At 71.1% G+C, this 57,671-nt stretch carries 47 protein-coding genes (1 of these 47 only partly in view); 32 read left to right on the top strand and 15 right to left on the bottom strand.

What is annotated here, in order from left to right; genetic code table 11:
* Window positions 1–217: 217 nt before the first annotated feature.
* A complete protein-coding gene (locus AB0912_RS09200) occupies window positions 218–2,617 on the bottom strand; it encodes a helix-hairpin-helix domain-containing protein (RefSeq protein WP_366697329.1) in 2,400 nt (799 codons plus the stop codon).
* On the bottom strand, window positions 2,614–3,597 hold the full coding sequence (locus AB0912_RS09205; protein ID WP_366697331.1) for an aldo/keto reductase: 984 nt from the start codon (window positions 3,595–3,597) through the stop codon (window positions 2,614–2,616). Before AB0912_RS09205 ends, AB0912_RS09200 begins: the two co-directional genes overlap by 4 nt.
* Before the next feature lie 298 nt (window positions 3,598–3,895).
* Between AB0912_RS09205 and AB0912_RS09210 the strand changes: the two genes are divergently transcribed.
* Window positions 3,896–4,951: an LLM class F420-dependent oxidoreductase gene (locus AB0912_RS09210; RefSeq protein ID WP_366697333.1), complete on the top strand. Its 1,056-nt coding sequence runs from the start codon at window positions 3,896–3,898 to the stop codon at window positions 4,949–4,951.
* 227 nt (window positions 4,952–5,178) lie between these two features.
* A complete protein-coding gene (locus AB0912_RS09215; protein ID WP_366697335.1) occupies window positions 5,179–5,967 on the top strand; it encodes a ferritin-like domain-containing protein in 789 nt (262 codons plus the stop codon).
* A 16-nt stretch (window positions 5,968–5,983) separates the two neighbouring features.
* Here the strand turns inward: AB0912_RS09215 and corA are convergent, their stop codons facing one another.
* Window positions 5,984–6,982 (bottom strand): magnesium/cobalt transporter CorA, encoded by a 999-nt coding sequence (gene corA / locus AB0912_RS09220; protein ID WP_366697510.1) that lies wholly within the window; start codon window positions 6,980–6,982, stop codon window positions 5,984–5,986.
* A gap of 119 nt (window positions 6,983–7,101) precedes the next feature.
* Here corA and AB0912_RS09225 point away from each other — a divergent pair, with 119 nt between their 5' ends.
* From AB0912_RS09225 to mshC, 4 genes are all read left to right on the top strand, one after another.
* Window positions 7,102–7,788: a histidine phosphatase family protein gene (locus tag AB0912_RS09225; protein ID WP_366697337.1), complete on the top strand. Its 687-nt coding sequence runs from the start codon at window positions 7,102–7,104 to the stop codon at window positions 7,786–7,788.
* A gap of 120 nt (window positions 7,789–7,908) precedes the next feature.
* A complete protein-coding gene (locus AB0912_RS09230) occupies window positions 7,909–8,499 on the top strand; it encodes a DUF3090 domain-containing protein (protein ID WP_366697339.1) in 591 nt (196 codons plus the stop codon).
* Window positions 8,463–9,290 carry an SCO1664 family protein gene (locus AB0912_RS09235; protein ID WP_366697341.1) on the top strand — a complete coding sequence of 276 codons (828 nt, stop codon included), beginning with the start codon at window positions 8,463–8,465 and terminating at the stop codon, window positions 9,288–9,290. Before AB0912_RS09230 ends, AB0912_RS09235 begins: the two co-directional genes overlap by 37 nt.
* A gap of 123 nt (window positions 9,291–9,413) precedes the next feature.
* Window positions 9,414–10,643, top strand: coding sequence for a cysteine--1-D-myo-inosityl 2-amino-2-deoxy-alpha-D-glucopyranoside ligase (gene mshC, locus AB0912_RS09240; RefSeq protein ID WP_366697343.1), 1,230 nt, complete (start codon window positions 9,414–9,416; stop codon window positions 10,641–10,643).
* Window positions 10,644–10,764: 121 nt separating this feature from the next.
* Here mshC and AB0912_RS09245 read toward each other — a convergent pair whose 3' ends face one another.
* The 6 genes from AB0912_RS09245 to AB0912_RS09270 form a co-directional block, all read right to left on the bottom strand.
* Complete coding sequence (locus AB0912_RS09245; RefSeq protein WP_366697345.1) at window positions 10,765–11,988, bottom strand: PAC2 family protein; 1,224 nt, start codon at window positions 11,986–11,988, stop codon at window positions 10,765–10,767.
* Window positions 11,989–12,178: 190 nt separating this feature from the next.
* On the bottom strand, window positions 12,179–12,850 hold the full coding sequence (locus AB0912_RS09250; protein ID WP_366697347.1) for a FadR/GntR family transcriptional regulator: 672 nt from the start codon (window positions 12,848–12,850) through the stop codon (window positions 12,179–12,181).
* A 250-nt stretch (window positions 12,851–13,100) separates the two neighbouring features.
* Window positions 13,101–14,717, bottom strand: coding sequence for a glycerol-3-phosphate dehydrogenase/oxidase (locus AB0912_RS09255; protein WP_366697349.1), 1,617 nt, complete (start codon window positions 14,715–14,717; stop codon window positions 13,101–13,103).
* Between the two features lie 19 nt (window positions 14,718–14,736).
* Window positions 14,737–16,275: a glycerol kinase GlpK gene (glpK, locus tag AB0912_RS09260; protein WP_366697351.1), complete on the bottom strand. Its 1,539-nt coding sequence runs from the start codon at window positions 16,273–16,275 to the stop codon at window positions 14,737–14,739.
* A gap of 61 nt (window positions 16,276–16,336) precedes the next feature.
* The gene (locus AB0912_RS09265) at window positions 16,337–17,128 is read right to left on the bottom strand and encodes an MIP/aquaporin family protein (RefSeq protein WP_366697353.1); all 792 of its coding nucleotides are present in this window, start codon (window positions 17,126–17,128) and stop codon (window positions 16,337–16,339) included.
* 430 nt (window positions 17,129–17,558) lie between these two features.
* Entirely contained in the window at window positions 17,559–18,323 is a 765-nt protein-coding gene (locus tag AB0912_RS09270) for an IclR family transcriptional regulator (RefSeq protein ID WP_366697355.1), read from the bottom strand.
* 269 nt (window positions 18,324–18,592) lie between these two features.
* On the opposite strand from AB0912_RS09270, the gene metH reads away from it, so the two are divergent.
* The 4 genes from metH to AB0912_RS09290 all read left to right on the top strand — a co-directional run bounded on the left by metH (window position 18,593) and on the right by AB0912_RS09290 (window position 26,708).
* The gene (gene metH / locus AB0912_RS09275) at window positions 18,593–22,123 is read left to right on the top strand and encodes a methionine synthase (RefSeq protein ID WP_366697357.1); all 3,531 of its coding nucleotides are present in this window, start codon (window positions 18,593–18,595) and stop codon (window positions 22,121–22,123) included.
* A gap of 141 nt (window positions 22,124–22,264) precedes the next feature.
* Window positions 22,265–22,966, top strand: coding sequence for an HAD family phosphatase (locus AB0912_RS09280; RefSeq protein WP_366697359.1), 702 nt, complete (start codon window positions 22,265–22,267; stop codon window positions 22,964–22,966).
* Window positions 22,967–23,452: 486 nt separating this feature from the next.
* On the top strand, window positions 23,453–25,057 hold the full coding sequence (locus AB0912_RS09285) for an ABC transporter substrate-binding protein (RefSeq protein ID WP_366697361.1): 1,605 nt from the start codon (window positions 23,453–23,455) through the stop codon (window positions 25,055–25,057).
* Window positions 25,058–25,127: 70 nt separating this feature from the next.
* A complete protein-coding gene (locus AB0912_RS09290; RefSeq protein WP_366697363.1) occupies window positions 25,128–26,708 on the top strand; it encodes an ABC transporter substrate-binding protein in 1,581 nt (526 codons plus the stop codon).
* Between the two features lie 106 nt (window positions 26,709–26,814).
* Here the strand turns inward: AB0912_RS09290 and AB0912_RS09295 are convergent, their stop codons facing one another.
* Together AB0912_RS09295 and AB0912_RS09300 are read right to left on the bottom strand one after the other, a co-directional pair.
* Window positions 26,815–27,486, bottom strand: coding sequence for a response regulator transcription factor (locus tag AB0912_RS09295; RefSeq protein WP_081223499.1), 672 nt, complete (start codon window positions 27,484–27,486; stop codon window positions 26,815–26,817).
* Between the two features lie 14 nt (window positions 27,487–27,500).
* Window positions 27,501–28,589 (bottom strand): PD-(D/E)XK nuclease family protein, encoded by a 1,089-nt coding sequence (locus AB0912_RS09300; RefSeq protein WP_366697365.1) that lies wholly within the window; start codon window positions 28,587–28,589, stop codon window positions 27,501–27,503.
* Window positions 28,590–28,896: 307 nt separating this feature from the next.
* Between AB0912_RS09300 and AB0912_RS09305 the strand changes: the two genes are divergently transcribed.
* The 4 genes from AB0912_RS09305 to AB0912_RS09320 all read left to right on the top strand — a co-directional run bounded on the left by AB0912_RS09305 (window position 28,897) and on the right by AB0912_RS09320 (window position 34,454).
* Window positions 28,897–30,918, top strand: coding sequence for a site-2 protease family protein (locus AB0912_RS09305; RefSeq protein ID WP_366697367.1), 2,022 nt, complete (start codon window positions 28,897–28,899; stop codon window positions 30,916–30,918).
* Window positions 30,919–31,001: 83 nt separating this feature from the next.
* Entirely contained in the window at window positions 31,002–31,904 is a 903-nt protein-coding gene (locus AB0912_RS09310; protein ID WP_366697369.1) for a tRNA (adenine-N1)-methyltransferase, read from the top strand.
* 578 nt (window positions 31,905–32,482) lie between these two features.
* A complete protein-coding gene (locus AB0912_RS09315) occupies window positions 32,483–33,700 on the top strand; it encodes an IS110 family transposase (RefSeq protein ID WP_366697371.1) in 1,218 nt (405 codons plus the stop codon).
* Between the two features lie 178 nt (window positions 33,701–33,878).
* Complete coding sequence (locus tag AB0912_RS09320) at window positions 33,879–34,454, top strand: hypothetical protein (protein WP_366697373.1); 576 nt, start codon at window positions 33,879–33,881, stop codon at window positions 34,452–34,454.
* A 171-nt stretch (window positions 34,455–34,625) separates the two neighbouring features.
* Here the strand turns inward: AB0912_RS09320 and AB0912_RS09325 are convergent, their stop codons facing one another.
* Window positions 34,626–34,931: a ferredoxin gene (locus tag AB0912_RS09325; protein WP_366697375.1), complete on the bottom strand. Its 306-nt coding sequence runs from the start codon at window positions 34,929–34,931 to the stop codon at window positions 34,626–34,628.
* A gap of 253 nt (window positions 34,932–35,184) precedes the next feature.
* Between AB0912_RS09325 and arc the strand changes: the two genes are divergently transcribed.
* The 7 genes from arc (at window position 35,185) to prcA (ending at window position 41,227) form a co-directional block, all read left to right on the top strand.
* Window positions 35,185–36,951, top strand: a complete 1,767-nt coding sequence (arc, locus tag AB0912_RS09330) for a proteasome ATPase (RefSeq protein WP_366697377.1) — start codon at window positions 35,185–35,187, stop codon at window positions 36,949–36,951.
* 234 nt (window positions 36,952–37,185) lie between these two features.
* The gene (dop, locus tag AB0912_RS09335; protein ID WP_366697379.1) at window positions 37,186–38,697 is read left to right on the top strand and encodes a depupylase/deamidase Dop; all 1,512 of its coding nucleotides are present in this window, start codon (window positions 37,186–37,188) and stop codon (window positions 38,695–38,697) included.
* A 165-nt stretch (window positions 38,698–38,862) separates the two neighbouring features.
* The gene (locus tag AB0912_RS09340) at window positions 38,863–39,081 is read left to right on the top strand and encodes a ubiquitin-like protein Pup (RefSeq protein ID WP_037739193.1); all 219 of its coding nucleotides are present in this window, start codon (window positions 38,863–38,865) and stop codon (window positions 39,079–39,081) included.
* Window positions 39,082–39,118: 37 nt separating this feature from the next.
* Complete coding sequence (locus tag AB0912_RS09345) at window positions 39,119–39,319, top strand: hypothetical protein (protein ID WP_366697381.1); 201 nt, start codon at window positions 39,119–39,121, stop codon at window positions 39,317–39,319.
* Between the two features lie 74 nt (window positions 39,320–39,393).
* Complete coding sequence (locus tag AB0912_RS09350; RefSeq protein WP_366697383.1) at window positions 39,394–39,627, top strand: endonuclease domain-containing protein; 234 nt, start codon at window positions 39,394–39,396, stop codon at window positions 39,625–39,627.
* Window positions 39,579–40,424, top strand: coding sequence for a proteasome subunit beta (prcB, locus tag AB0912_RS09355; RefSeq protein WP_366697385.1), 846 nt, complete (start codon window positions 39,579–39,581; stop codon window positions 40,422–40,424). Before AB0912_RS09350 ends, prcB begins: the two co-directional genes overlap by 49 nt.
* Before the next feature lie 56 nt (window positions 40,425–40,480).
* Complete coding sequence (gene prcA / locus AB0912_RS09360; protein WP_366697387.1) at window positions 40,481–41,227, top strand: proteasome subunit alpha; 747 nt, start codon at window positions 40,481–40,483, stop codon at window positions 41,225–41,227.
* A 67-nt stretch (window positions 41,228–41,294) separates the two neighbouring features.
* Here the strand turns inward: prcA and AB0912_RS09365 are convergent, their stop codons facing one another.
* Window positions 41,295–42,311: a LacI family DNA-binding transcriptional regulator gene (locus tag AB0912_RS09365; protein ID WP_366697389.1), complete on the bottom strand. Its 1,017-nt coding sequence runs from the start codon at window positions 42,309–42,311 to the stop codon at window positions 41,295–41,297.
* A 107-nt stretch (window positions 42,312–42,418) separates the two neighbouring features.
* On the opposite strand from AB0912_RS09365, the gene AB0912_RS09370 reads away from it, so the two are divergent.
* The 11 genes from AB0912_RS09370 (at window position 42,419) to AB0912_RS09420 (ending at window position 54,052) form a co-directional block, all read left to right on the top strand.
* The gene (locus AB0912_RS09370) at window positions 42,419–43,678 is read left to right on the top strand and encodes an MFS transporter (RefSeq protein ID WP_366697391.1); all 1,260 of its coding nucleotides are present in this window, start codon (window positions 42,419–42,421) and stop codon (window positions 43,676–43,678) included.
* A gap of 9 nt (window positions 43,679–43,687) precedes the next feature.
* Window positions 43,688–45,049, top strand: coding sequence for a Pup--protein ligase (gene pafA, locus AB0912_RS09375; protein ID WP_366697393.1), 1,362 nt, complete (start codon window positions 43,688–43,690; stop codon window positions 45,047–45,049).
* 128 nt (window positions 45,050–45,177) lie between these two features.
* The gene (locus tag AB0912_RS09380) at window positions 45,178–46,179 is read left to right on the top strand and encodes an FKBP-type peptidyl-prolyl cis-trans isomerase (RefSeq protein ID WP_366697395.1); all 1,002 of its coding nucleotides are present in this window, start codon (window positions 45,178–45,180) and stop codon (window positions 46,177–46,179) included.
* A 58-nt stretch (window positions 46,180–46,237) separates the two neighbouring features.
* On the top strand, window positions 46,238–46,609 hold the full coding sequence (locus AB0912_RS09385; RefSeq protein WP_366697397.1) for an FKBP-type peptidyl-prolyl cis-trans isomerase: 372 nt from the start codon (window positions 46,238–46,240) through the stop codon (window positions 46,607–46,609).
* Window positions 46,610–46,731: 122 nt separating this feature from the next.
* Window positions 46,732–47,685, top strand: coding sequence for a WYL domain-containing protein (locus AB0912_RS09390; protein WP_366697399.1), 954 nt, complete (start codon window positions 46,732–46,734; stop codon window positions 47,683–47,685).
* Window positions 47,686–47,700: 15 nt separating this feature from the next.
* Complete coding sequence (locus AB0912_RS09395; RefSeq protein WP_366697401.1) at window positions 47,701–48,732, top strand: WYL domain-containing protein; 1,032 nt, start codon at window positions 47,701–47,703, stop codon at window positions 48,730–48,732.
* Window positions 48,733–48,866: 134 nt separating this feature from the next.
* On the top strand, window positions 48,867–49,127 hold the full coding sequence (locus AB0912_RS09400) for a hypothetical protein (RefSeq protein ID WP_366697403.1): 261 nt from the start codon (window positions 48,867–48,869) through the stop codon (window positions 49,125–49,127).
* 21 nt (window positions 49,128–49,148) lie between these two features.
* Window positions 49,149–49,343, top strand: coding sequence for a hypothetical protein (locus tag AB0912_RS09405; protein WP_366697405.1), 195 nt, complete (start codon window positions 49,149–49,151; stop codon window positions 49,341–49,343).
* A gap of 237 nt (window positions 49,344–49,580) precedes the next feature.
* Window positions 49,581–49,865 (top strand): Sec-independent protein translocase subunit TatA, encoded by a 285-nt coding sequence (gene tatA / locus AB0912_RS09410; protein ID WP_366697407.1) that lies wholly within the window; start codon window positions 49,581–49,583, stop codon window positions 49,863–49,865.
* 47 nt (window positions 49,866–49,912) lie between these two features.
* Window positions 49,913–50,860, top strand: a complete 948-nt coding sequence (tatC, locus tag AB0912_RS09415) for a twin-arginine translocase subunit TatC (protein ID WP_366697409.1) — start codon at window positions 49,913–49,915, stop codon at window positions 50,858–50,860.
* 330 nt (window positions 50,861–51,190) lie between these two features.
* Window positions 51,191–54,052 carry a DEAD/DEAH box helicase gene (locus AB0912_RS09420; RefSeq protein ID WP_366697411.1) on the top strand — a complete coding sequence of 954 codons (2,862 nt, stop codon included), beginning with the start codon at window positions 51,191–51,193 and terminating at the stop codon, window positions 54,050–54,052.
* Between the two features lie 133 nt (window positions 54,053–54,185).
* On the opposite strand, the gene atzF is transcribed toward AB0912_RS09420, so the two are convergent.
* Window positions 54,186–55,853, bottom strand: a complete 1,668-nt coding sequence (gene atzF, locus AB0912_RS09425) for an allophanate hydrolase (RefSeq protein WP_366697413.1) — start codon at window positions 55,851–55,853, stop codon at window positions 54,186–54,188.
* A 97-nt stretch (window positions 55,854–55,950) separates the two neighbouring features.
* Window positions 55,951–57,671, bottom strand: the end of a protein-coding gene (uca, locus tag AB0912_RS09430; RefSeq protein WP_366697415.1) for an urea carboxylase. Its footprint extends 1,807 nt past the window's final position; the window shows 1,721 of its 3,528 coding nt (coding positions 1,808–3,528); its start codon lies beyond the right edge, outside the window — the gene reads right to left on this strand; its stop codon occupies window positions 55,951–55,953.

Below are 57,671 nucleotides of genomic sequence, written 5' to 3' on the forward strand. Positions count from 1 at the left end.
CGGTGGTGGCGCCCTGCTCCCGGGTGGCCGGGGACCGCTCCCCCCGTCTTCCCGCGGCGTTCGGGGGGGGGCGCTCAGAGTTTTCGGGCCCCCCCCACCCCCGTTTCCGTGCGACCGCCCCCGCTTTCGCCCGCCGGGCGTTGAGCCGGGCCTCGGTCAGCGGAGGCCGGGCGGCCGGCAAGGCGGGGGTCAGCGGGGCGGGGTCAGCGGGACCCGCTCAGCCCGCGGCCGGAGCCGGGGCCGGCGCCTGGGCCTTCAGGAGGGCCGGCAGCCGGGTGGTGCGGGGCTTGTGCGGGACATTCGCCACGGCCTGCTGGAGCGCCTGCTCCACGCCGTGCACCACGGACAGATGCCGCTCGGCCCGCCCGAAGGCCGTGTACACCCAGGGCCGGGTCAGCGCCGCCGCCGCGTCACCCGGGAGCACCACGACCGCGGCGGGCCAGCGCAGCCCCACCGCCTGGTGCGCGGTGAGCGCCCAGCCGTGCCGCACGGTCTGCTCCACCCGCTCCTTCGGTACGACGACGGGGCCGCCCGCGCACTCCAGGTGCAGTCCCTCCGCGTCGGCCTTCACCACCCGGCCCTGCGTCACGCGGCCGGGGGCGGGGGAGTGGACGATCCGGTCGCCCGGGTCGAAGCCCCCGAAGCGGCCGGGACCGGGGTTCAGCCGCTCCTTGAGCGCGGTGTTCAGCGCCCGGGTGCCGACCGCGCCGCCGTGCCCGGGCGTGATCACCTGCGTCTGTTCGGCCGGGACGCCGATCGCTCTCGGCACCGAGTCCGCGACGAGCTGCACGGTCCGGTGCACCGCCTCGCCGGCGTCCCGCACCGGCACGATCACGACCTCCTTGCCGGGCGCCTCGACCTGGTTGAGCTCACCGATGCCCACCCCCGAGACCAGCTCCCCGATGGGCCCGGGGTCGGGGGTCCGGGAGGCCACCTGAGGGCAGGCGCGGGCGGCGATCAGGTCCCCGAAGACCCGCCCGGGGCCCGCCGACCACAGCACTCCCGGGTCACCGCTCAGCACGAGGCGGGCCCCGTCCGGCAGGGACTCGGCGAGCACGGCCGCCGTCTCGACGTCGAGCTGCGGGGCGTCGAGGACGACCAGGAGGTCCAGGTCCAGGGCGCCGTCCGCGTCCCGGCCCGGGCCCTCGGCCCCGGAGAGCAGCCCCTCGACGGTCGCGGTGCCGATGCCCGCGCAGCCCCCGGAGTCCGCCGGCCCCCGCTGTCCGTCCCCGGCCCGCTCCTGGCCTTGCTGTCCGTCCCCGGCCCGCTCCTGATCCTGCTGCCCGCTCCCGGCCGGCAGGTCCCTGAGACGGTCACGGCCGCCGGGGGTGTGCGCGGCGGCCCAGCCGCGCAGACCGAGGCCGCGCGCCGCGTGCAGCAGCGCCGCCACCTCGGCGCGCGAGGCGTCGCCGCCGGTGTGCAGCACCAGTCCGTGGGCGGCCACCGCGCGGATCAGTTCACCGGCGGAGCGGGGCGCCGCGCCGGCCGCCTGCTCCCAGTCGGCACCCGAACCGTCCGCCTTGGGCACCGAGTTCATGATCCGGCCCAGACCGTCGGCGAGGCTCTCCTCGGCCAGCGCGTACCGCTCCAGGCCGATGAGGATGCGCACCGGGCGCTCCCGCGGTTCCTCCGAGTCGTCCTGGGGAGCCGCGGGCGCCGGGTCCAGGGCGTCCTGGAAGACCAGCGCGTCACCCTCCGCGAGCGCGGCCTGCACGGCGGCGTCCGGATCGGGCACCGCCTGCCGGCCGAGCGCGGCGGACAGCGCGGGGGCGTCCAGCGCGGTGTGCCCGGCCACGGCCGCCTGTTCCAGGATCCACACGGTCAGCGCGCGGCCCCGGCGCTCGTCGTCCGGACCGCACTCGGCGCCGAGCAGCGCGCGCGCGAACCCGTCCGCCGGTTCGGGCCGCACCCCGGGGACCCGCAGCAACTGCCAGGGGTCCTCGCGCAGTTGACCGTCGGCGCCCTCGCCGAGCACCGCGACGACCTCGGCGGCGAGCGAGTCGGGCGCGCCTCCCTCGGTCAGCACGGCCCGTACGGCGTCGACGGCCTCCGGCGCGGGGGCGCCCGCCCGGGCGGTCTGCGCGGCCACGGGCTGCGGTCGCCGTACCGGCTCCTCGGCGCTGCGGCGCGGCGCGGGCGCCGGTTCGCGGAAGGCGCCGGCGACCGGCTTCTCGCCGCTCTCCACGGCCCGGACGGCCGCGAGCAGGTCCGCCGCCGTGCCGCTGAGCTTGGCCCCGGCCGCGATCGGCGCCTGCTTCTCGGCCTTCCGGCGCTCGATCCGCTCCCGCTCCAGCCGCTGGGCCGCCAGCTCGGCCGCCGCCTCCGACAACTGGGCCGCCGCCTCGGCCTCCGCGGCGGCCCCGGTCCCGGCGGCGGCCTCCGCACCGTCGGCCGCCTCGGCCCCCGCACCGTCGGCCGCCTCGGCCCCCGCACCGTCGCCGCTGTCGCCGTGACCGTCCGCGCCCGTGACAGGGTCCGCATCCGCGTCCGTCTCCGCAGCCGCCGGGGCGGCTCCGTCGCCCGTCTCCGCGCCCGGGTCCTGCGGGGCGCCCGCGGCCGAGTCCGCGCCCGGCGCCCCCGGCTCCGCTTCCTCCGTGGTCTCGGGCTCCGTGCTCACAGCGTGCTCCAGTCGTGATCGGGATAGTGGTGCACCGGGGCCGACACATCGTCAAGCGCCCGGCAGATCTCGTCAGGAAGACTAAGGGTCTCCACTGACAACGCGGCCGCGAGCTGCTGCGCGTTGCGCGCGCCGACGATCGGCGCGGTGACCCCGGGCCGGTCGCGCACCCACGCCAGCGCCACCTGGAGCGGCGTCACGGCGAGACCGTCCGCGGCGATCGACACGGCCTGAACGACACTGCTCGCCGTCTCGTCCAGGTAGGGAGCGACGAACGGGGCGAGATGCTCCGAGCCGCCCCGCGAGTCGGCCGGCGTCCCGGCGCGGTACTTACCGGTGAGCACGCCCCGGCCGAGCGGCGAGGAGGGCAGCAGTCCGACGCCCAGGTCGAGGGCGGCGGGCAGCACCTCCCGTTCGACGCCGCGCTGGAGCAGGGAGTACTCCATCTGCGTACTGGCCAGGCGGGTGCGTATACCGGGCGCGGCGAGCTGCCAGGTGGCCGCCTTGGCGAGCTGCCAGCCGCAGAAGTTGGACACCCCCGCGTAGCGCGCGCGACCGCTGCTGACGGCCAGGTCGAGGGCCTGGAGGGTCTCGTCCAGCGGGGTGCCGGGGTCGTAGGCGTGGACGTGCCACACGTCGACGTAGTCCGTGCCCAGCCGCTCCAGGGAGGCGTCCAGGGCCGACAGCAGATGGCCGCGCGAGCCGTCGAAACGCCGCTCGGGGTCGGGCACGCTGCCGGCCTTGGTCGAGATGACCAGGTCCCGGCGCGGCACGAGGCTCTCGACCAGGCGCCCGAGCAGGTATTCGGCTTCCCCGTCGCCGTACACGTCCGCCGTGTCGACGAGGGTTCCGCCCGCTTCCCAGAACGCCTTCAACAGGTCCGCGGCGTCGTGCTCGTCGGTGTCCCGGCCCCAGGTGAGGGTGCCGAGCCCGATCCGGGACACGCGCAGGCCGGTACGGCCGAGATGCCTCTGCTCCATGGACGCCGAGATTACTGGCCGGAACCGGCCGTGTGGGGGCCTGTGGACAACCGAGATCCGCCGGACCGCCGCACCGGAGAATCCGTGGCCCGGGGCCGGGCCGCGACGGGCGCACGCGGGCGCACCCACGGGGGTAGGAACGGGCGTACGGGCGGGCGCGCGGACCGGCGTACCGGGCGGCGCGCCGGCGGTGTTCCGGGCCGGCGTCAGGAAGGCCGAAGGTGCCACTCCCCGCCCGGCGCGCCCGCACGCTAGGGTCTCGGCCAAGGGACGTTACTGATCAGTAAGGGGATCGGCCATGCAGCTCGGCATCAATCTCGGCTACTGGGGCCTGGGAATGGACGCGGACAATCTCGCCGTGGCCCAGGAGGCCGACCGGCTCGGATACGCCGTCTGCTGGGCCGCCGAGGCCTACGGCTCCGACGCGGTCACCGTACTGAGCTGGGTCGCCGCCAGGACCGAGCGCATCGACGTCGGCTCGGCCATCCTGCAGATCCCGGCCCGGCAGCCCGCCATGACCGCGATGACCGCCGCGACCCTCGACTCCCTGTCGGGCGGCCGGTTCCGCCTCGGCCTCGGCGTCTCGGGCCCGCAGGTCTCCGAGGGCTGGTACGGCGTCAAGTTCGACAAGCCGCTGGCCCGCACCCGCGAGTACGTGGAGATCGTCCGCAAGGCGATGACGCGCGAGCGGCTGTCCTACGAGGGCGCGCACTGGACGCTGCCGCTGCCGGACGGCCCGGGCAAGCCCCTGAAGCTCACGGTGCACCCGGAGCGCGAGCGCATCCCGCTGTACATCGCCGCGATCGGCCCGAAGAACCTGGAGCAGACCGGCGAGATCGCGGACGGCGCGCTGCTCATCTTCCCCTCGGCCGAGCACCTGGAGGAGACCGCGGTCAAGCACCTGCGCGCGGGCCGGGAGAAGGCCGGCAAGACGATGGAGGGCTTCGACGTCTGCCCGACCGTGCCGCTCGCCCTCGGCGACGACAAGGACGTCAGCGCGCTCGCCGACACCTTCCGCCCCTACACCGCCCTCTACGTCGGCGGCATGGGCAGCCGCAAGCAGAACTTCTACAACCAGCTCGCCCAGCGCATGGGCTACGAGAAGGAAGCCGCCGAGATCCAGGACAAGTACCTGTCCGGCGACAAGGAGGGCGCGGCGGCCGCCATCCCGCACGAGCTGATCGACCAGACGAGCCTGCTCGGCTCGGTGGACCGCATCGCCGACCGGATGGCCGCGTACGCCGCCGCCGGTGTCACCACCCTCACGCTGGCTCCGGCGGGCTTCACCCTGGAGGAGCGGATCGCCTCGCTGCGGGCCGGAACCGACGCCCTGGAGCGTGCCGGACTCGCGTAACCGCGCCGGAGCGGAGCCGGGCGGAAGTCTGCGGCCGTGGTGGGGGCTCGGGGGGTCTTCCCCGCCACGGCCGTCACGCGGAACAACGCGCCGGCGCCCGCTTGGTTACGCGCCGGGGCCCCGTTTCGCGTCCGTCGTTCGGCGGATTTGTCCGACACATCGGTTGCCGGTCGCCCGACATCCCATTTGACTCGTTTTCTGCGCAACCCTGCAGAGAGGTGTCAGAGATGCTTTCGGCCAAGAATCTTTTTCAGGAGATCCTCGACGACGACGAGTCGTACCGGCTCTTCTGCTCCATCGCCGCCAGCGGGGAATCGCAGGGCGGCTGGGAGAACGCCCGGATCGCCGCGCTGGTCCCCCCGAGCGAGCGCGACCTCGCGCCCAAGATCGCCCGCCACGGCGCCGACGAGGACAAACACGGGCGGATCTTCAACGCCCTCATGAAGAAGCGCGGCCTGGAACCCGTCGACGTCCCCGCCGACACGGACTACACGATGCTCCTGGAGCGGCACGGCATCGGCCTGGCCCACGACAAGCTCAAGGGCGACCAGCCGCTCACCGTACGGGACATCGTCACCTATCTGGCCCACAGCCGGGTCACCGAACAGCGCGCCTCCGAGCAGATGGACCTGCTGCGCAAGCACTTCGCGGACCACCCCGACATCGGCCGCGCCGTGAAGATGATCTCCAACGACGAGGACAACCACCTCGCCTACTGCCACGAGGAACTGCTGCGCTTCGCCCGCGCCGGCCACGGCCGCACCATCCAGCAGACCCTGCGGACCTGCGCCCACGCCGAGATCCGGATCTACCGGGACGTGAGCCTCGCCGTGATGGCCCACATGGGGCGCCTTCTCGGCTGGTCCCGCGCCAAGGCCGCCGTGCTCGCCGCCGGCATCCACGCCGTCTACGCCTACGAGCGGGCCGTGGGCTGGCGCCGCATGGTCTCCCTGAGCCCGCCCGAGCGGCGCGGCGCCCTCGACGGCCCCGCGACCCCGGCCCCCGAGTTCGCCTGACGCCGGGCCCGCCCTCCTACAGCCAGCCCCGCCGCTTGAACTGCCGGTACAGCAGCACCTCCAGCACGACCATGACCCCCACGACCGCCGGATACGACCACACCCAGTGCAGCTCGGGCATGTGCTCGAAGTTCATGCCGTAGATCCCCGCGATCATCGTGGGGACCGCGGCCATGGCCGCCCACGCGGAGATCTTCCGCATGTCGTCGTTCTGCCGCACGCTCATCTGCGCCAGATGCGCGGAGAGGATGTCCGACACCAGCCGGTCCAGGCCCTCCACCGACTCGTTGACCCGGATCAGGTGGTCGTTGACGTCCCGGAAGAAGGGCCGCGCGTCGGCGTTCACGAACGGCAGCGGCGCCATCGCCAGACCCGCCCCCGACAACCGGGTCAGCGGCGCCGCCAGCGGCACCGTCGCCCGGCGGAACTCCTGCACCTGCCGCTTGAACGCGTAGATCCGCGAAGCGGTGCTCCGGGAGCCGCCCTGCTGCGGCGAGAAGACCTCCGCCTCCAGCTCCTCCAGGTCCGTGCCCAGCTCGGTCGCCACCTCCAGATAGTGGTCCACCGTGGCGTCCGCGATCGAGTAGAGCACCGCCGTCGGCCCGTGCCGCAGCATCTCCGGATCGGCCTCCAGCCGGCGCCGTACGGCCGCCAGCGGCGACTCCTCGCCGTGCCGCACGGTCACCACGAACGAGTCACCGAGGAAGACCATCACCTCCCCGGAGGAGACGGCGTCGCTCTCCGTCTCGTACGACACCGGCTTCAGGACCATGAAGAGCGAGTCCTCGTACAGCTCCAGCTTGGGCCGCTGGTGGGCCTTGAGGGCGTCCTCGACGGCCAGCGGATGCAGCCCGAACTCCTCGGTGACCAGCCCGAACTCCCGCTCGGTCGGCTCGTACAGCCCGATCCACACGAAGGCGTCGCCCTCGGCGCGGCACTGTGCGAGGGCGTCGGAGAGGTCGTCCGGACCCTCCGTCCGCTTCCCGTCCCGGTAGATGGCGCAGTCGACGATCACGGAGCGCATTCTCCTGTCCTGGTGGCCCTGTCGCATGTCCTGCCGGCCCCGCGGTCCGCCGGCCGCCGTTGTCCACAGCCCCCGCCGGGCCCGCGAGCCGTCCGTTTACGCTGGGCCGCATGCCCACTCTGATCCTCGTCCGGCACGGACGTTCCACCGCCAACACCGCGGGCCTGCTCGCCGGCTGGACGCCCGGCGTCGCCCTCGACGAGCGCGGCACCCAGCAGGCCGCGGCGCTGCCCGGGCGGCTCGCCGGGCTGCCGCTCGCCGAGATCGTCGCCAGCCCCCTCCAGCGCTGCCAGGAGACCGTCCAGCCGCTGCGCGAGGCCCGCCCCGAGGTGCCCGCGCACACCGACGAGCGCATCGGAGAGGCCCACTACGGCGACTGGTCCGGCCGCAAGCTCGGCGAGCTCAAGGACGAGCCGCTGATGGAGGTCGTCCAGGCCCACCCGTCCGCCGCCGCGTTCCCGGGCGGCGAGTCGATGCGCGCCATGCAGACCCGCGCCGCCGAAGCGGTCCGCGAGTGGAACGCGCGCGTGGAGCGCGACCACGGCGCCGACGCGGTCTACCTCATGTGCTCCCACGGCGACATCATCAAGGCGCTCGTCGCCGACGCACTCGGACTTCATCTCGACCTCTTCCAGCGGATCTCTGTTGAACCGTGTTCCATCACCGCGATCCGTTACACCCGGTTGCGGCCTTTTCTCGTACGGCTCGGGGACACCGGCGACTTCGCGTCCCTCGCCCCGCGCGAGGAACCGTCGCACGGCGACGCCCCGGTCGGGGGTGGTGCTGGCGCACCGTGATCGTCGGCCGCAGTAGGGTGAAGCGGTCGAAGCAGCGCAGTAGTTGTCAGCCAGTTCTCAGCAGCCGATGCGGGGCGGCGCGGTCAGCCGGCCCTCATGCCGATCCAATGGAGACAGGACGTGTCCCGTCAGGTGTTCCTCTACGACCCCCCGGACCGCTTCGTGGCCGGTACGGTCGGGTTGCCCGGGCGCCGTACCTTCTTCCTCCAGGCCACCTCGGGGCCCCGGGTCACGAGCGTCGCCCTGGAGAAGACCCAGGTCGCCGCACTCGCCGAGCGCATGGAAGAGCTGCTGGACGAGGTCGTCCGGCGCACCGGCGGCAGCGCCCCCGTCCCGGCCATGGCCCCCACCGAGGTAGCCGACACGGCCCCCCTCGACACCCCCGTCGAGGAGGAGTTCCGCGTCGGCACCATGGCGCTGGCCTGGGACGGTGACGAGCAGCGCATGATCGTCGAGGCGCAGGCCCTCGTGGAGCTGGAGGCGGAGTCCGACGAGGACCTCGCCGAGGCCGAGGAGCGCCTCCTCCAGGACGAGGAGAACGGCCCGCCGATGCTCCGGGTCCGCCTCACCGGAGCCCAGGCCCGCGCCTTCGCCAAGCGGGCCCTCGAAGTCGTCAACGCCGGCCGCCCGCCCTGCCCGCTGTGCAGCCTCCCGCTCGACCCGGAAGGACACGTATGTCCGCGCCAGAACGGATACCGCCGCGGAGCGTGACCACCACCGAACTGCTCGCCCGGGGCGAGCTGAAGGTGCGCGGACAGATCCGTGAGGCCTCCAACGCGGTGCTCTACTGCTCGGTGTCCTACGAGGGCCACGAGGCGTCCTGCGTCTACAAGCCCGTCGCCGGCGAGCGCCCCCTGTGGGACTTCCCCGACGGCACGCTCGCCCAGCGCGAGGTCGCCGCCTACGAGGTGTCCGAGGCCACCGGATGGGGGCTCGTGCCGCCCACCGTGCTGCGCGACGGCCCGTACGGCGAGGGCATGTGCCAGCTGTGGATCGAGCCCCCGCCCGGCGAGGACGCCGACGGCCTCCTCGCGCTCGTGGAGGGCGAGGAGCCGGCCGAGGGATGGAAGGCGATCGGCTTCGCCGAGGTCGGCGAGGGCGAGACGGCCCTGCTCGTACACGCCGACGACGCCCGGCTGCGCCGGCTCGCCGTCCTCGACGCCGTGATCAACAACGCCGACCGCAAGGGCGGCCATCTCCTGCCGGCCGCCGGCGGCCGGCTCTACGGCATCGACCACGGCGTCACCTTCAACGCCGACAACAAGCTGCGCACGCTGCTGTGGGGCTGGGCCGGCGAACCGCTCACCGCCGAGGCACTGGAGGTTCTCGCCGCCCTGCGGGCAGCCCTCGCCCCCGGCGCCCCGCTGGCCACCCGGTTGGCCCAACTCGTCACCGCCGCCGAGATCGACGCCACGCGCGCGCGGGTCGAGGCCCTGCTGGCCTCCGGCAAGCACCCCGAGCCCAGCGGCGAGTGGCCCGCCATCCCCTGGCCGCCGGTGTAGCGGCCGGCGGGCCCCTCCGTACCCGGCGCAGCACGAGGACGGGGCACGGCGCAAGAGGGCCTTCCCGGTCATCTGACGCTGGCCGGTTCGTATACGGAAGTTGGGTCCGGTTAGTCTCATGACATGCATGCCTGGCCCGCTTCCGACGTCCCCGCCCTGCCTGGTGAGGGCCGCGACCTCCGGATCCACGACACCGCGACGGGTGGGCTCGTCACCCTCGACCCCGGTCCCGTCGCCCGTATCTACGTCTGCGGCATCACGCCGTACGACGCGACCCACATGGGACACGCGGCGACGTACAACGCGTTCGACCTCGTGCAGCGCGTGTGGCTCGACACCAAGCGGCAGGTCCACTACGTCCAGAACGTGACGGACGTCGACGATCCGCTGCTGGAGCGGGCCCAGCGCGACGGCGTCGACTGGGTGGGCCTCGCCGAGAAGGAGACCACCCTCTTCCGCGAGGACATGACCGCCCTGCGGATGCTCCCGCCGCGCCACTACATAGGCGCCGTCGAGGCCATACCCGGCATCGTGCCGCTCGTCGAGCGGCTGCGCGACGCCGGAGCGGCCTACGAGCTGGAGGGCGACGTCTACTTCTCCGTCGAGTCCGACCCCGACTTCGGCAAGGTGTCCAACCTGGACGCCGCGACGATGCGCCTGCTCTCCGCCGAACGCGGCGGCGACCCGGACCGGCCCGGCAAGAAGAACCCCCTCGACCCGATGCTGTGGATGGCCGCCCGCGAAGGCGAGCCGAGCTGGGACGGCGGCTCCCTGGGCCGTGGCCGCCCCGGCTGGCACATCGAGTGCGTCGCCATCGCCCTCGACCACCTGGGCATGGGCTTCGACGTCCAGGGCGGCGGCTCCGACCTCGCCTTCCCGCACCACGAGATGGGCGCCTCGCACGCCCAGGTGCTGACCGGCGAGTTCCCGATGGCCAAGGCGTACGTCCACGCCGGCATGGTCGGTCTGGACGGCGAGAAGATGTCGAAGTCGAAGGGCAACCTCGTCTTCGTCTCGCAGCTCCGGCGCGACGGCGTAGACCCGGCCGCCATCCGCCTCGCGCTCCTCGCCCACCACTACCGGGCCGACTGGGAGTGGACCGACACCGTCCTCGCCGAGGCGGTCGCGCGCCTGGAGGATTGGCGGGCCGCCGTGTCGCGCCCCGACGGACCGCCGGCCGAGGCCCTGGTCGACGAGATCCGCGCCGCCCTCGCCAACGACCTGGACGCACCGGCCGCGCTCGCCGCGGTCGACCGCTGGGCCGCGCTCCAGCACCGCACCGGCGGCACGGACGAGGGCGCGCCCGGCGTGGTCTCCCGCGCCGTGGACGCCCTCCTGGGCGTGGCGCTGTAACGGTTCCCCGGACGACGACAGGGGCGCCGGGCGGATCACTCCGCCCGGCGCCCCTGCGCGTTTCAGGTTCCGTGTGCCGTGTGCCGCGCGCACCGCCTGCCGCAACGCCCGGCCGTCCGGTTCAGTCCTCCGAGGAGTCCGACGCGTCGGACGGGCCGGCGGGCCCACCAGGGCCGGCGTGCCCACCAGCACCGGTGGGGCCGGTGGAATCCGAAGGGTCGGCGTTCCTCGGCGGCTCCGGCGTCTCCGGCCTTCGCGGGGTCTCCGACTGCTCAGAGGCCGCGTCCGATGAATCGGAGGAGCCGGGGCCGGCGTCGCCGCCGCCCGCCGTCCCGTCGGCATCCTTGCGCCCCTCCGCTGCCGGACCGCCGCCCGGGCCCGTCTCGGACTCGGGACGCTGGGGCATCGGGGGCCGGCTCCGGCCGCCCGGCGCGCCGGGGGTGTCGCGCAGGTAGGACTCGCCGCTCTCCGTCGCGTGACCGCCCGACCCGGCGGCCGGGCCGCCGCCGTCCCTGCGGCGCAGGTAGCGCTCGAACTCGCGGGCGATCGCCTCGCCGGAGGCCTCGGGCAGCTCGGCGGTGTCCCGGGCCTCCTCCAGCGTCTGCACGTACTCGGCGACCTCGCTGTCCTCGGCGGCGAGCTGGTCCACCCCGAGCTGCCAGGCCCGCGCGTCCTCGGGCAGCTCGCCCAGCGGGATGCGCAGGTCGATCAGGTCCTCCAGCCGGTTGAGAAGGGCCAGCGTCGCCTTCGGGTTGGGCGGCTGCGACACGTAGTGCGGCACGGCCGCCCACAGCGACACGGCCGGCACTCCGGCGTGGGTGCAGGCCTCCTGGAGGATGCCGACGATGCCCGTGGGGCCCTCGTACTTGGTCTCCTCCAGGTCCATCGTGCGGGCCAGGTCGGCGTCCGAGGTGACACCGCTGACCGGCACCGGACGGGTGTGCGGGGTGTCACCGAGCAGCGCGCCGAGGATCACCACCAGCTCGACACCCAGCTCGTGCGCGAAGCCGAGCAGTTCGTTGCAGAACGAGCGCCAGCGCATGGACGGCTCGATGCCGCGGACCAGCACCAGGTCGCGCGGTTTGTCGCCGCCGACCCGGACCACCGACAGCCGCGTGGTGGGCCAGGTGATCTTGCGGACGCCGCCGTCCAGCCAGACGGTGGGCCGGTTGACCTGGAAGTCGTAGTAGTCCTCGGCGTCCAGCGCCGCGAACACCTCGCCCTTCCACTCCCTGTCCAGGTGCGCGACCGCGGTGGAGGCGGCGTCACCGGCGTCGTTCCAGCCCTCGAACGCGGCCACCATGACTGGGTCGATCAGCTCGGGAACCCCCTCCAGCTCGATCACCCAGCGCCTCCTTCCGATGTGCCCTCGCGTACGCCCCAACCTTACGGCGTGCCGAGGGTGCCTCAGCAGCCCCCTCGCACGGGGGAGTGAACGGATCACTGCCCCGTCCGGAACCCGGAAACACGCCTGATGGGCAGACCGGACACCCCGTCAGTCATCCGAGCTGTGGGCGCGCGAGGGCGAGACGGGCCTACGGCGTGGACCCGAGCCACCGCTCCACGCTCGCGATGTGCACGGTCGCCCAGGACCGGGCCGCCTCCGCGTCCCGGTCGCGCAGGGCGGCCAGGATGGCCCGGTGTTCGCGCAGGGCGCGGCCGACCGCGTCGCGCTCGGCCAGTCCCCGCCAGACCCGGGCCCGGGCGGCGGGCCCGGACAGCCCGTCGAGGAGCGAGCACAGCACCGCGTTGCCCGACGTCCGCCCGACGCGCCGGTGGAACTCCAGGTCACCGGCGACCAGTTCCTCCACGGTGGACTCCGGTCCGAGCCGGTCCAACTCGTCCGCCAGGGCGTCCAGTTCCGCTTCGGTGATCCGGGTGGCCGCCAGCGCCGTGGCCGCCGGCTCCAGGATGCGGCGCACCGCGAGGAACTCCGGGACCGTGTCGTCCCGGTGCAGGTCGACGACGAAGCCCAGCGTCGCCAGCAGGAGGTGCGGGTCCAGGCTGGTGACGTACGTGCCGTCGCCCTGGCGCACGTCCAGGACGCGCATGAGGGACAGGGCCCGTACGGCCTCGCGCAGCGAGTTGCGGGAGAGCCCCAGGCCGGCCGCCAGCTCGCTCTCCCGGGGGAGCCGGTCGCCGGGCCGCAGCGCACCGGAGACGATCATCGCCTTGATCTTCTCGATGGCCTCGTCGGTGACTGCCATGACCCGGCCTCCAGGTGCCTCAGGACGTCCCCTCAGACATCCGATGTCTCGGCGGCCATTATGCGCGGCGCCGCACACCGGACAAGGGGCGTCCCGGCGGCCGGGGAGCGGGCTTTGACGGGCGGGGGAGAGGCCCGGACGGGCGGCAGGACATGGGCACGGGGGAGGCCCCGACGGAGGCAAGGACACGGGCACAGGGGGAGGGGCGGCACTCCCCCCGTGGGAGCCGCCCCTCGCACCGCCGCCGTGCCTACTTCCGGTCGAGCAGGTCCTGCACCCTGGCCCGGATGTCGTCCGTGGCCAGACCGCGGATGGTCAGCGTCGTCCGGCGGCGCAGCACGTCGTCCGCCGTCTCGGCCCACTCGTGGTCCCGGGCGTAGACGACCTGCGCCCAGATCTCCGGGGCGTCCGGGTGGACGCGCTCGGCCAGCTCCGGGTTCTCGTTCGCCAGCCGGGCGATGTCGAAGGCCAGCGAGCCGTAGTGGGTGGACAGGTGCCGCGCGGTGTCGGCGGCCATCCGGGGGCCGGGCGCGGGCCCGTCCACCAGCAGGCGGTGCGCGACGGCCCGCGGGTTGGCGACACCCGGCAGCGGCAGCTTCTTCGGCAGCTCGGAGATCGGCTCGAAGTCCTCGCCCAGCGGGTGACCGGGCAGCGCCTCCAGCTTCCTCATCACCGTACGGCCGATGTGCCGGAAGGTCGTCCACTTGCCGCCCGCGACCGACAGCATGCCGCCGCGGCCCTCGGTGACGACCGTCTCCCGCTTCGCCTTCGAGGTGTCACCGGGACCGCCCGGCAGCACCCGCAGACCCGCGAAGGAGTACGTGATCAGGTCACGGTCGAGCTGCTGGTCGCGGATGGAGAACGCGGCCTCGTCGAGTATCTGCGCTATGTCCTTGTCGTTGACCGCGACCTCGCCCGGGTCGCCCTCGTACTCCTCGTCGGTCGTGCCGAGCAGCAGCATGTCCTCCCAGGGGAGGGCGAAGGTGATGCGGTACTTGTCGATCGGGGTGGCGAGCGCCGCCTTCCACGGCGCCGTCCGCTTGAGGACCAGGTGCGCCCCCTTGGACAGACGGATGGACGGAGCCGCGTTCGGGTCCTCCATCCGGCGCAGGTGGTCGACCCACGGGCCGGTCGCGTTCAGCACCAGCCGCGCGTTCACGCCGAACTCGTCACCGGACAGCCGGTCGCGCAGCTCGGCGCCGGTGACCCGGCCCCGGGTGAAGCGCAGACCGGAGACCTCGGCGTGGTTGAGGACCACCGCCCCCGACTCGACGGCCGCGCGGACCGTCATGAGCGCCATCCGGGCGTCGTTCATCTGGTCGTCGCCGTACACGGCCACGGCCTTGAGGTTCTCGGTGCGCAGCTCGGGCACGTCCTGCGCGGCCTTGGCGGGGCTCAGCAGATGGCCCACGCCGTCGCCGAACGCCGACAGCGCGGAGTAGGCGAAGACGCCCGCGCCGAGCTTCGCCGCGCCGTGCGGCCCGCCCTTGTACACGGGGAGGTAGAACGTGAGCGGGTTCGCCAGGTGGGGGGCCACCTGACGGGAGACCGCACGGCGCTCGAAGTGGTTCTCCGCGACCAGCTTCACCGCGCCGGTCTGCAGATAGCGCAGACCGCCGTGGAGGAGCTTGGAGGAGGCGGAGGAGGTGGCGCCGGCGAAGTCGCCGGCGTCGACCAGGGCCACCCTCAGTCCGGACTGCGCGGCGTGCCAGGCGGTGGAGATGCCCAGGATGCCGCCGCCGATCACGAGGAGGTCGTACGTCGCCTTGGAGAGCTGCTCCCGGGTCTCGGCGCGGCTCGGGAGGGAGCCGGAGGCCGGGTGCGTACCGAGGGCAGGCACGGACTGCAGGGTGGACTGGCTGGTCATTGCGGGTTCTTACTCCTCGTCAGTTCTCGTCTTCGATCCAGCCCATGGTCCGCTCGACGGCCTTGAGCCAGCTCTTGTACTCACGGTCGCGGACGTCCGCGGCCATGTTGGGGGTCCATTCCGCGGCCCGGCGCCAGTTGGCGCGCAGGTCCTCGGTGTTGGTCCAGAAGCCGACGGCCAGGCCGGCGGCGTAGGCGGCGCCGAGGCAGGTGGTCTCGGCGACCATCGGACGCACCACGGGGGCGTCCAGGACGTCGGCCAGGGTCTGCATCAGCAGATTGTTGGAGGTCATGCCGCCGTCGACCTTGAGCGCCGTGAGTTCGACGCCGGAGTCCTTGGTCATGGCGTCGCTGATCTCGCGGGTCTGCCAGGCGGTGGCCTCCAGGACGGCGCGCGCGATGTGCGCCTTGGTGACGTACCGGGTCAGGCCGGCGATCACACCGCGGGCGTCGGGGCGCCAGTACGGGGCGAACAGGCCCGAGAAGGCGGGTACGAAGTAGGCGCCGCCGTTGTCCTCGACCGAGGAGGCGAGCGTCTCGATCTCGGCGGCGGACTTGATCAGGCCCATCTGGTCGCGCATCCACTGCACCAGCGAGCCGGTGACCGCGATGGACCCTTCGAGCGCGTAGACCGGCTGCTGGTCGCCGATCCGGTAGCCGACCGTGGTCAGCAGGCCCGAGTACGAGTTGATGATCTTATCGCCGGTGTTCATCAGCATGAACGTGCCGGTGCCGTAAGTGGACTTGGCCTCGCCCTCGGCGAAACAGGTCTGGCCGAACAGGGCCGCCTGCTGGTCGCCGAGCGCGGAGGCGACCGGGATGCCGCCGAGCAGCTCGCCGAGCGGGCCGCCGGTGACCTCCCCGTACACCTCGGCGGAGGAGCGGATCTCCGGCAGCATCGCGAGCGGGACGCCGATGGACTCGGCGATCTGCTCGTCCCAGGCCAGGGTGTGCAGGTTCATCAGCAGGGTGCGGGAGGCGTTGGTGACGTCGGTGACGTGCTTGCCGCCGTTCACCCCGCCGGTCAGGTTCCAGATGACCCAGCTGTCCATCGTGCCGAAGAGGATGTCCCCGGCCTCGGCGCGCTCGCGCAGGCCCTCGACGTTGTCCAGCAGCCAGCGGGCCTTGGGGCCGGCGAAGTAGGAGGCGAGGGGCAGCCCGGTCTGGCGGCGGAAGCGGTCCTGGCCGACGTTGCGGCCCAGTTCGCGGCAGAGGGCGTCGGTGCGGGTGTCCTGCCAGACGAGCGCGTTGTGGACCGGCTCACCGGTGTTCTTGTCCCAGAGCAGCGTGGTCTCGCGCTGGTTGGTGATGCCGATGGCCTTGATGTCGTCCCGGGTGATGCCGGCCTTCGAGACGGCCCCGGCGACGACCTCCTGGACGTTGGTCCAGATCTCGGTGGCGTCGTGCTCGACCCAGCCCGGCTTCGGGAAGATCTGCTCGTGCTCCTTCTGGTCGACGGAGACGATGCGTCCGTCGCGGTCGAAGACGATGCAGCGGGACGAGGTGGTGCCCTGGTCGATCGCGGCGATGAAGGGCCCGGCGGTGTGGGCGTCGGTCACGGTGTGCTCCGTAGCTCTCGGGTGTCGTTCTCAGGCGTTCGGGCGGGTGACGGCCGTAGCGTCACTTGAAGGCGATGTTGTACAGGCCACCGGCTATGGCGCCGCCGACGAGCGGGCCGGCCACCGGTATCCAGGCGTAGCTCCAGTCCGAGCCGCCCTTGTTGGGCAGCGGCAGCAGGGAGTGGACGATGCGCGGGCCCAGGTCGCGGACCGGGTTGATGGCGTAGCCGGTCGGCCCGCCGAGCGAGAGGCCGATGCCGACGACGACCAGCGCGGTCACCAGGGCGCCGAGGACGCCGAGTCCGTTGCCGTTGTCGTTCAGGCCCTGCGTGAGGATCGCGAGGACGAGGACCACGGTCGCGATGATCTCGGTCGCGAGGTTCTGCACCGCGTTGCGGATCTCCGGGCCGGTGGAGAAGATCCCGAGCACCGGGCCGGCCTTCGGCGCGGACTTCTGGTCGACCAGGCCTTCCTCGGCCGGCTGCTCCGCGAGGATCTCCGGGTCGGTGAGGTGCGCCTGGAACTGTCCGTAGTACGTGATCCAGACCAGGACGGCGCCGATCATCGCGCCGAGGAGCTGGGAGCCGAGGTAGAGCGGGACATCGCTCCACTTAATGCCGCCCTCGATCGCCAGACCGATGGTCACCGCCGGGTTCAGATGGGCGCCGGAGACTCCGCCCGCGAGATACGCGCCGGTCAGGACCGCGAAGCCCCAGCCGAACGTGATCGCGAGCCAGCCGGCGTTCTGCGCCTTCGAGCGCTTGAGAGTGACGGCGGCGCACACACCGCCGCCGAGCAGGATGAGCACGGCGGTACCGATGGTCTCGCCGATGAAGATGTCGGAGCTGGACACCCGCGACTCCTTTGTCCTTCGTCCAGGGGAAGCCGAACCCCGGGTCCCACCGGTGGTTCGTGCTCTCGGGAAGTGAGAGCGGTCTCGGCCCTGGCATTGCCACACTCTAACTCTTATTGCCGGTAGCTGTTCGACAATGCCGACCGATGGACGGGAGTCTTGCTCTCGTGTTACCAGCTCGTCAAGAGTCCTGTTATCGAAAACACGATCGTTATTGATCGCCGTGTGCTATCGATGCCCGGACGCCCGCCGGCGCACCGGCCGGAGCCCGCCGACGCACCGGCCGGAGCCCGCTGTCGGACGCGCCGGCGCCCGGTCCCGGGCACGCCGAAGGCCGGGAAACATCCGCTTCCCGGCCTCGTCCCGTACGAACCTCTCGCGGCGCCGCGCCCCTCGGAGCCGACGCCGCGCCCTGGGGCTGCCCCGCGTCTCAGAACCGCCCGGCGCCCAGGTCCCGCGACACCGCGCGGGCGCAGTCCCGGACGGCGGCGATCAGGTCGGGGCGCAGCTCGCCGTCCTTGCAGATCCGCTCCACGGCCCCGGTGATGCCCACCGCGCCGACCGGCATCCGCCGCCGGTTGTGGATGGGGGCGGCCACGGAGGCGACCCCCGTCCAGGTCTCCTCGACGTCGGCCGCGTACCCGCGCGCGCGGGTGATGTCGAGAACGCCCTCGAACTGTTCCAGCTCGCTGACCGTCCGGGGGGTGAACGCCGTGCGCTCGACCTCCAGGACCTCGCTGTGCGCCACCGGGTCGTACGCCGACAGTACCTTGCCGAGCGCCGTGGAGTGGAGCGGCTGCATCGCCCCGACCTCCAGGACCTGCCGGCTGTCGTCGGGACGGAAGACGTGGTGCACGATCAGCACGCCCTGCTGGTGCAGCACGCCCAGATAGACGCTCTCGCCGCTGGAGCGGGCCAGGTCGTCCGTCCACACCAGGGCGCGCGCCCGCAGTTCGTGCACGTCCAGATAGGTGGTGCCCAGCCGCAGCAGCTCCGCGCCCAGCTGGTAGCGACCGGAGGCCGGGTCCTGCTCCACGAACCCCTCCTGCTGGAGGGTGCGCAGGATGCCGTGGGCCGTCCCCTTGGCGAGGCCCAGCGAGGAGGCGATGTCCGACAGGCCGAGCTGCCGCTCGCCGCCCGCGAGCAGCCGCAGCATCGCCGCCGCCCGCTCAAGCGACTGGATGTTCCGTGCCATCGCCGTGCTGCCTCCGTCCCCTTCGACCGCCGGTTCACGTCTGACCGCCACCGTTCGGCAATGTCGAACACTACCCGTCGTAGCCGGGCTCTCGCCAATGGGTGGTCGCCACATGTTTGGGCCTTCTCCACACCGTCGTCACCCACGCCACGCCCGTCCGTCCCGTGGACGCCCCCGACCGATCCCCGGCGCTCCGGGCTACCCTGACGGCGTGCGCCTTCCATGGGAAGCGCAAAGCCGACAGCCGTCGCACTCCAGGGAGCACCTTCATGGCCTCGTTGCCGACCCCGTCCCCTTCGTCCGGCCTCGCCGAGGGCCGCAGGCGAACCGACGCACTCCGAGAAGCACTCGCCACCCGTGTGGTGGTGGCCGACGGCGCCATGGGAACCATGCTCCAGGCACAGGACCCCACGCTGGAGGACTTCGAGAACCTCGAAGGCTGCAACGAGATCCTGAACGTCACCCGCCCCGACATCGTCCGCTCCGTCCACGAGGCCTACTTCGAGGTGGGCGTCGACTGCGTCGAGACGAACACCTTCGGCGCGAACCACTCCGCGATGGCCGAGTACGACATCCCCGAGCGCGTCCACGAACTCTCCGAGGCCGGCGCCCGGCTCGCCCGCGAGGTCGCCGACGAGTTCGGCGCCCGCGACGGCCGCCAGCGCTGGGTCCTCGGCTCCATCGGCCCCGGCACCAAGCTGCCCACCCTCGGCCACGTCGCCTACGGCACGCTCCGTGACGGCTTCCAGGCCAACGCCGAGGGCCTGCTCGCCGGCGGCGCCGACGCCCTGATCGTCGAGACCACCCAGGACCTCCTGCAGACGAAGTCGTCCATCCTGGGCGCGCACCGCGCCATGGAGGCGACCGGCGTCCGGGTGCCGCTGCTCGTCTCCATGGCCTTCGAGACCACCGGCACCATGCTGCTGGGCTCCGAGATCGGCGCCGCGCTGACCGCCCTCGAACCGCTCGGCATCGACATGATCGGCCTGAACTGCTCGACCGGACCGGCCGAGATGAGCGAGCACCTGCGCTACCTCACCCGGCACTCCCGCATCCCGCTGCTGTGCATGCCCAACGCCGGTCTGCCCGTCCTGACGAAGGACGGCGCCCACTTCCCGCTCGACGCCCAGGGCCTGGCCGACGCCCAGGAGAACTTCGTCCGCGACTACGGCCTGTCCCTGGTCGGCGGCTGCTGCGGTACGACCCCGGAGCACCTGCGCCAGTTGGTCGAGCGCGTGCACGGCGTCGCGCCCGGCGAGCGCGACCCGCGGCCCGAGCCCGGCGCCGCCTCCCTCTACCAGACCGTCCCGTTCCGCCAGGACACCGCCTACATGGCGATCGGTGAGCGCACCAACGCCAACGGCTCGAAGAAGTTCCGCGAGGCCATGCTGGAGGGCCGCTGGGACGACTGCGTGGAGATGGCCCGCGAGCAGATCCGCGAGGGCGCCCACATGCTCGACCTGTGCGTCGACTACGTCGGCCGCGACGGCGTCGCCGACATGGACGAACTGGCGGGCCGGTTCGCCACCGCCTCCACCCTGCCGATCGTCCTCGACTCCACCGAGGTCGAGGTGATCCGCGCGGGCCTGGAGCGGCTCGGCGGCCGTGCGGTCATCAACTCCGTCAACTACGAGGACGGCGACGGTCCCGACTCCCGGTTCGCCAAGGTCACCCGGCTGGCCCAGGAGCACGGCGCCGCGCTGATCGCCCTGACCATCGACGAGGAGGGCCAGGCCCGCACCGTCGAGACCAAGGTCGGCATCGCCGAACGCCTCATCGCCGACCTCACCGGCAACTGGGGCATCCACGAGTCCGACATCCTCATCGACACCCTGACCTTCACGATCTGTACCGGCCAGGAGGAGTCCCGCAAGGACGGCATCGCGACGATCGAGGCGATCCGCGAGCTGAAGCGCCGCCACCCGGACGTGCAGACCACCCTCGGCCTGTCCAACATCTCCTTCGGCCTCAACCCGGCCGCCCGCATCCTGCTCAACTCGGTCTTCCTGGACGAGTGCGTCAAGGCCGGCCTGGACTCCGCGATCGTGCACGCGTCCAAGATCCTGCCGATCGCCCGCTTCGACGAGGAGCAGGTCACCACCGCCCTCGACCTCATCTACGACCGCCGCTCCGAGGGCTACGACCCGCTCCAGAAGCTGATGGCGCTGTTCGAGGGCGCCACCACCAAGTCCCTCAAGGCGGGCAAGGCCGAGGAACTGGCCGCGCTGCCCCTGGACGAGCGCCTCAAGCGGCGGATCATCGACGGCGAGAAGAACGGCCTGGAGGCCGACCTCGAAGCCGCGCTCCAGGAGCGTCCCGCGCTCGACATCGTCAACGCGACCCTCCTCGACGGCATGAAGGTCGTCGGCGAACTGTTCGGTTCCGGCCAGATGCAGTTGCCGTTCGTCCTCCAGTCCGCCGAGGTCATGAAGTCGGCCGTGGCCTTCCTGGAACCGCACATGGAGAAGTCCGACGCCGAGGGCAAGGGCACCATCGTCCTCGCCACCGTGCGCGGCGACGTCCACGACATCGGCAAGAACCTCGTCGACATCATCCTGTCGAACAACGGCTACAACGTCGTCAACCTCGGCATCAAGCAGCCCGTCTCCGCGATCCTGGACGCCGCCGAGGAACACCGCGCCGACGTCATCGGCATGTCCGGCCTCCTGGTCAAGTCCACCGTGATCATGAAGGAGAACCTGGAGGAGCTGAACCAGCGCGGCCTGTCCGCCGACTACCCCGTCATCCTCGGCGGCGCCGCCCTGACCCGCGCCTACGTCGAACAGGACCTGCACGAGATCTACCAGGGCGAGGTCCGCTACGCCCGGGACGCCTTCGAGGGCCTGCGCCTGATGGACGCGCTGATCGGCGTCAAGCGCGGCGTGCCCGGCGCCGCCCTGCCCGAGCTGAAGCAGCGCCGGGTACGGGCCGCCGCCGCGGACACCGTGGTCGAGGAGCGCCCCGAGGAGGGCCACGTCCGCTCCGACGTCTCCACCGACAACCCCGTACCGACCCCGCCCTTCTCCGGCACCCGCGTGATCAAGGGCATCCAGCTCAAGGAGTACGCCTCCTGGCTGGACGAGGGCGCCCTGTTCAAGGGCCAGTGGGGACTCAAGCAGGCCCGCACCGGCGAGGGACCGACGTACGAGGAACTCGTCGAGACCGAGGGCCGGCCCCGGCTGCGCGGCCTGCTCGACAAGCTCCAGACCGACAACCTGCTCGAAGCGGCCGTCGTCTACGGCTACTTCCCCTGTGTGGCCAAGGACGACGACCTGATCATCCTGGACGAGCAGGGCAACGAACGGACCCGGTTCAGCTTCCCCCGCCAGCGGCGCGGGCGCCGCCTGTGCCTGGCCGACTTCTTCCGCCCCGAGGAGTCGGGGGAGACCGACGTCGTCGGCTTCCAGGTCGTCACCGTCGGCTCCCGCATCGGCGAGGAGACCGCCAAGCTCTTCCAGGCCAACGCCTACCGCGACTACCTCGAACTGCACGGCCTGTCCGTCCAGCTCGCCGAGGCCCTCGCCGAGTACTGGCACGCGCGCGTGCGCACCGAACTGGGCTTCGCCGGGGAGGACCCCGCCGACATCGAGGACATGTTCGCCCTCAAGTACCGCGGCGCCCGCTTCTCCCTCGGCTACGGCGCCTGCCCCAACCTGGAGGACCGCGCCAAGATCGCGGACCTGCTGCGGCCCGAGCGGATCGGCGTCCACCTCTCCGAGGAGTTCCAGCTCCACCCCGAGCAGTCCACCGACGCGATCGTCATCCACCATCCGGAGGCCAAGTACTTCAACGCACGGTGACCGCCCGACCGCGCCGCGCCGCGCACGCCCGGGCACACTGATCGGATACGTCGTACACTGGTCGGTCCACCGCAGGCCGGTTGTCCCTTGCACCTAAAAGGGGCGACCGGCCTGATCGTCCCTTCAAGGAGGTGCGCCAGGATGACCAGCACGGTCCCCGCGCTCGGAACCCGTACGGCCGAAGGCTCCGCCCTCCAGGCCGTTCTCCTCGACATGGACGGCACCCTGGTCGACACCGAGGGCTTCTGGTGGGACGTGGAGGTCGAGGTCTTCCGGGCTCTCGGACACGTCCTGGACGAGTCCTGGCGCCATGTGGTGGTCGGCGGCCCCATGACCCGCAGCGCGGGCTTCCTCATCGAGGCCACCGGCGCCGACATCACCCTGCCCGAACTGTCCGTGCTGCTCAACGACGGTTTCGAGAGCCGCATCGGCCGCTCCCTGCCGCTGATGCCGGGCGCCGCCAGACTCCTCGCCGAACTGGCCGCGCACGAGATCCCCACCGCGCTGGTCTCCGCCTCCCACCGGCGGATCATCGACCGCGTCCTCGGCTCCATCGGCTCCCACTTCTTCACGCTGACCGTCGCGGGCGACGAGGTGGAGCGCACCAAGCCGTTCCCCGACCCCTATCTGCTCGCCGCCGCCGGACTCGGCGCCGAACCGGCGCGCTGCGCCGTCGTCGAGGACACCGCGACCGGGGTCGCGGCCGCCGAGGCGGCCGGCTGCCATGTCGTCGCCGTCCCCTCCGTCGCCCCCATCGAACCGGCCTCGCGCCGCACCGTGGTGACCTCGCTGGAAGAAGTCGATCTGCGTTTCCTGCACGGCCTGATGACGGAAAAGCGATAGCCCTTCACCGAGGGTGCCTTATCCCTTCACCGAGGGTGTGCGCGTGAATCACGCAGCGTGCGGAAGCCAATACGCGAAAAGCGCCCGCCGTTCCCTGTGGTAACCGCGGGCGAAGGCCACGGCGGAATGCCCAATGGGGCGGATGGCTGAATTCCGGTACGCTTCCGCCGAGTTGACACTGTGACGTTCATCACCCGACAAGGGGTCGACAGGCGTGCCGACTTGTGGGTTGACCCCCCATTCGTGACATTCCCGCGCACCCTTGTGTCCTGATTGGTGGAACGCTGCACGAATCCTTCCCGTGTCGGGTTATCGGTGCGTCCGCGCCCGGTTTCGCAGCGTGAGCGCACCACAACTCCGGCGCCTGCGGGCCGTCCTGGCGGCGCGGACTAATGTCGTCGCGAGAACATCGCCGTATCCCCGTGACCCGCCGCGCCACCCCTGCATGCCGGCTCACGGAAACTACAGCTCTGGAGAAACTCGAGCATGAACCGCAAGACTTTGGTGCTGCCGGCCGTTGTCGGTCTGCTCGCCCCGGTGCTCGCTGCGTGTGGTGGTTCCGACAGCGGGGGCAGCAGTGGCGATGCCATCGTTGTCGGCACCACGGACCGGTTCACCACGTCGAAGGACGCCCCCGCCCCCTTCGACCCGGCGTACGCCTACGACGTCGGCACCTGGAACGTACTGCGCCAGACCGTGCAGACGCTGATGATCCAGCCCCGCGGCGACGGCGCCCCCGAGCCCGAAGCGGCCGAGAAGTGCGGCTTCAGCGACAGCGGCAACGAGCGTTACTCGTGCACCCTGCGCGAAGGCCTGAAGTTCTCCAACGGTGACCCGATCACCGCCAAGGACGTCAAGTTCTCCATCGACCGCGCCCGCGCCATCAAGGCCGACAGTGGTGTCTTCGCCCTGCTGTCCACCATCGACACCGTCGAGACCCAGGGCGACCGCGAGGTGATCTTCCACCTCAAGAGCGCGGACGCGACCTTCCCGTTCAAGCTGTCGACCCCCGTCGCCGGCATCGTGAACCCGAAGGACTACGACAAGGGCAAGCTGCGCGACGGCTTCTCCGTCGACGGCTCCGGCCCCTACACCCTGGAGTCCGAGGTCAAGGACGACGCCGTCGTCAAGGCCGTCTTCACCAAGAACCCGAACTACAAGGGTCTGCTGAAGGTGAAGAACTCCAAGGTCGAGATGCGCTCCTTCCAGGACGCCGACGCCATGGGAACCGCCCTCGAAAAGGGCGACATCGACGTGATGACCCGCTCGATGACGCCCGAGCAGATCAATAAGCTGGCCACGGCCGCCGGCGGCAACATCAACCTGAACGAGATGGCCGGCCTCGAAATCCGCTACCTGGCCTTCAACACCAACGCCCCCTCCGTCAAGGAGAAGGCGGTCCGCCAGGCCATGGCGCAGGTCGTCGACCGCGGCGAACTCGTCGCCAAGGTGTACGGAACCCAGGCCCAGCCGCTCTACTCGATGGTCCCGGCCACCATCACCGGCCACGCCAACGCCTTCTTCAACAAGTACGGCGACCCCAGCGTCTCCCGCGCCCGCACCGTGCTGAACAAGGCCGGCATCACCAGCCCGGTCAAGCTCACCCTGCACTACACGACCGACCACTACGGCTCGGCCACCAAGCAGGAGTTCGAGATCCTGAAGAAGCAGCTCGACGCGAGCGGCCTCTTCGACGTCACCATCCAGGGCACCGCCTGGGACAAGTTCGTCCCCGCCGAGCGCGCCGGCGACTACGACGTCTGGGGCATGGGCTGGTTCCCCGACTTCCCGGACGCCGACAACTACCTGGCGCCGTTCCTCGACAAGGACAACTTCCTCAAGTCGCCCTACTCCAACAGCAACATCATCAACAACCTGATCCCGGCCTCCCGGCGCGAGGCCGACCGCCTCACCGCGTCGAAGAACCTCACCGCGATCCAGGACATCGTCGCCGACGACGTGCCGCTGCTCCCGCTGTGGCAGGGCAAGCAGTACATCGCCGCCCGCGACGACATCACGGGGTCGGAGTGGGCCCTCACCTCCTCCTCCACCCTTCAGCTCTGGGAGCTCGGCCGCGGTGTGAGCGGCTGACCGACCCATCCGACCCGGGGCCCCGACGCGGGCCCCGGGTGCACCAGTTCCAACGACAAGGCACCTGCACGTGAACATGCGCAACCAGTGGCCAGTCCTGCCGATCATGGCGGGGCTGGCCTCCGGCCTTTTGACCGGATGCGGCTCGGAGACGGGCGATTCCGGAACAGACGGCTCCTCCGTGGTGATGGGGATGTCCGACGACGTCCTCGCCACCGACCCCGCCTCCGGCTACGACCCAGGATCGTGGCTGCTGTTCGACAACGTCTTCCAGTCGCTGCTGAGCTTTCCCAAGGGCGGCACCGAGCCCGAGCCCGAGGCGGCCAAGGAGTGCGGGTTCACCGACACCGCGACCAGGGTGTACACGTGCACACTCCAGGACGGTCTGAAGTTCAGCAACGGTGACGCGCTCACCTCCGCGGACGTGAAGTACTCCTTCGACCGCATGATGAAGATCGACGACAGCGTCGGCCCGGCCATCATGTTCCCCATGCTGGACACGGTCACGACCCCCGACGCCAAGACCGTCGTCTTCCACCTCAAGTACGCCGACGCCACCTTCCCGAGCAAGATCGCCTCCGGCGCCGGCTCCATCGTGGACCACCGCGAGTACGCCACCAACGCCCTGCGCGAGGACCACCAGGCCGTCGGCTCGGGCCCATACCAGCTCGACTCGTTCGGCGACGACCAGGCGGTCTTCTCGGTCAACCCGCACTACAAGGGCACCGCCCAGGTCCAGAACTCCGGCGTCACCCTGAAGTTCTTCCACGGCGACCAGAAGGCCCTGAAGGACGCCGTACTGAACCACCAGGTCGACGTCGCCTACCGAGGCCTCGCCGCCGACGACATCGCCGGCATCGAGAACGGCTCCGCCAAGAGCGGCGTCAACGTCATCGAGGGCAGCAGCGCCGAGGTCCAGCACCTGGTGTTCAACATGCACGACCCGGTCGCCGGCAAACTCGGCGTGCGCAAGGCCATCGCCTACCTCCTGGACCGCGACGCCTTGGTCGGCGACGTCTACGAGAACACCGCCACCCCGCTGTACTCGATCATCCCGGCCGGCATCGCCGGCCACAGCACGTCCTTCTTCGACACCTACGGCGCCCGCCCCTCGGCGTCCAAGGCCGCCGCCGCCCTGCGCGACGAGGGCATCACCGGCAAGGTGAAGCTCACCCTCTGGTCGACGCCCTCCCGCTACGGTCCCTCCACGGACCAGGAGTTCAAGGCGATCGCCAGGCAGCTCAACGCCAGCGGACTGTTCGACGCGACCGTCAAGTCCGTCGCCTACGACCAGTACGAGAAGGACATCGCCAAGGGCAGGTACGGCGTGTACGTGAAGGGCTGGGTGCCCGACTACCCGGACCCCGACAACTTCACCGCCCCCTTCTTCGGCAAGGGCAACGTGCTGGGCAACAACTTCACCAACAGCACGATCACCGACAGCCTCATCCCGAAGACCGCCGCCGAGAGCGACCGCTCCTCGACCGACGCCTCCTACGGCAAGCTCCAGGACCTCGTCGCCGACGACCTGCCGATCATCCCCATCTGGCAGGCCAAGCAGTACGCCGTGGCACGCGAGGACATCTACGGCCTGGAGTACTGCCTCGACGCGTCGACCGTGTTCCGCTTCTGGGAGATCAAGAAGGGCTGACCCCCCTCCCGACTCCTCACGCGCAGGGCGCCCGCTCCTTCCGGAACGGGCGCCCTTCGCTCATACGCCCGCGTGCCGGGCCGTGCCGAGCCCGGGGGAGAGGTGCCTACTGCGCTCCCGGGCGCACCAGACCGCTCTCGTACGCGTACACCGCGGCCTGCACCCGGTCACGCAGCCCCAGCTTCGTCAGCACATGCCCCACATGCGTCTTGACCGTCGTCTCGCTCACGAACAGGTCGGCGGCGATCTCCGCGTTCGACAGACCGCGCGCCACCAGCTTCAGCACCTCGACCTCACGGTCCGTCAGCGTGTGCAGCGTGTCCGGCACCGGCTCGTCACCGGACGGCAGATGACCGGCGTACTTGTCCAGCAGCCGGCGCGTGATGCTCGGCGCGAGCATCGCCTCACCGCCGGCCACCACCCGGATCGCCTGCACCAGTTCGTTCGCCGGCGCGTCCTTCAGCAGGAAGCCGCTGGCACCCGCCCGCAGCGCCTCCACCACGTACTCGTCGAGGTCGAACGTCGTCAGCACGAGCACCTTCGCCGGGCCGTCCCGGCCGGGGCCGGTGATCTGCCGGGTCGCCTCGACCCCGTCCATCCGCGGCATACGGATGTCCATGAGCACCACATCGGGTTGCAGCGCACGCACCTGGTCGAGGGCCTGGAGACCGTCACCGGCCTCGCCGACGACCGCGAGATCCGGCTCCGCCTCCAGAATCATCCGGAAGCCGGTGCGCAGCAGCGGCTGGTCGTCGACCAGTAGGACGCGGATGGCCACGTAAGTCTCCTTCGCTAGTCCGGCCCCATTCTGCCCTGCTCACGGGGGCCCGACGCGGGCGCCCTGACCGGGAGCGGATACGGCGGGGGAGTACCGCCGAATTCCGGACAGACCGCCTGGTGGTCGCACCAGCCGCACAGCTTGGTGGGGCGCGGCCGCCACTCGCCCGTCTCCGTCGCCAGCCGGATCGCCTCCCACAACGCGAGCAGCTTGCGCTCCACCCGCTCCAGATCGGCGACCACCGGGTCGTACGTCAGCACATCACCACTGCCGAGATACACGAGCTGGAGACGGCGCGGGACCACCTGCTTCAGCCGCCAGACCACCAGGGCGTAGAACTTCATCTGGAACAGGGCACCCTCCGCGTACTCCGGACGGGGTGCCTTGCCCGTCTTGTAGTCCACGATCCGGACCTCGCCCGTCGGCGCGACGTCGACCCGGTCGATGATGCCGCGCAGGGTCAGACCCGAATCGAGCCGGGCCTCCACGAACAGCTCCCGCTCGGCCGGCTCCAGCCGGGAGGGGTCCTCCAGCGTGAACCACCGCTCCACGAGCTGCTCGGCCTCGGTGAGCCAGCGTGCGAGCCGCTCGCCCTCCGGATCGTCGGCGAACAGCTCCAGCACCTCCGGCCGCGTCTCCCGCAGCCGGTCCCACTGGCCCGGGATCAGCGACTTGGCGCGCGGCGCGGTCCGGTCCGCCGCCGGAGCGTCGAACAGCCGCTCCAGCACCGCGTGCACCAGGGTGCCCCGCGTCGCCGCCGGGCTCGGCTTCTCGGGCAGCCGGTCGATCACCCGGAAGCGGTACAGCAGGGGACACTGCATGAAGTCACTGGCACGCGAGGGCGACAGCGAGGCGGGCGCCCGCGCGACCGCCGGGGCGGGCCCCTCGACAACCACCGGGGCAGGACCCTCCACAACCGCCGGAGCCGGTCCGCCGCCCGCCGCCGGGCCCGGTCCGCCGCCCGCCGCCGGGGCGGGTCCGGCGAGCGCCGTCGCGGCCAGGCCGACGACCGGCGCCGTGGCCGGTCCGTCGGCGACGGGCTCGGCGGTGTCGCGGGCCACGGCCGCTTCTTCGGGCGCGGCGCCCTCGGTGCTCGTTTCCATGACGACAGACCTTACGGGCAGCCACTGACACCCCGTGATCCCGTTCCGGCCGGTTCGTCCCCTATAGCCGCGTACGAGCCCGTACGCGGAACACCTCCGCCCCGCCAGGCCCCCCGCGCACGAGCACGCCCCGCGAACCCGGCCGGACCGGACGACACCCGTCACCCGCCGCCGGCGCGGGCCACGGCACGGAAAACAGAGGGGGTGCCGGGGCGGAACGCGCCGCGACGGACGCATACCATCGACCACAGACCCTCCTGCTCCGCACACATCAGGGAGCCGGGGACGCTTCGAACGAGAGGACATCGTGGACGAGAGCGGCGGCAGCGGGCGACCGCGGTCCGGCACCGGCGAGGCGACCGAGGGCCACCAGAGGCCCGGAGCCACCGCGGGCCCGGCCGCCGACGCCCCACGCCCCGGCCCGGCCGGCCCCGAGCCCTCCACGGGCCCGGCGCCGACGGCCCCCGACCCCGAGACCTCCGCCGACCCGGTGCCCGCTGCCCCGGGGACCTCCGACGGCACGGCGCCCGCGGCCCCGGAGACGGGGACGGCCTCCGACGGTCCGGCGCCCGTGACCCCGGCGCCCGCGGCCCCGGGCTCCGAGACCTCTGCCGGCTCCGCGCCGAAGGCCGCCGGCTCCGAGGCCTCCTCCGGCCCTGCGCCCGCGGCCCCCGGGTCCGGCTCCGAGGGTGAGCCCGTCGACGGGGGCGCGGCGTCTGACCGTCCCGAGGACTCCGCCCCTCGCCCCGACTCCGGACAGAGCCCCGAGACCGCCGGGCGAGGTGTGGACGCCGACGCCCCGGCACCCGGCCCGACCGGTGCCGGCCCGCGCGACACCCCCGCGACGCACACCCGGTCCCGATCCGAGGCGGACGAAGACCCCGCCACGCGCAGCCGCCCCGCGTCCGGAACCGGCGACGCGGAGGGCGCCTCCCCGGCGCCGGCCCACCCGCACCACGGTCACCGCACTCCCGCCGACACCGGGCACCCGGCGGGCACCCCGGCCGACCACACCGAGCACCGCACTCCCGCCGACACCGGGCACCCGGCCGGCGCCCCGGCCGATCACACCGAGCACCGGACCCTCGCCCACAGCGGCAACACCGGCGGCCCGGGCGGCGGCGGAGACACCACGGGCGGCGGTGGCCGCGCCGGCCGGCCGCCCCGGCGGCGCAAAGAACCCGGTGGCGGCCTCCTCATGGGACGGCCCTTCGGCGTCCCCGTCTACGTCGCCCCGAGCTGGTTCCTCGTCGCCGCCCTGATCACCTGGGTGTTCGGCGGACAACTCGACCGCGTCCTGCCCGAACTCGGCGCCGCCCGCTACCTGGTCTCCCTGTTCTTCGCCGTCGCCTTCTACGCCTCCGTACTCGTCCACGAACTCGCCCACACCGTCGCCGCGCTGCGCTTCAAACTGCCCGTGCGCCGCATCCAGCTCCAGTTCTTCGGCGGCGTCTCCGAGATCGAGAAGGAAGCCGAGACCCCCGGCCGCGAGTTCGTACTCGCCTTCGTCGGCCCCCTCCTCTCCCTCGTCCTGTCCGGCGTCTTCTACCTCGCCATGCTCCCCGTCGAGCCCGGCACCGTCCCCGGCGTCCTGCTGGCCGGCCTGATGATCTCCAACCTCATCGTCGCCGCCTTCAACCTGCTCCCCGGCCTCCCCCTCGACGGCGGCCGGATGCTCCGCGCCGTCGTCTGGAAGATCACCGGCAAACCCATGAGCGGCACCGTCGCCGCCGCCTGGGTCGGCCGCGCCCTCGCCGTCTCCGTCCTCATCGGACTGCCCCTGCTCACCCAGTCCTCCGCCCTCGGCGCCAGCCCCGAGGACCTCAGCGGCATGGACACCGTCACCGACGCCCTGCTCGCCGCCATCCTCGCCGCGATCATCTGGACCGGCGCGGGCAACAGCCTGCGCATGGCCCGGCTCCGCGAACACCTCCCGGAACTCCGCGCCCGCTCCCTCACCCGGCGCGCCGTCCCCGTCGAGACCAGCACCCCCCTCTCCGAGGCCCTGCGCCGCGCCAACGACGCCGGAGCCCGCGCCCTGGTCGTCGTCGACCCCGACGGCGAACCCCTCTCCCTCGTCCGCGAAGCCGCCATCGTCGGCGTCCCCGAACACCGGCGCCCCTGGGTCGCCGTCAGCGGCCTCGCCCAGGACCTCACCGACGGCATGCGCGTCTCCGCCGAACTCGCCGGCGAGGAACTTCTCGACGTCCTGCGCGCCACCCCCGCCACCGAATACCTGGTGGTCGAGGACTCCGGAGAGATCTACGGCGTACTCTCCGCCGCCGACGTGGAACGCGCCTTCGTCAAGGCCATGGCCCGCCCCGCCTGACCCCCGCCCGGACCCGCGGCCCCCGGCCCGGCCGCCCTCCGGCCGTGGTCGGCGGCCACGCCCCGGACCGGTAGGCTGTTCACATGTCCGAACCGACCGGTGCCGCCCGCAGGCGCGGGCCCTTCAAGGTCGGGGACCAGGTTCAGCTCACCGACCCCAAGGGCCGCCACTACACGTTCACGCTCGAAGCCGGGAAGAACTTCCACACCCACAAGGGTTCCTTCCCCCACGACGAGCTGATCGGCGCTCCCGAGGGCAGCGTTGTCCGCACCACCGGAAACGTGGCCTACCTCGCGCTGCGCCCCCTGCTCCCCGACTACGTCCTGTCCATGCCCCGCGGCGCCGCCGTGGTCTACCCCAAGGACGCGGGGCAGATCCTCGCCTTCGCCGACATCTTCCCCGGCGCACGCGTCGTGGAAGCGGGCGTCGGCTCCGGCTCGCTCAGCAGCTTCCTGCTGCGCGCCATCGGCGACCAGGGCATGCTGCACTCCTACGAGCGCCGCGAGGACTTCGCCGAGATCGCCCAGCAGAACGTCGAGCGCTACTTCGGCGGCCCGCACCCCGCCTGGCAGCTCACCGTCGGCGACCTCCAGGACAACCTGAGCGACACCGACGTCGACCGCGTCATCCTCGACATGCTCGCCCCCTGGGAATGCCTGGAGGCCGTCTCCAAGGCGCTCGTCCCCGGCGGCATCCTCTGCTGCTACGTGGCGACCACCACCCAGCTCGCGCGGACCGTCGAGTCGATCCGCGAGATCGGCTCCTTCAACGAGCCGACCGCCTGGGAATCGATGATCCGCAACTGGCACATCGAGGGCCTCGCCGTCCGCCCGGACCACCGGATGATCGGCCACACCGGCTTCCTGCTCACCGCCCGCCGCCTCGCGGACGGAGTCGAGCCGCCCATGCGCCGCCGCCGCCCCGCCAAGGGCGCCTACGGCGAGGACTACGCCGGCCCGAACGCCGACGCCGGCACCGCCCGCTGACGCACCAACGCGGCACGACCGTGGCCGAGTTCCCGAATGTCCCGGGGAACTCGGCCACCACGCTTTCCCGTTGACACCAGCCGCAGCCGCAGCCGCAGCCGCAGCCGCAGCCGTCGACCGCGGACACAGACCGCGGACACAGAGCGTCGGGCGGGCCGACTGCCCGACGCCGCCGGGGACGAGGACGAGGACCTGAGGGCGTTCGCCCCGGACACCTGCCCGGCCCAGGACTCCGCTCGTAAGCGCCGCCGGGCCGCTCCGCTCCCAGGCGTCCGTGACAGCGGTCGCCGTACTCGCGGAACCCCGGCAGGCGCCCCCCGTTATGTTTTCCGTGGTCCTGCAAGAGGGCCGCTGGCCTTCGGGCTCGGTATGACTGTGTCCCCCTGTCGAAGGCATGACCTGGGGGGTGGTGTCGCCGGGGCCGGGGGTGTTCGTCGGAGTCGCTGATCAGAGGTCTGGCCACCGTCCGGTCCGGCGCAATGCCGGACGGTTCGCGGGCGGCAGGTCTGCATAACGTGGATGCGCGAGCACGACACCCGAGCCGAGGCCGGCACCGTCAACACCCCCGGAGGGGAACGATGTTCGAGACCGAAGATGTAGGCGTGTTCCTCGGCCTGGACGTCGGCAAGAGCAACCATCACGGCCACGGGCTCACCCCGGCCGGCAAGAAGGTCTTCGACAAGCAGCTGCCCAACAGCGAGCCCAAGCTGAGAGCCGTCTTCGACAAACTGGCTGCGAAGTTCGGCACCGTCCTGGTCATCGTGGACCAGCCCGCCTCCATCGGTGCCCTGCCGCTGACCGTCGCCCGCGACGCCGGCTGCAAGGTCGCCTACCTGCCCGGCCTGACCATGCGCCGGATCGCCGACCTCTACCCCGGCGAGGCCAAGACCGACGCGAAGGACGCGGCCGTCATCGCCGACGCGGCCCGCACCATGCCCCACACCCTGCGCTCGCTGGACCTGACCGACGAGATCACCGCCGAGCTCACGGTCCTCGTCGGCTTCGACCAGGACCTCGCCGCCGAGGCCACCCGCACCTCCAACCGGATACGCGGCCTGCTCACCCAGTTCCATCCCTCCTTGGAGCGTGTCCTTGGACCACGTCTGGACCACCAGGCCGTCACCTGGCTCCTGGAGCGTCACGGCTCCCCGGCCGCACTGCGCAAAGCCGGCCGCCGCAGGCTCGTCGAGCTGATCCGGCCGAAGGCCCCGCGCATGGCCCAACGGCTGATCGACGAGGTCTTCGACGCGCTCGACGAACAGACCGTCGTGGTCCCCGGCACCGGCACCCTCGACATCGTCATCCCGTCCCTGGCCGCGTCCCTGGCCGCCGTGCACACCCAGCGCCGGGCCATGGAAGCCCAGATCAACGCCCTGCTGGAGGCCCACCCTCTTTCCCCGGTCCTGACGTCGATGCCCGGCGTCGGCGTCAGGACCGCCGCCGTCCTGCTGGTCACCGTCGGCGACGGCGCCAGCTTCCCCACCGCCGCCCACCTCGCCTCCTACGCCGGCCTCGCCCCCACCACGAAGCAGTCCGGGACCTCGATCCACGGCGAACACGCACCCAGAGGCGGAAACCGGCAGCTCAAACGGGCGATGTTCCTGTCCGCCTTCGCCTGCATGAACGCCGACCCGGCCTCCCGCACCTACTACGACCGCCAGCGGACCCGCGGCAAAACCCACACCCAAGCCCTCCTCCGTCTCGCCCGCCAGCGCATCAGCGTCCTGTTCGCCATGCTCCGCGACGGCACCTTCTACGAATACCGAACACCGACGGACGTCGAACTCGCCGCATAACCCCAACAACCCCACACCAGACAACGGCACCTTGACGAAAGACATAGAGGCCCCCCCGCGGACCCTCTGAGAACTCGCTCAAAAGTCCGGACCCCGCCGTTCCCCCCGACTGTGACGTGTGGCACCATGCGGGGCACCCCACCCCCACCGGCACAGCCCCTCACGGGAGACACTCCTAGTGCAGCAATCCGCCGTCCCGGAACTGGCACACACGCACACCAGCCCCCTCCAGTGGGTCGCCACGGCCACCGCCATCGCCGGAGTCGTCGCGCTCTCCTCCGTCCTCCAGCCCGATCCGGCGCGCGCCGCGCAGCCCGCCACCGGACCGAAAGCCGCCGCGGCCACCGTGACGGCCCCGGACGCGGCAGGCGTCGAGTATCCGATCACCTGCGGACCCGCCAAAGCGATCGTCACCAAGAAGGCCTCGGGCGACCTCGACGGCGACGGCCGCCCCGAGACCGTGGCCGTCGTCCGCTGCGACGCCGGCTCCGGCACCCCGCCCAGCGGCGTCTACGTCCTCACCCAGAGTGAGGGCGCGTCCAAGCCCCGCGTCGTCGCGACCCTGATCGACCCCAAGGACCGCCTCAGCGTCACCGACTTCACCGTCCGCGACCACGCCGTCACCGCCACCCTGCTCGGCTACTCCTCCGCCGACGTCCCGAGCTGCTGCCCCGACGTCAAGGACGAAGCCAAGTGGCAGTGGAAGAACGGCGCGTTCGTCCGCTCCACCCCGGCGGGCGCGCAGAGCGTCTGAACGCCCCCGCGTGCCCCCGTACGCCCCGAGTGCCCTCACCCGCCCCGACCGGGCCGCGAGGACAGGGGCGCAAACGGGTGGAAGTGAACGTAATCGGACAGAAGAAATGCCCTCCGCCATGGCGGAGGGCATGACCCGGCGGGCAACACGTGACGCGCGGCGCCCCGCGCGTCACTCCGCGTCGGGCCCGTAAACCTCGACCTTGTCCGAAACCCGCCGCACGTGAATGCAGTCGCCCGGACACTCCTTCGCCGAGTCCGCCACATCACGCAGCAGCGGCAACGGCACCGGCGTCGTCGCCCCCACCGACTGCAGCAGCTCGTCGTCCCCGCTCTTCACATACGCCAGGCCGTCGATGTCCAGCTCGAACACCTCCGGGGCGTACTGGACGCAGATCCCGTCGCCCGTACACAGATCCTGGTCGATCCAGACCTCAAGCGCCTCGCCGCCGGCTCCGGACTCCTGCTGCACGGTCATTTCTCCTGCCGTTTCCTGCCCCGAGCGAACCGAAGACGCGGGAATCGGGCCAGCTCTGAAGGGTGTTGAACACTTCGACCCTACCTCCGCCCGCTTCCCAATCATGTTCGGTGGGTATTCCCCTGGCGTGAGGGAGAGCGCAAGGGTGAAGATCGGACACACCCCGACAGTCTTTGTGATCTAGGGGTTTCAATCGACACCCACCCAGGTAGGGTCTGGAAGCGTCCAGCTCCCCTTGGAGGAGGTGAGGACCGTGGCAGCCCACGACGACGACATGAACCGCGGCATCCGCCCGGGACGAGGGTCCGATGACCCCGCCGGGCAGATTGCCTACCTTGAGCAGGAGATCGCCGTCCTGCGACGCAAGCTCGCCGACTCTCCGCGGCACACGAGGATTCTCGAAGAGCGGATCGTCGAGCTTCAGACCAACCTGGCCGGCGTGTCCGCGCAGAACGAGCGGCTCGCGAACACGCTCCGTGAGGCCCGCGACCAGATCGTGGCCCTCAAGGAAGAAGTCGACCGGCTCGCACAGCCGCCGGCCGGCTTCGGCGTCTTCCTGGTGGCCAACGAGGACGGCACGGCCGACATCTTCACCGGAGGCCGCAAACTCCGCGTGAACGTCAGCCCCAGCGTCGAACTCGAAGAGCTACGACGCGGCCAGGAAGTCATGCTGAACGAAGCTCTCAACGTGGTCGAGGCCATGGAATACGAGAGCGTCGGCGACATCGTCACCCTCAAGGAGATCCTCGAGGACGGCGAACGCGCCCTGGTGGTCGGACACACCGACGAGGAACGAGTGGTACGGCTCGCCGAACCACTCCTGGACGTCACCATCCGCCCCGGTGACGCCCTCCTCCTGGAACCCCGATCCGGCTACGTCTACGAAATCGTCCCCAAGAGCGAAGTCGAGGAACTCGTCCTCGAAGAGGTCCCCGACATCGGCTACGAGCAGATCGGCGGTCTGGGCGGCCAGATCGAGATGATCCGCGACGCCGTCGAGCTCCCCTACCTCTACCCCGACCTCTTCAAGGAGCACGAACTGCGGCCGCCCAAGGGCGTCCTGCTGTACGGGCCCCCCGGATGCGGAAAGACGCTCATCGCCAAGGCCGTGGCCAACTCCCTGGCCAAGAAGGTCGCCGAAGTGACCGGACAGGCCACCGGCAAGAGCTTCTTCCTCAACATCAAGGGCCCCGAGCTGCTCAACAAGTACGTCGGAGAGACCGAGCGGCAGATCCGCCTCGTCTTCCAGCGCGCACGCGAGAAAGCCAGCGAGGGCACCCCCGTCATCGTCTTCTTCGACGAGATGGAATCCCTCTTCCGCACCCGCGGATCAGGCGTCAGCTCGGACGTGGAGAACACCATCGTTCCCCAGCTCCTCGCCGAGATCGACGGTGTGGAAGGCCTGCAGAACGTCGTGGTCATCGGCGCCTCCAACCGCGAGGACATGATCGACCCCGCCATCCTGCGACCCGGCCGCCTCGACGTGAAGATCAAAATCGAACGCCCGGACGCCGAAGCGGCCAAGGACATCTTCCAGAAGTACCTCACCGAACGCCTCCCCCTGCACTCCGAAGACGTCGGAGAACACGGCGGCGACCGGTCGGCCACCGTCCACGGCATGATCCAGACCGCCGTGGAACACATGTACGCCGAATCCGAGGAAAACCGCTTCCTGGAAGTCACCTACGCCAACGGCGACAAGGAAGTCCTCTACTTCAAGGACTTCAACTCCGGCGCCATGATCGAGAACATCGTCGGCCGCGCCAAGAAGATGGCCATCAAGGACTTCCTGGACCACAGCCAGAAGGGCCTCCGCGTCTCCCACCTCCTCCAGGCATGCGTGGACGAGTTCAAGGAGAACGAAGACCTTCCCAACACCACCAACCCCGACGACTGGGCCCGCATCTCCGGAAAGAAGGGCGAACGGATCGTCTACATCCGTACGCTCATCACCGGAAAACAGGGCGCGGACACCGGACGCTCCATCGACACGGTGGCCAACACCGGCCAATACCTGTAAAAAACAGGGCGGCTGCGGGTGCCCGACGCGGGTACCCGCAGCCGACTGCTTTCCCCCACACGGCCGGACCACAGCAATGACGCAAATGATCTCCCCACCAGCGCAAAGGCGTTCTAGGCTCACTTGTACCGCCGAATCGCGCAGTGCGGGGACGGGCACCGCACACGCACCGGAGCGCCAGCGGTACTTGAGCAGCGCCCCCGACCGAGGGCGCCGCCGGGCAAGGAGGGCCGCATGACCGTACGGCGAGTAATGGGCATCGAGACGGAGTACGGAATCTCCGTCCCCGGCCACCCCAACGCCAATGCCATGCTCACCTCATCCCAGATCGTCAACGCCTACGCGGCGGCGATGCACCGGGCGCGCCGCGCCCGCTGGGACTTCGAGGAAGAGAACCCGCTACGGGACGCGCGAGGCTTCGACCTCGCCCGGGAAGCCGCCGACTCCACCCAGCTCACCGACGAGGACATCGGCCTCGCCAACGTCATCCTCACCAACGGGGCACGCCTCTACGTCGACCACGCACACCCCGAATACAGCGCCCCCGAAGTCACCAACCCCCGCGACGCCGTCCTCTGGGACAAAGCCGGCGAACGCATCATGGCCGAAGCCGCCGAACGCGCCGCCCAGCTTCCGGGCGCCCAGCCCATCCACCTCTACAAGAACAACACCGACAACAAGGGCGCCTCCTACGGCACGCACGAGAACTACCTGATGAAGCGGGAAACCCCCTTCTCCGACATCGTGCGTCACCTGACCCCGTTCTTCGTCTCACGCCAGGTCGTCACCGGCGCCGGCCGCGTCGGCATCGGCCAGGACGGACACGAACACGGCTTCCAGATCAGCCAGCGCGCCGACTACTTCGAAGTCGAAGTAGGCCTCGAAACCACCCTCAAGCGCCCCATCATCAACACCCGCGACGAGCCGCACGCCGACGCCGAGAAGTACCGCCGCCTACACGTCATCATCGGCGACGCCAATCTCTCCGAGATCTCCACCTATCTCAAGCTCGGCACCACGGCCCTGGTCCTGTCCATGATCGAAGACGGCTTCATCGCCGTCGACCTCGCCGTCGACCAGCCCGTGCGCACCCTCCACCAGGTCTCCCACGACCCCACCCTCAAGCGACTCGTCACCCTCCGCAGCGGACGCACACTCACCGCCGTCCAGCTCCAGATGGAGTACTTCGAGCTGTCCCGCAAATACGTCGAAGAACGCTACGGCGCGGACGCCGACGAACAGACCAAGGACGTCCTGCTGCGCTGGGAGGACACCCTCAATCGCCTGGAGAACGACCCCATGAGCCTCTCCGGCGAGCTCGACTGGGTCGCCAAGCGGGAACTCATGGAGGGCTACCGGCGCCGCGACGGCCTCGACTGGGACGCCGCCAAGCTGCACCTCCTCGACCTCCAGTACGCCGACGTACGGGCCGACAAGGGCCTCTACAACCGTCTGGCGGCCCGCGGCAGGATCAAGCGGCTGCTGACCGAGGACGAGGTCGAGCGGGCCCGTACGAAGCCGCCGGAGGACACCCGCGCCTACTTCCGCGGGCGCTGCCTGGAGCAGTACGCGGACGACGTCGCGGCGGCCTCCTGGGACTCGGTGATCTTCGATCTTCCGGGCCGCGACTCGCTCCAGCGCGTCCCAACCCTGGAGCCGCTTCGCGGAACGCGTAATCACGTCAAGGAGCTGCTGGACCGCTGTCGTACGGCCGAAGACCTGGTCAAGGTCCTGTCGGGCAACTGAGCCCCCGCCCCGGCCGGCACAGGCCGGCCGGGCGCGACAGGGTGGAACACGCGGCGGACGGGAATCATCGAGGTGGCCCCCGTACGTTGGAGAAACTGCGGGGCCGATGTCGGACCCTGCTTGTAGGGTCTGATCAAGAACGTCGAACCGAGCGGGGTGAGGGTTATGGCGACCAAGGACACCGGCGGCGGACAGCAGAAGGCGACGCGTTCCACCGAGGAGGTCGAAGAGCAGGCGCAGGACGCGCAGGCAACGGACGACCTCAAGGAACGCCAGGAAAAGCTGAGCGACGACGTCGACTCGGTTCTGGACGAGATCGACGACGTCTTGGAAGAGAACGCGGAGGATTTCGTGAGGTCCTTCGTCCAGAAGGGTGGGCAGTAGGCCGCTTTTACCTTCGGATCGTAGGTTCGAGCCGCGTATGACCGACGAGACGGAGAAGCGGGGCTGCTCGTGGTGCAAGCAGGAGAAGCCGCGGGCGGCCTTTGCCCGTAACAAGTCGATGCCCGACGGTCTTCAGGTGTGCTGCCGAGAGTGCTCCGCGGAGTACTACCGGCAGCGCCAGGAGGCGAAAGGGCGGACCGTGCGGGCCAAGGTGCGGCCGGGCGAGCTACCGCCGTGAGTGTCGGGCGGAGCGGAACCGGATCAGCTGTTTTCCGACGCAAGTACGGCCTAGCTCCGGCCGAGTTGGACGCGATGGTCGCGGAGCAGCGGGGAATCCGTTGCATCTGCCTTTCTGCCCCCGCCGAGCATGTGGATCACTGCCACCAGACGGGTAGGGTCCGAGGCGTACTGTGCTTCAGCCGCAATGCCGCGCTGGGGCAGTTCAAGGATCGGCCCGACGTCATCAGACGGGCTGCGACATACCTGGAAGGAAACGCGTGGAAGCCAACACTCGTAGCACCGGGCGTCTACCGGCTGCCTTCCTGACGCCCGGGTCGTCGTCCTTCATGGACTTCCTCTCCGAGCAGCAGCCGGAGATGCTCCCCGGTAAGCGCCAGCTTCCGCCCGTGCAGGGCGTCATCGAGGCGCCGCACGGCACGACCATCGTCGCCGTCACGTTCGCGGGCGGTGTCGTGCTCGCCGGTGACCGGCGGGCGACGATGGGGAACGTGATCGCGCAGCGTGACATCGAGAAGGTGTTCCCGGCCGACGAGTACTCGGCGGTGGGTATCGCCGGTACGGCGGGTCTGGCCGTCGAGATGGTGAAGTTGTTCCAGTTGGAGCTGGAGCACTTCGAGAAGGTGGAGGGCGCGCAGCTCTCGTTGGAGGGCAAGGCGAACCGCCTGTCCACGATGATTCGTTCGAATCTGGGCATGGCGATGCAGGGTCTGGCGGTGGTTCCGCTGTTCGCGGGGTATGACGTGGACCGTGAGCGGGGCCGGATCTTCTCGTACGACGTCACGGGTGGCCGTTCCGAGGAGCATGGTTACGCGGCGACGGGTTCGGGGTCGATCTTCGCGCGGGGTGCGATGAAGAAGCTCTACGCGAAGGATCTGACCGAGGAGCAGGCGACGACGCTGGTCGTGCAGGCGTTGTACGACGCGGCGGATGACGATTCGGCGACGGGTGGTCCGGATGTGGCGCGCAGGATCTACCCGATCGTCACGGTGATCACCGAGGACGGTTTCCGCCGGCTCACGGACGAGGAGTCCTCCGAGATCGCCCGGGTGATCCTGGAGCGGCGGCTGGAGCAGCCTGATGGTCCGCGTGCCGCGTTGCTCTGAGGCCGTCTCTTTTTCCAGGTGATCCAGTGACTTCGACAGAAAGGGACGGGTAGCCGGTGTCGACTCCGTTCTATGTCTCACCTCAGCAGGCCATGGCGGACCGGGCGGAGTATGCCCGGAAGGGCATCGCCCGCGGTCGCAGCCTGGTGGTGCTGCAGTACGCCGACGGCATTGTGTTCGTCGGTGAGAACCCGTCCCGTGCGCTGCACAAGTTCAGCGAGATCTATGACCGGATCGGTTTCGCCGCCGCCGGTAAGTACAACGAGTACGAGAATCTGCGGATCGGTGGTGTGCGTTATGCCGATCTGCGGGGTTACACGTACGACCGCGACGATGTGACGGCGCGTGGTCTGGCGAACGTGTACGCGCAGACGCTGGGGACGATTTTCTCGTCGGCGGCGGAGAAGCCGTACGAGGTGGAGTTGGTGGTCGCGGAGGTCGGTGACACGCCTGAGGGTGACCAGATCTATCGGCTGCCGCACGATGGTTCGATCGTGGATGAGCACGGTTCGGTTGCCGTGGGTGGCAGTTCCGAGCAGATCAGCACCTATCTGGACGCCGAGCATCGTGACGGGATGTCGTTGGCCGAGGCGTTGAAGCTGGCGGTGCGTTCGTTGTCGCGGGAGGCCAACGGGGGTGAGCGGGAGATTCCCGCGGAGCGTCTGGAGGTGGCGGTGCTGGACCGGACGCGTCCGCAGAAGCGGAAGTTCAAGCGGATCGTGGGGCGTCAGCTGGGCCGGCTGCTGGAGGCCGGGGGCGCGGAGACCGCGACGGAGGCCGAGGATCCTGACGACGAGAAGTGAGGTTCCGTTAGGGGCCTGTGGCCAGGGGCCGTTCCGGTGGTGTTCACCGGGGCGGCCCTTTCGGTGTTCAGGCGGGGTTGGGAGGGGCTGTGGAGCCGCGTACGACGAGGTGGACGGGGATGTCCTCTTCGGGGGGTGTGCGGCCGTCGAGGACGGCGAGGAGGGCTTTCATGCCTTGTTCGCCGAAGAGTTCGGCGTCGAGGCGGACGGTGGTGAGTTCGGGGTCGAGGGCCTGGGCGAGGGCGAGGTCGTCGAGGCCGGTGACGGAGATGTCGTCGGGGATGCGCAGGCCGAGGCGGCGGGCGGCCTTGTAGGCGCCGGCGGCGAGTTTGTCGTCGTCGCAGATGACGGCGGTGGGACGGGGGCCGGGGGCGGTGAGGGCGGTGTGGGCGGCGGCGAGGGCGTCCTCGAAGGAGATGGGGGCGTGGGTGGTGCGCAGGTCGGTGCCGGGAACGGTGGCGAGGCGGGTGGTGAGTTCGCGGGCGCGGATCTCGAAGGTCCAGGAGGGGATGTCGGCGGCGAGGTGCAGGAAGTGCCGGTGGCCGAGTCGCAGGAGGTGGTCGGTGACCTGGCGGACGCCGTCTTTGATGTCGAGGTTGACGGTGGCGGCGCCTTGGCTGCCTTCGGGGTCGCTGTCGAGCATGACGAGGGGGAGTTGGTCGCCGCGGATGGCGGTGAGGGCGTCGGCGGCCATGGAGGAGGCGAGGACGCCGTCGAGGGCGGCTTGGGCGGAGCCGAAGGGGTCGCGGGCGGGGCCGATGCCCTCGGGGGAGGGGTAGAGGACGACGCCGAAGCCGTGTTGGGCGGCTACGCGGGCGGCGCCGGTGTAGACGCCGGCGAAGAATTCGGTGGTGAGGGCGGGGACGACGAGGAGGACGGTGCGGGTGCGGCCGAGGCGGAGGTTGCGGGCGGCGAGGTTGGGGCGGTAGCCGAGTTGGCGGGCGGCCTGGCGGACGCGTTCGGCGGTGGTTTCGGAGACGCGGCCGCGCCATTTGTCGCCGAGGACGAGGGAGACGGCCGCCTGGGAGACGCCGGCGGCGTGGGCGACGTCCCTGCTGGTGGGGCGCGTGCTACCTGGTGCCACCGTGGGCCTGCTCTTTCGTCTGGACTCCGGACTGGGCACATGGTACGTATGGACGACGACGTTATACGTAAAACCTGCGCCGTCACGCGCTACCGGAAGGGCTCGACATGGCCGCGGGGTATCTGGAGATCCTCAGGGCGAGGCATGCCGCCCGGCTGCTCGTCGGCACGCTCGTGGGGCGGCTGCCGAACGCGACCGCGGCCATCGCGGTGGTGCTGTTCGTCCGGGCCGAGGAGGGCACGTACAGCCTGGCGGGGGCGCTCGCGGCGGTGTACGGGGTGGCGAACGCGGTGGGGCAGCCGCTGCTGGGGCGGCTGGTGGACCTCTACGGGCAGCCGCGGGTCCAGTTGCCCGCCGCGCTCGTGTCGGCCCTTGGGATGGGCGCCTTCGCCTTCCTGGGGACGGACCCGGCGCTGCTCGGCTGTGCGGCGATGGCCGTGGCGGGCCTTTTCACGCCTCCCCTGGAGGGCGGTCTGCGGGCGCTGTGGCCTTCGGTGCTGGGCAGACAGGAGCAGGTGCACACCGCGTACGCGATGGACGCGGTGGCGCAGGAGGTGATGTTCACCGTCGGCCCGTTGCTGGTGACCCTGTGCGCCGCTGTCTGGTCGCCGCGCGCCGCCCTGCTGATTCTGGCCTTGATCGGCGTCCTGGGCGCGCTGTCCGTGGTCCTTTCGCCGCCCTCGCGCGCGTGGCGGTCGGCGCCGCGGGAGGCGCACTGGCTGGGGGCGCTGCGCTCGCCGGGGCTGCTGGCGCTGCTGGGCGCGTTCCTGTTCGTCGGGATCGCGCTCGGTTCGATCACGGTGGCGGCGGTGTCGTACGCGGACGGTCATGGCGGGGACGCGGTGTACGGGTGGCTGATGGCGGGGATCGGGCTGGGCGCGCTGCTCGGTGGGGTGGCCTACGGGGCGCGGCGGTGGGCGGGGGCGCCGGAGCGGCGACTGCGGGTGCTGGTGGCGCTCTTGGCGGTGTGTTACCTCCCGCTGACGCTGGTGCCCGGTCCGGTGGCGATGACGGCTCTGGCGACGCTCGCGGGGGTGTTCCTGGCGCCATGTATCGCGTGTGCGTTCGTGCTGGTGGACCGGCACGCGCCGGCGGGTACGGTCACGGAGGCCTTTTCGTGGCTGGTGACGACGTTCACGGTCGGCGCGTCGGTGGGTACGGGCCTGGCGGGGCCGGTGGTGGAGTGGGGCGGGGCGGCCCGTGGTTTCGCCGTGCCGGGGGCCGCGGGTGTGGCCGCGCTGGTGGTGCTGCTGGCCACGGGGCGGGTCCTCGCCGCCGCCGGGAGGGGCGGGGTCGTCGCGGTCTCATCGGAAAATGATCCAAACCGTGCCGTCGAACCCCGTTTCAGCTCAGGGGATCGGGCGTAATGTTCAGTCATGGACCGCCGCATTTTCGGGCTGGAGAACGAGTACGGCGTCACGTGTACGTTCAGGGGACAGCGCCGCCTGTCTCCCGACGAGGTGGCGCGGTACCTCTTCCGCCGTGTCGTGTCATGGGGCCGCAGCAGCAATGTCTTTCTGCGGAACGGCGCCCGCCTCTATCTCGACGTGGGATCACATCCGGAATACGCAACGCCGGAATGTGACAACGTGACGGAACTCGTCACCCACGACAAGGCCGGCGAGCGCATTCTCGAAGGACTCCTGGTGGACGCCGAACGACGCCTGCACGAGGAAGGAATCGCGGGCGACGTCTACCTGTTCAAGAACAACACGGACTCGGCGGGCAACTCCTATGGTTGCCACGAGAACTATCTGGTGGCCCGGCACGGGGAATTCTCCCGGCTCGCGGACATCCTCATCCCGTTCCTCGTGACGAGGCAGCTGCTCTGCGGTGCGGGCAAGGTGCTGCAGACGCCGCGGGGCGCCGTGTACTGCGTCAGTCAGCGAGCCGAGCACATCTGGGAGGGCGTCAGTTCCGCGACGACCCGCTCCCGGCCCATCATCAACACGCGGGACGAGCCGCACGCGGACGCCGAGCGCTACCGCCGGCTGCACGTGATCGTCGGCGACTCGAACATGTCCGAGACGACGATGCTCCTGAAGGTCGGTGCCACCGACCTGGTGCTGCGCATGATCGAGGCGGGCACCGTCATGCGCGACCTCACGCTGGAGAACCCCATTCGGGCGATCCGTGAGGTGAGCCACGACATCACGGGCCGCCGCAAGGTGCGGCTGGCCAGCGGCCGTGAGGCGTCCGCGCTGGAGGTGCAGCGCGAGTACTACGAGAAGGCCGTGGACTTCGTCGAGCGCCGGGGCATCCGCACCGGGACCGTCGACCAGGTGCTGGAGCTGTGGGGCCGGGTGCTGGACTCGATCGAGGCCGAGGACCTGGACCGGATCGGCACCGAGATCGACTGGGTCATGAAGTACCAGCTCATCGAGCGGTACCGGGCGAAGCACAACATGACCATGTCGCATCCTCGGGTCGCGCAGATAGACCTCGCCTACCACGACATCCACCGGCGTCGTGGTCTCTACTACCTGCTGGAGAAGAAGGGTCAAGCGGCGCGGATCTGCAACGACTTGAAGATCTTCGAGGGCAAGTCCGTGCCGCCGCAGACCACTCGTGCGCGGCTGCGCGGTGACTTCATCCGGCGGGCGCAGGAGCAGCGCCGGGACTTCACCGTCGACTGGGTCCACCTGAAGCTCAACGACCAGGCGCAGCGCACGGTGTTGTGCAAGGACCCGTTCCGTTCGGTGGACGACCGGGTGGAGAAGCTGATCGCCGGAATGTGAGCCGGGTGTTCCGCGCGGGGCGCGGAACGCAACGCGGGGCGCCGTACGTTTTCCGTACGGCGCCCTTCTCACGTCGTAGAGTTGCGCGCACGCCATCAACCAAGATCGACCGATACGAGGCCCCCACCGTGCGCCGACGCTCACTCCTCATCGCCGTTCCCGCCGGACTGGTCACGCTCGCCGGATGCGGTGACGACGACAAGTCCGACACGGCCAAGTCCAGCAGCAGTCCGTCGGCTTCGGCCTCCGCGTCGGCTCCGCCCCCGCCGAAGATCGTCGACGGTCCGCTGCCGGCGATCACGGCCGGCGCGAAGTTCGGGGAGAAGCCGACCGTCGCGAAGGGCTCCGGGGACCCGTCCGGGGACCTCGCAGTCAAGACGGTCATCGCGGGCGGCGGGAAGACCGTCGCGGAGAACGACTACATCCAGGCCAACTACCTGGGCCAGGTGTGGTCCTCGGGGAAGGTCTTCGACAACTCCTACGACCGCAAGACGCCCTTGGTCATCCAGCTCGCGCAGGGCGGCATCATCGACGGCTGGCGGTACGGCCTGGTCGGCAAGAAGTCCGGCAGCCGGGTGCAGATGGCCGTCCCGCCGACCTGGGGCTACGGCAAGCAGGGCAACGCGCAGGCGGGCATCAAGGGCACGGACACGCTGGTGTTCGTGGTCGACATCGAGAACACGTTCAACGCCACGAGTTCCGCCAAGGGCAAGGACGTGGCCCAGGGCGACGCCGCGCTGCCGAAGGTCGGCACCAACACCGACGGCAAGGCGCCGTCCATCGACATCCCGAAGTCGGCCGCGCCCAAGAAGCTCGTGGCGGACTACGTGATCGAGGGCGACGGGGAGACGGTCGCGGCCGACAGCAGTGTCCTCGTGCAGTACAAGGGCGTGCTGTGGGACGGCGGCAAGGAGTTCGACTCCACGTACGGCCGAGGCCAGCTGACGTCGTTCTCGCTCCAGCAGGTCGTCAAGGGCTGGGCGCAGGGCCTGACCGGCAAGAAGGTGGGCAGCCGCGTCCTCATCGTCATCCCGCCGGACCTGGGCTACGGGGACAACCCGCCGAGCGGCAGCGGCATCAAGAAGGACTCGACGCTGGTGTTCTCGGTGGACATCCTGGCGAAGATGTAGCCGCCGGGGATGTAAGACTGTGGGCGTTGCCTTGACGTAGACAAGCAGGAGCGAAGACGTGAGCATCGAGAAGCCCGAGATCGACTTCCCGGGCGGCGAGCCCCCGGCGGACCTTGAGATCAAGGACATCTGGGAGGGTGACGGCCCGGTGGCCGAGGCGGGTCAGACCGTCACGGTGCACTACGTGGGTGTGGCCTTCAGCACCGGCGAGGAGTTCGACGCGAGCTGGAACAGGAACTCGCCGTTCCGCTTCCCGCTCGGCGGCGGCCGCGTCATCAAGGGCTGGGACCAGGGCGTGCAGGGCATGAAGGTCGGCGGCCGGCGCCAGCTCACCATCCCGGCCCACCTCGCCTACGGCAACCAGAGCCCGACCCCGGCGATCCAGCCCGGCGAGACGCTGATCTTCGTGGTCGACCTGCTCGGAGTCTGACCGGAACCGACCGGACCCGATCATCGAGGGCCCATGCCTGTCCGGGCATGGGCCCTCGGCTTTTGTCCGGACACGTCGGAGCGGTACGGTCATCGGTCGGAAGCACCATAGGAAGGGCGTCGATGGCCATTGCCAAGGCCGAGCGGCTGATGAACCTCGCGCTGTGTCTGCTCGGGACGCGGCGGCCGCTCAGCAAGCGCGAACTCCGCGAGTCCATCGAGGCCTACCTGGAGGCGGGCTCCGACGACTCCTTCAACCGGATGTTCGAACGCGACAAGGACGACCTGCGCGAACTCGGCCTGGTCATCGAGACCGTCGAGAACCTGGACGGCGAGGTCGGCTACCTCGCCCGCCGCGACAGCAACCGCCTGCCCCCCATCACCCTCGACGCCGAGGAGGCCGCCGCCCTCGGCCTGGCCGCCAAGGTGTGGCAGCAGGCCCGCCTCGCCGGAGCCGCGAGCGGCGCCCTCCAGAAGCTGCGCGCCGCGGGCCTGCCCGAGGACGTCGACCCCTACGGCTCGTTCGGCGCCCTGGAACCGCACATCCCCGTCCACGAGGCCGCCTTCGAACCCCTGATGCTGGCCTGCCGCGACCGCCGCCCGGTCGTCTTCGACTACCGCAAGGCCACCGCCGCCCACCCCGAGACCCGGCACGTCGAGCCGTGGGCCCTGGAGTGCTGGCGCGGCCACTGGTACCTCGCGGGCTGGGACCGCGACCGCGGCGCGGAGCGCGTCTTCCGGCTCTCCCGCATCACCGGCAAGGTCCGCGCCCGGGCCGGCCGCTACACCGCCGAGGTGCCCGACGTCGTCACCGTCCGCGAGACCGTCGCCGGCTGGGCCGGGGAGATCGCCGACCGCTCCGCGCTCATCCGGCTGCGCTCCGGCTCCGGCTACCCGCTGCGCGCCAAAGCCGTCTCCGTCCGGGAACTCGGAGACGGCTGGGACGAGTTGGAGATTCCGTACGGGCACGGCCTGGACGCCTGGCTCGTCGAGTTCGGACCCGACGTGGTGGTCGTGGAGCCCGCCGAGCTGCGGGCCGAAGTGGTCGACCGGCTGCGCGCCGTGGCCAAGGGCTGAGGGGGACACAGGACAGTGGCAGGCAAACCGGCCAGGCCCACGAACGCGATCGACCAGACCCGGCGGATGCTCTCCCTGGTGACCTATCTGCGCGAGCGCCCCGGCGCCCGGGTGGGCGACGTCGCCCGGGCCTTCGGGATCACCGAGGACGAGCTGATCTCCGACCTCGACGTGCTGCCGCTGTGCGGGACCAGCTTCCGCGGCGGCGACCTGCTCGACATCGACACCGACGGCGACCGCATCTGGTGGCACAACCCCGACGACGTGGCCGAACCGCTGCGGATCGCCGCCGACGAGGCCACCGCCCTCCTGGTGGCCGCCCGCGCCGTCTCCACCCTGCCCGGGCTGCGCGAGGGCGACCGGCAGGCCCTGCTGCGCGCCACCGCCAAGGTGGAGGCCGCCTCCGGCGAGGCGGCCGGAGCCAGCGCGCGCCTCTCGGTCACCTTCGAGTCCGAGGGCGGCGTCTTCGCCGACGTCGACCGGGCCATCGCCGAGCGCCGCCGCCTGTGGATCCGCTACTACTCGCCCGCCCGCGACGAGCTGAGCGAGCGCGAGATCGACCCGATCCGCCTGGTCACCGTCGGCCACACCTACGTCGAGGCCTGGTGCCGCCGCTCCGAGGCGCGCCGCACCTTCCGCCTCGACCGCGTCGCCGAGATCCGCATCCTGGACGAGCCCTCCGCCCCGCCCGAGATCGAACTGCGCGACCTCTCCGAAGGACTGGTGCAGCCCGCCGCCGAGGACCCCGAGGTCGTCGTCGAGGTCGGCCCCGCCGGCCGCTGGGTCGCCGAGTACTACCCGCACGACAGCGCCGTCGAACTGCCCGACGGCGGACTGCGCATCACCCTGCGGACGCCCGATCCCACCTCGCTGCGGCGCCTCGCCCTGCGCCTCGGCGGCGACGGCCGGATCGTCGCACCCCAGGACCTCGCCGACAGCGCCCGCCGCGCCGCCCGCGAGGCGCTCGCCGCCTACGACACGCCGGAGACGGGCGGTCACGCGGCGGCACAGGACGGCTCGTACGAGAGGCGGGAGCAGAGACTTTGAGCACGTCGTCGAGGTCGGACGCGCCGGGGAAGCCGGGCGCGCCGGGGAAGCCGGGCACGGCGAGGACACCGGGCGGCGCTGCGAGGACGCCGGGTTCCGTACGCGGGGCGGGGCCGGTCCCGGGCAGCGCGGAGATGTCGGTCGGGACGGCCTTCGCCGGGATGAGAAGAGTGGTCGACGTCATGTTCAAGGCCGCCTGCCCCGACTGCCGCGCCGGATTCGAGCTGACCCCCGGCGCCCTGCGGCTGGCCATCGGCGCCAGCAGCCGCACCACGTTCTACTCGTTCACCTGCCCCGAGTGCGGCTCCGCCGTCCGCAAGCCGGCCGGGGAGCGGATCGTGGAGCTGCTCACCGGCGGCGGGGTCCGCACCCTGCGCCTGCACTCCACCCTCTAGACAGGGGCTAGGGTCGACGTCATGTTCTGGCCGATGTTTGCGATCGCTGTGGGCTTCCTGGGCATCACCGTGCTCGGTTTGCTCGCCGTGCGTGTCTTCCTGGAAGCGGAGCGTCTCGGCAAGCAGGTCGCCGAGGCCGCGAGCCGCATCGACCGCGCCGCGGGCGACCTGGAACGGGCCGCGGAGGGGGCCGCACGGGCCATGGACGCGGTATGAGTCGTTCCATGGTTGCGCAATGAGTCACTCCAGCCTGTCAACTTCGTGCTGTCGCCAGGTAGGCTCGACGTCGCGGCCCGGATAACGAGGCGCGGACCGCGAACTGGGAGTACGCACAGGGATTGCCCCGCGTTCACCCCTGAGCGTTACGATCGCTGTCACCACGACGCTCGGACAGAAGTCCGACCGTTCGGACAGCACCCCGACCATGCAGCCTCGGTGAGAAGGTAAAGACTTATGTTCGGAAGGCTCGGCGCTCCCGAGATCATTCTCATCCTCGTCGTCATCATCCTGCTGTTCGGCGCGAAGAAGCTTCCGGACATGGCTCGGTCGCTCGGCAAGTCCGCCCGCATCCTCAAGAGCGAGGCCAAGGCCATGAAGGACGAGGGCAGCAACCCCGCCCCGGCCGGCCCGCCGAACACCGGCGAGCAGCCCCCCGCGCAGCGCACCATCCAGGCCGCCCCCGGCGACGTGACCAGCTCCCGGCCGGTCAGCGAGCCGACGGACACGACCCAGCGCTGACTGAGGGCCGGTGACGACCGGCTCGCCGCATGAGATGAGGATGTGGGTTGCCCAAGTCCGCCCGCAACACGGAGAAGGATCCCGAAGGGCGGATGCCCCTCGCGGACCACCTTCGCGAGCTGCGCAACCGGCTCGCGAAGGCGATGCTCGCCATCGTCCTCGTGACGATCGTCGCCGCCTTCTACTACAACGACATCATCAACTTCTTCACCAAGCCGGTCCTGGACTCCGTCGGATGTCCCGAGACCTTCGCCGAGCTGGCGAAGCAGCCCAAGAACCACCAGTGCGCGCAGATCACCATCAACGGCCTGCTCGCCCCGTTCACCCTGGCGCTGAAGGTCTCCCTGATGGCGGGCGTCGTGCTCGCCTCCCCGGTCTGGCTCTACCAGCTCTGGGCGTTCGTCGCGCCTGGCCTGCACAAGAACGAGAAGAAGTACGCGTACGCGTTCGTCGGAACCGGCGTGCCGCTGTTCCTCGGCGGCGCCTTCTTCGCCTACAAGGTGCTGCCCACCACGGCGAAGGTCCTGATGGAGTTCACGCCGCAGGGCGTCAACAACCTCCTGCCGCTCGACGACCTGCTCGACCTCGTCACGCGCATGGTGGTCGTCTTCGGTCTCTCCTTCGAGCTGCCGCTGCTCCTGGTGATGCTCAACCTCACGGGCATCCTCACCGGACGGCGCATGCTCGGCTGGTGGCGCGGCATGATCCTCGGCATCACCGTCTTCGCCGCGATCGCCACCCCCAGCACCGACCCGCTGACCATGCTGGCGCTCGCCGGACCGATCTGGATCCTCTACTTCGGCGCCGTCGTCTTCTCGCTCTTCAACGACCGGCGCAAGCGCCGGCGTGACGCGGCGGGCCCCGCCGACGACGAGGCGTCCGAGCTTGACCTCACCCCCGAGTCCGTCGGCCCGATCGAGCCCGTCTCGGCCAGCCGGGTCCTGCCCGAACAGGCCGGACCCGAACGCGTCAACGGCTACGACGACGTGACCTGACGAAGGCGCGGAGGCAGCAAGGCACTGAGGCAGGAAGAGGCGCGGAGGCAGGAAGGCGCGGAGGTACGAAGGCCCGGAAGCACGCGGGGTCGCCCCGTGACCGGCCGCCCGGCCCGCTCCTCCTCGTCGAACCCCACCGCGGACCGCGGCCGGGGCGCCCACGCGGCGCACCCGGCCGCTTCCGCGTTCCCGGACCACCCGTCGCCACGGCCTTCCCTCCAGCCCGGGTCCGCGCCGCCCGGCCGCCGGTGGGGCCGATTCGCGGGAGCGTGCCCGGCGCACTTCCCTGAGCTGCGGGGACCCGAGGTTTCACAGGATCCGATCGGGATAATGATCGTCCCGATGTCAGTGGCTCCCGGTAGTCTCGAAAGCACGATGACAGAGGACCTCTCACCGGCCGAGCGGTACGCGGCAGCACGCAGGCGCGCTGCCGAGCAGGCCACCGCACTCGCCCCGTTCCGCGAGATGTACGACTTCGGCCTCGACCCCTTCCAGATCGAGGCCTGCCAGGCACTCGAAGCGGGCAAGGGGGTGCTGGTGGCCGCGCCCACCGGCTCCGGCAAGACGATCGTCGGCGAGTTCGCCGTCCACCTCGCCCTCCAGCAGGGCAAGAAGTGCTTCTACACCACGCCCATCAAGGCGCTCTCCAACCAGAAGTACGCCGACCTGTGCCGCCGTTACGGCGCGGACAAGGTCGGCCTCCTCACCGGGGACAACAGCGTCAACTCCGAGGCACCCGTGGTCGTCATGACCACCGAGGTCCTGCGGAACATGCTGTACGCGGGCTCACAGACCCTCCTCGGCCTCGGATACGTGGTGATGGACGAGGTGCACTACCTCTCCGACCGGTTCCGGGGCGCCGTCTGGGAGGAAGTGATCATCCACCTCCCCGAGTCGGTGACCCTCGTCTCCCTGTCGGCCACCGTGTCGAACGCGGAGGAGTTCGGCGACTGGCTGGACACCGTCCGCGGCGACACCCAGGTCATCGTCTCCGAACACCGGCCCGTCCCGCTGTTCCAGCACGTCCTGGCCGGACGCCGGATGTACGACCTCTTCGAGGAGGGCGAGGGCCAGAAGAAGGCAGTCAACCCCGACCTGACCCGCATGGCGCGGATGGAGGCCAGCCGCCCCTCGTACCAGGACCGCAAACGCGGCCGGGCGATGCGCGAGGCCGACCGGGAGCGGGAGCGCAGGCAGCGCTCGCGAATCTGGACGCCGGGCCGCCCCGAGGTCATCGAGCGGCTCGACGCCGAAGGCCTGCTGCCCGCCATCACCTTCATCTTCAGCCGCGCCGCCTGCGAGGCCGCCGTACAGCAGTGCCTGTACGCGGGCCTGCGGCTGAACGACGACGAGGCCCGCGGCAAGGTCCGCGAGATCGTCGAGGAGCGCACCGCCTCCATCCCCGACGAGGACCTGCACGTCCTCGGCTACTACGAGTGGCTGGAGGGCCTGGAGCGCGGTATCGCCGCCCACCACGCGGGCATGCTGCCCACCTTCAAGGAGGTCGTCGAGGAACTCTTCGTGCGCGGCCTGGTGAAGGCCGTGTTCGCCACCGAGACCCTCGCGCTCGGCATCAACATGCCCGCCCGCTCCGTGGTGCTGGAAAAGCTCGTCAAGTGGAACGGCGAGCAGCACGCCGACATCACCCCCGGCGAGTACACCCAGCTCACCGGCCGCGCCGGCCGCCGCGGCATCGACGTCGAGGGCCACGCCGTCGTGCTCTGGCAGCGCGGCTTCAGCCCCGAGCACCTCGCCGGACTCGCCGGCACCCGCACCTATCCGCTGCGCTCCAGCTTCAAGCCGTCGTACAACATGGCGGTGAACCTGGTCGAGCAGTTCGGGCGGCACCGCTCCCGCGAACTCCTGGAGACCTCCTTCGCGCAGTTCCAGGCCGACAAGTCGGTCGTCGGGATCTCCCGCCAGGTGCAGCGCAACGAAGAGGGGCTGGAGGGCTACAAGGAGTCCATGACCTGCCACCTCGGCGACTTCGAGGAGTACATGCGGCTGCGCCGCGAACTGAAGGACCGCGAGACCGAGCTGGCCCGCCAGGGCGCCTCCCTGCGCCGCGCCGAGGCCGCCGTCGCCCTGGAGAAGCTCAAGCCGGGCGACGTCATCCACGTGCCCACCGGCAAGTACGCCGGGCTCGCCCTCGTCCTCGACCCCGGACTGCCCGCCGGCCGGTCCAACGGCCACCGGGGCTTCGAACAGCACGACGGCCCCCGCCCGCTCGTCCTTACCGCCGAGCGCCAGGTCAAGCGGCTCGCCTCGATGGACTTCCCCGTCCCGGTGGAAGCCCTCGACCGCATGCGTATCCCCAAGACGTTCAACGCGCGCTCCCCGCAGTCCCGCCGCGACCTCGCGTCCGCGCTGCGCACCAAGGCCGGGCACATCGTCCCCGACCGGCACCGCAAGAAGCGCTCCGAGGCGGCCGACGACCGGGAGATCGCCCGGCTGCGCACGGCTATCCGCGCCCACCCCTGCCACGGGTGCAACGACCGTGAGGACCACGCCCGTTGGGCCGAGCGCTACCACCGGCTGCAACGCGACACCTCGCAGCTCGAACGCCGGATCGAGGGCCGGACGAACACCATCGCCCGCACCTTCGACCGGATCGTCGCCCTCCTCACCGAGCTGGACTACCTGCGCGGCGACGAGGTCACCGAGCACGGCAAGCGGCTCGCCCGGCTCTACGGCGAACTCGACCTGCTGGCCAGCGAATGCCTGCGCGCCGGCGTCTGGGAAGGCCTGAGCCCCGCCGAACTCGCCGCCTGCGTCTCGGCGTTGGTGTACGAGTCGCGGGTCGCCGACGACGCGATGGCCCCGAAGGTGCCCTCCGGCAAGGCCAAGGCGGCGCTCGGCGAGATGGTCCGCATCTGGGGCCGGCTCGACGCGCTGGAGGAGGACTTCCGGATCAGCCAGACCGAAGGCGTCGGCCAGCGCGAGCCCGACCTCGGCTTCGCCTGGGCCGCCCACGAATGGGCCTCCGGCAAGGGCCTCGACGAGGTGCTTCGCGAGGCGGAGATGCCGGCCGGCGACTTCGTCCGCTGGTGCAAGCAGGTCATCGACGTCCTCGGCCAGATCTCGGCCGCCGCCCCCGTCTCGGGCGGCGGGAACTCGACCGTCGCGAAGAACGCGCGCAAGGCCGTCGACGCGCTGCTGCGCGGGGTCGTCGCCTACTCGTCGGTGGGCTGAGGAACCCGGTTTCCGTTCCCGTCCACCGGGTCCGGCGGTCGCGTGCCGCGACCGCCGGACTTTTTTGGGTGCGCGGGGCCGGAGCATCCGGGCGAGGCGGGCCGGAGTTTCGCCGGGGCAGGTGAACAGCGGCTCAGTCGCTCACGTCCGGGCGGCCCACGTACGCGCGCCATCCGCCGTACGCCGTGATGTCGGGTGCGCCCTCTACGGCGCCGGGTTCGCACAGGAAGCCGGGGACGTGGGTGCCGTCGGCCAGTTCGACGCCGCCCAGGGTCATCGGCCGGGGGAGCGCGGCGAGCAGCCGGCCAAGTCCCTCCGTCGGGAGCGACCACACCTCCGTCTCGACGGCGGTACCGCCCGCGCCGACATGGACGAGACCCGGCTTCGGCGGAGTGGTGGCCAGGGCGTGCAGCCGGTACACCGGCGCGGTCGTGGTCGTACGGTCGAGACGGGCGCCCAGGGCCAGGAGCTGTGGGTTGAGGGGCTGGCCGGACAGGTGGGCGCCCACCACGGCGAGGCGGGTCTCCGGCTCCAGCGACCGGGCGATCCGGGCGAGCCGTTCGTCGGTGAACGCCGGGCCGATCAGCATCACGCCGAACGGCAGCCCGGCGGGCGTCACTCCCGCCGGGACCGCGACGGCCGCCAGGTCGAACAGATTCGTGGAGTTGGTGAAGCGGCCCAGGCGGGCGTTGGCGCCCAGCGGGTCGGCGGCGACCTCGGCGAGCGTGGGATGACCGGGCGCGGTGGGCAGCAACAGGGCGTCCGCGTCGGCCAGTTCGGCCAGCGCCCGGGCCCGTAGACCTGCCAGCCGCTCCTGGTCGGCGTAGAGCTGGTGGGCCGGGATGTCGCGGGCGCGGGTGATGATGCCGGCCACGGTCGGATCGAGGCCCGCACCGCCCTCGGCCATCAACTTGCCGACAAAGCTCCCCACCGCCGTGTACCGCTCGGCGACGAACGCGCCCTCGTACAGCATCCCGGCGGCCTCGGTGAACGGGGTGAGGTCAAGGGTGCGCACCTCGGCCCCCGAGGAGACGAGTCGCTCGACCGCCGCCTCGTACGCCTGTGCCCAGCCCTTGTCCAGCTCGCCGAGCTGTGCCGTCGGCGGGACCGCGACGCGCCAGGGGCCCGGAGCGCGCTGGGCGAGCGGCAACAGTTCGCGGGCGGCGGGGGAGGTGAGGTGGGCGAGGGCCTGTTCGGCCTCGGGGAGGGTGCGGGCGAACACGGTCACGCAGTCCAGGGAGGCGCAGGCCGGGACGACGCCCGTCGTGGGGATCAGGCCCCGGGTCGGTTTCAGGCCGACGATGCCGTTGAACGCGGCGGGGACGCGGCCGGAACCCGCGGTGTCCGTGCCGAGGGCGAGATCGGCGATACCGAGGGCGACCGCCACGGCCGATCCGGAGCTGGAGCCGCCGCTGATCCTCGCCGGGTCCAGGGCGTTGCGGACGGCGCCGTAGGGGGAACGGGTGCCGACCAGGCCGGTGGCGAACTGGTCCAGGTTCGTGCTCCCCAGGAGGACGGCACCGGCCGCGCGGAGCCGGGCGACGGCGGGGGCGTCCGCCTGCGGGGTGCGGGCGTAGGAGGGGCAGCCGGCGGTGGTCGGCAGGCCCGCCACGTCGATGTTGCCCTTGGCGGCGAAGACCCTGCCGGCGAGCGGGAGGCGCTCACCCGCGGCGACCCGCGCGTCCACCGCCCGCGCCTCCTCCTCGGCCTCCGGCCCGGGGCGCAGACCGATCCAGATCTCGGGGCGGTCGACGGCCTCGATCCGGGCGTAGGCCGCGCGGACTCGGGCGAGAGCGGACATGGGGACTCCTTGCTGGGGAGTGAGAGCGGGGGAGGGGCTTTTGAGGGTGGCGGACGGGGGACGGGTGTCGGGTGGCGCGTACGGCCTGTGGTGAGTCTCAGGGGGCCGGGGGCTCCGCCGGCGCGAGGACCAGCAGTGGCGTGCCCGCCTCCACCTGGTCGCCCGGGGTGACAAGGACCCGGTCGACCACCGCGTCCACCGGTGCCGGTATCCGCGACTCCATCTTCATGGCCTCCAGGGCGAGAAGCGGCTGCCCCGAGGTCACCCGGGCGCCCGGCGTGACGTTCACCTGCCAGACGGACGCGGCGAACTCGGCCTCGACCAGCCGTCCGCCCGCCGGGACGCTCACCTCGGCGGCCGGAGCGGCGGGCGCCGACGCGGCCTCGGCCCGGGTGAACTCCCCCGCGGCCTCCCACGCGTCCCGCTCCGCCGAGAACGCGGCGCCCTGCCGGGACCGGAACTCCTCGATGGACGCGGCGTTCTCGGCGAGGAAGGACTCGTACGCGGCGAGCGAGAACGTGCCCTCCTCGATCCGGGGCACGAACCGGCCGGAGACGATGTCGGCGCGCAGCTCCAGGAGTTCGTCCGCCTCCACCGGATACCACCTGACGCGGTCGAAGAAGCGCAGCAGCCAGGGCGAGCCCGGTTCGAACGCGCCGCGCTGCTGCCAGCCCGACCACACCTGGGTCGTCCGGCCGACGAACTGGTAGCCGCCCGGTCCCTCCATGCCGTAGACGCACAGATAGGCGCCGCCGATGCCGACCGAGTTCTCGGCGGTCCAGGTGCGGGCCGGGTTGTACTTGGTGGTGACCAGGCGGTGGCGGGGGTCGAGCGGGGTGGCGACCGGGGCGCCCAGGTAGACGTCGCCCAGACCGAGGACGAGGTACTCCGCGTCGAACACCGTGTGGTACACGTCGTCCACCGAGTCCAGGCCGTTGACCCGGCGGATGAACTCGATGTTCCACGGGCACCAGGGCGCGTCGTCGCGCACCCCCGCCATATAGCGGGCGATCGCCTCGCGGGTCGCCGGATCGTCCCAGGACAGCGGGAGATGGACCGTCCGGGAGGGCACGACGAGCTGGTCGGTGGGCGGAAGTGTGGGGATCAACTGCCTCACGAAGGACAGCAGTTGGTGTTGGGGGAGCCGGGACGGGTCGGTTCGGATCTGGAGGGAGCGGATGCCCGGGGTCAGGTCGGTGACCCCGTCGAGGCCGGCCTCCGTAACCGCCTCCATCAGGGCGTGGACCCGCATGCGCAGCGCGAGGTCGAGCTGCATGGGCCCGAACTCGATCAGCAGGTTGTCGTCGCCGCTGCGGCGGTAGGTGACGTCGCCGTCCCGGGCGAGCACCCCGCCGTCGACGATCGCGGGGCGCGGCGACCCGTCGTCGGCGAGCGGCTCGAACCGCACGGTGTCGCCGGGGCGGAGCTGGCCGAGCTTCCAGCGCTCCGTGCTGGCGACGGTCGCCGGGCAGACGAAGCCGCCGAGGGAGGGGCCGTCCGGGCCGAGCAGCACCGGCATGTCCCCGGTGTAGTCGACGGCGCCGACCGAGTAGGGCGTGTCGTGGATGTTCGACGGGTGCAGTCCCGCCTCGCCGCCGTCGGCGCGCGCCCAGCGGGGCTTGGGCCCGACGAGCCGCACGCCGGTGCGGGCCGAGTTGAAGTGGACCTTCCAGTCGGCGGCGTAGAAGTCCTGGATGTCGTCCTCGGTGAAGAACTCCGGTGCCGCGTGCGGGCCTTCGAGGACGCCGATCCGCCAGATGTCCGTGAAGGCGGGGCGGTCGGCGGGCGGCACGGGAGCCCCCGGGGAGGTGACCGTCC

This window comes from Streptomyces sp. NPDC007084 (genome assembly GCF_040703595.1).
Lineage (GTDB): Bacteria > Actinomycetota > Actinomycetes > Streptomycetales > Streptomycetaceae > Streptomyces.

Bases quoted from the DNA above. Each gene is read 5' to 3' on its own strand.
- AB0912_RS09390 (WP_366697399.1), top strand. From the start codon at position 46,732: ATGGCCATTGCCAAGGCCGAGCGGCTGATGAACCTCGCGCTGTGTCTG.
- AB0912_RS09210 (WP_366697333.1), top strand. From the start codon at position 3,896: ATGCAGCTCGGCATCAATCTCGGCTACTGGGGCCTGGGAATGGACGCG.
- AB0912_RS09285 (WP_366697361.1), top strand. From the start codon at position 23,453: ATGAACCGCAAGACTTTGGTGCTGCCGGCCGTTGTCGGTCTGCTCGCC.
- atzF (WP_366697413.1), bottom strand. From the start codon at position 55,853: ATGTCCGCTCTCGCCCGAGTCCGCGCGGCCTACGCCCGGATCGAGGCC.
- AB0912_RS09325 (WP_366697375.1), bottom strand. From the start codon at position 34,931: ATGACCGTGCAGCAGGAGTCCGGAGCCGGCGGCGAGGCGCTTGAGGTC.
- AB0912_RS09300 (WP_366697365.1), bottom strand. From the start codon at position 28,589: ATGGAAACGAGCACCGAGGGCGCCGCGCCCGAAGAAGCGGCCGTGGCC.
- mshC (WP_366697343.1), top strand. From the start codon at position 9,414: ATGCATGCCTGGCCCGCTTCCGACGTCCCCGCCCTGCCTGGTGAGGGC.
- AB0912_RS09370 (WP_366697391.1), top strand. From the start codon at position 42,419: ATGGCCGCGGGGTATCTGGAGATCCTCAGGGCGAGGCATGCCGCCCGG.
- AB0912_RS09270 (WP_366697355.1), bottom strand. From the start codon at position 18,323: ATGGCACGGAACATCCAGTCGCTTGAGCGGGCGGCGGCGATGCTGCGG.
- pafA (WP_366697393.1), top strand. From the start codon at position 43,688: ATGGACCGCCGCATTTTCGGGCTGGAGAACGAGTACGGCGTCACGTGT.
- AB0912_RS09215 (WP_366697335.1), top strand. From the start codon at position 5,179: ATGCTTTCGGCCAAGAATCTTTTTCAGGAGATCCTCGACGACGACGAG.
- AB0912_RS09255 (WP_366697349.1), bottom strand. From the start codon at position 14,717: ATGACCAGCCAGTCCACCCTGCAGTCCGTGCCTGCCCTCGGTACGCAC.
- metH (WP_366697357.1), top strand. From the start codon at position 18,593: ATGGCCTCGTTGCCGACCCCGTCCCCTTCGTCCGGCCTCGCCGAGGGC.
- AB0912_RS09225 (WP_366697337.1), top strand. From the start codon at position 7,102: ATGCCCACTCTGATCCTCGTCCGGCACGGACGTTCCACCGCCAACACC.
- dop (WP_366697379.1), top strand. From the start codon at position 37,186: ATGACCGTACGGCGAGTAATGGGCATCGAGACGGAGTACGGAATCTCC.
- AB0912_RS09405 (WP_366697405.1), top strand. From the start codon at position 49,149: ATGTTCTGGCCGATGTTTGCGATCGCTGTGGGCTTCCTGGGCATCACC.
- AB0912_RS09400 (WP_366697403.1), top strand. From the start codon at position 48,867: ATGTCGGTCGGGACGGCCTTCGCCGGGATGAGAAGAGTGGTCGACGTC.
- AB0912_RS09420 (WP_366697411.1), top strand. From the start codon at position 51,191: ATGATCGTCCCGATGTCAGTGGCTCCCGGTAGTCTCGAAAGCACGATG.
- AB0912_RS09345 (WP_366697381.1), top strand. From the start codon at position 39,119: ATGACCGACGAGACGGAGAAGCGGGGCTGCTCGTGGTGCAAGCAGGAG.
- AB0912_RS09235 (WP_366697341.1), top strand. From the start codon at position 8,463: ATGTCCGCGCCAGAACGGATACCGCCGCGGAGCGTGACCACCACCGAA.
- AB0912_RS09250 (WP_366697347.1), bottom strand. From the start codon at position 12,850: ATGGCAGTCACCGACGAGGCCATCGAGAAGATCAAGGCGATGATCGTC.
- AB0912_RS09280 (WP_366697359.1), top strand. From the start codon at position 22,265: ATGACCAGCACGGTCCCCGCGCTCGGAACCCGTACGGCCGAAGGCTCC.
- AB0912_RS09310 (WP_366697369.1), top strand. From the start codon at position 31,002: ATGTCCGAACCGACCGGTGCCGCCCGCAGGCGCGGGCCCTTCAAGGTC.
- AB0912_RS09340 (WP_037739193.1), top strand. From the start codon at position 38,863: ATGGCGACCAAGGACACCGGCGGCGGACAGCAGAAGGCGACGCGTTCC.
- AB0912_RS09205 (WP_366697331.1), bottom strand. From the start codon at position 3,597: ATGGAGCAGAGGCATCTCGGCCGTACCGGCCTGCGCGTGTCCCGGATC.
- tatA (WP_366697407.1), top strand. From the start codon at position 49,581: ATGTTCGGAAGGCTCGGCGCTCCCGAGATCATTCTCATCCTCGTCGTC.
- AB0912_RS09315 (WP_366697371.1), top strand. From the start codon at position 32,483: ATGTTCGAGACCGAAGATGTAGGCGTGTTCCTCGGCCTGGACGTCGGC.
- AB0912_RS09350 (WP_366697383.1), top strand. From the start codon at position 39,394: ATGGTCGCGGAGCAGCGGGGAATCCGTTGCATCTGCCTTTCTGCCCCC.